This is a genomic window from Vibrio sp. 10N.261.51.C6 (genome assembly GCF_041471785.1).
GTDB lineage: Bacteria > Pseudomonadota > Gammaproteobacteria > Enterobacterales > Vibrionaceae > Vibrio > Vibrio crassostreae_C.
On sequence record NZ_JBFRPB010000037.1, the window covers coordinates 1 to 57,671 of the forward strand.

40 protein-coding genes, 2 tRNA genes and 1 pseudogene (1 of these 43 running past the window's edge) are annotated in these 57,671 nt (G+C 41.2%); 27 read left to right on the forward strand and 16 right to left on the reverse strand.

Annotation, left to right across the window (positions count from 1 at the left end; all coding sequences use genetic code 11):
* Window positions 1-59: 59 nt before the first annotated feature.
* Window positions 60-1,073 carry a porin gene (locus tag AB4375_RS10135; RefSeq protein WP_372051492.1) on the reverse strand — a complete coding sequence of 338 codons (1,014 nt, stop codon included), beginning with the start codon at window positions 1,071-1,073 and terminating at the stop codon, window positions 60-62.
* 761 nt (window positions 1,074-1,834) lie between these two features.
* Here AB4375_RS10135 and AB4375_RS10140 point away from each other — a divergent pair.
* The 8 genes from AB4375_RS10140 (at window position 1,835) to AB4375_RS10175 (ending at window position 8,922) form a co-directional block, all read left to right on the forward strand.
* A tRNA-Val gene (locus tag AB4375_RS10140) sits at window positions 1,835-1,911 on the forward strand.
* A 70-nt stretch (window positions 1,912-1,981) separates the two neighbouring features.
* Window positions 1,982-2,058, forward strand: a tRNA-Val gene (locus AB4375_RS10145).
* Window positions 2,059-2,244: 186 nt separating this feature from the next.
* Window positions 2,245-3,486: an integrase domain-containing protein gene (locus AB4375_RS10150; RefSeq protein WP_372051493.1), complete on the forward strand. Its 1,242-nt coding sequence runs from the start codon at window positions 2,245-2,247 to the stop codon at window positions 3,484-3,486.
* A 194-nt stretch (window positions 3,487-3,680) separates the two neighbouring features.
* Window positions 3,681-4,754: a hypothetical protein gene (locus AB4375_RS10155; protein ID WP_372051494.1), complete on the forward strand. Its 1,074-nt coding sequence runs from the start codon at window positions 3,681-3,683 to the stop codon at window positions 4,752-4,754.
* 129 nt (window positions 4,755-4,883) lie between these two features.
* Entirely contained in the window at window positions 4,884-5,123 is a 240-nt protein-coding gene (locus AB4375_RS10160) for an AlpA family phage regulatory protein (protein WP_102516813.1), read from the forward strand.
* A 53-nt stretch (window positions 5,124-5,176) separates the two neighbouring features.
* Window positions 5,177-6,637 (forward strand): YfjI family protein, encoded by a 1,461-nt coding sequence (locus tag AB4375_RS10165; RefSeq protein WP_372051495.1) that lies wholly within the window; start codon window positions 5,177-5,179, stop codon window positions 6,635-6,637.
* Window positions 6,638-6,946: 309 nt separating this feature from the next.
* On the forward strand, window positions 6,947-7,579 hold the full coding sequence (locus AB4375_RS10170; RefSeq protein ID WP_372051496.1) for an inovirus Gp2 family protein: 633 nt from the start codon (window positions 6,947-6,949) through the stop codon (window positions 7,577-7,579).
* Between the two features lie 134 nt (window positions 7,580-7,713).
* Window positions 7,714-8,922 (forward strand): IS256 family transposase, encoded by a 1,209-nt coding sequence (locus AB4375_RS10175; RefSeq protein ID WP_372051497.1) that lies wholly within the window; start codon window positions 7,714-7,716, stop codon window positions 8,920-8,922.
* Window positions 8,923-8,972: 50 nt separating this feature from the next.
* Here the strand turns inward: AB4375_RS10175 and AB4375_RS10180 are convergent, their stop codons facing one another.
* The 5 genes from AB4375_RS10180 to radC all read right to left on the reverse strand — a co-directional run bounded on the left by AB4375_RS10180 (window position 8,973) and on the right by radC (window position 11,282).
* Window positions 8,973-9,215 carry an AlpA family transcriptional regulator gene (locus AB4375_RS10180; protein ID WP_161686618.1) on the reverse strand — a complete coding sequence of 81 codons (243 nt, stop codon included), beginning with the start codon at window positions 9,213-9,215 and terminating at the stop codon, window positions 8,973-8,975.
* On the reverse strand, window positions 9,212-9,772 hold the full coding sequence (locus AB4375_RS10185) for a tyrosine-type recombinase/integrase (RefSeq protein ID WP_372051498.1): 561 nt from the start codon (window positions 9,770-9,772) through the stop codon (window positions 9,212-9,214). Before AB4375_RS10185 ends, AB4375_RS10180 begins: the two co-directional genes overlap by 4 nt.
* A 127-nt stretch (window positions 9,773-9,899) precedes the next feature.
* On the reverse strand, window positions 9,900-10,343 hold the full coding sequence (locus AB4375_RS10190; RefSeq protein ID WP_372051499.1) for a DUF2787 domain-containing protein: 444 nt from the start codon (window positions 10,341-10,343) through the stop codon (window positions 9,900-9,902).
* 22 nt (window positions 10,344-10,365) lie between these two features.
* Entirely contained in the window at window positions 10,366-10,818 is a 453-nt protein-coding gene (locus AB4375_RS10195) for a DUF2787 family protein (protein WP_372051500.1), read from the reverse strand.
* Complete coding sequence (gene radC / locus AB4375_RS10200) at window positions 10,815-11,282, reverse strand: DNA repair protein RadC (protein ID WP_372051501.1); 468 nt, start codon at window positions 11,280-11,282, stop codon at window positions 10,815-10,817. The genes AB4375_RS10195 and radC overlap by 4 nt, the downstream gene beginning before the upstream one ends.
* Before the next feature lie 456 nt (window positions 11,283-11,738).
* Here radC and AB4375_RS10205 point away from each other — a divergent pair, with 456 nt between their 5' ends.
* From AB4375_RS10205 to AB4375_RS10215, 3 genes are all read left to right on the forward strand, one after another.
* Window positions 11,739-11,927 carry an AlpA family transcriptional regulator gene (locus AB4375_RS10205; RefSeq protein WP_372051503.1) on the forward strand — a complete coding sequence of 63 codons (189 nt, stop codon included), beginning with the start codon at window positions 11,739-11,741 and terminating at the stop codon, window positions 11,925-11,927.
* A gap of 359 nt (window positions 11,928-12,286) precedes the next feature.
* On the forward strand, window positions 12,287-15,715 hold the full coding sequence (locus AB4375_RS10210; protein ID WP_372051504.1) for a DUF5107 domain-containing protein: 3,429 nt from the start codon (window positions 12,287-12,289) through the stop codon (window positions 15,713-15,715).
* An 86-nt stretch (window positions 15,716-15,801) separates the two neighbouring features.
* On the forward strand, window positions 15,802-17,229 hold the full coding sequence (locus AB4375_RS10215; RefSeq protein WP_372051505.1) for a sugar porter family MFS transporter: 1,428 nt from the start codon (window positions 15,802-15,804) through the stop codon (window positions 17,227-17,229).
* 52 nt (window positions 17,230-17,281) lie between these two features.
* Here the strand turns inward: AB4375_RS10215 and AB4375_RS10220 are convergent, their stop codons facing one another.
* A complete protein-coding gene (locus AB4375_RS10220; protein ID WP_372051507.1) occupies window positions 17,282-18,562 on the reverse strand; it encodes an ROK family protein in 1,281 nt (426 codons plus the stop codon).
* A 214-nt stretch (window positions 18,563-18,776) separates the two neighbouring features.
* On the opposite strand from AB4375_RS10220, the gene AB4375_RS10225 reads away from it, so the two are divergent.
* On the forward strand, window positions 18,777-19,739 hold the full coding sequence (locus AB4375_RS10225; RefSeq protein WP_372051508.1) for an aldose 1-epimerase: 963 nt from the start codon (window positions 18,777-18,779) through the stop codon (window positions 19,737-19,739).
* A 113-nt stretch (window positions 19,740-19,852) separates the two neighbouring features.
* Here AB4375_RS10225 and AB4375_RS10230 read toward each other — a convergent pair whose 3' ends face one another.
* The 3 genes from AB4375_RS10230 to AB4375_RS10240 form a co-directional block, all read right to left on the reverse strand.
* The gene (locus AB4375_RS10230; protein ID WP_372051509.1) at window positions 19,853-21,334 is read right to left on the reverse strand and encodes a hypothetical protein; all 1,482 of its coding nucleotides are present in this window, start codon (window positions 21,332-21,334) and stop codon (window positions 19,853-19,855) included.
* Between the two features lie 361 nt (window positions 21,335-21,695).
* Window positions 21,696-22,697, reverse strand: coding sequence for a helix-turn-helix transcriptional regulator (locus AB4375_RS10235; protein ID WP_372051510.1), 1,002 nt, complete (start codon window positions 22,695-22,697; stop codon window positions 21,696-21,698).
* 310 nt (window positions 22,698-23,007) lie between these two features.
* Window positions 23,008-23,202, reverse strand: coding sequence for a hypothetical protein (locus AB4375_RS10240; RefSeq protein ID WP_132968433.1), 195 nt, complete (start codon window positions 23,200-23,202; stop codon window positions 23,008-23,010).
* A 448-nt stretch (window positions 23,203-23,650) separates the two neighbouring features.
* Between AB4375_RS10240 and AB4375_RS10245 the strand changes: the two are divergent.
* The 6 genes and pseudogenes from AB4375_RS10245 to AB4375_RS10270 all read left to right on the forward strand — a co-directional run.
* A pseudogene (locus AB4375_RS10245) lies at window positions 23,651-23,854 on the forward strand (IS630 family transposase); the annotation flags it as partial.
* A gap of 277 nt (window positions 23,855-24,131) precedes the next feature.
* Window positions 24,132-25,721: a DNA phosphorothioation-dependent restriction protein DptF gene (dptF, locus tag AB4375_RS10250; RefSeq protein WP_372051533.1), complete on the forward strand. Its 1,590-nt coding sequence runs from the start codon at window positions 24,132-24,134 to the stop codon at window positions 25,719-25,721.
* On the forward strand, window positions 25,718-27,130 hold the full coding sequence (dptG, locus tag AB4375_RS10255; RefSeq protein ID WP_372051511.1) for a DNA phosphorothioation-dependent restriction protein DptG: 1,413 nt from the start codon (window positions 25,718-25,720) through the stop codon (window positions 27,128-27,130). Before dptF ends, dptG begins: the two co-directional genes overlap by 4 nt.
* Complete coding sequence (dptH, locus tag AB4375_RS10260; RefSeq protein WP_372051513.1) at window positions 27,111-32,243, forward strand: DNA phosphorothioation-dependent restriction protein DptH; 5,133 nt, start codon at window positions 27,111-27,113, stop codon at window positions 32,241-32,243. Before dptG ends, dptH begins: the two co-directional genes overlap by 20 nt.
* Before the next feature lie 235 nt (window positions 32,244-32,478).
* The gene (locus tag AB4375_RS10265; RefSeq protein WP_372051514.1) at window positions 32,479-33,444 is read left to right on the forward strand and encodes a DGQHR domain-containing protein; all 966 of its coding nucleotides are present in this window, start codon (window positions 32,479-32,481) and stop codon (window positions 33,442-33,444) included.
* A 1-nt stretch (window position 33,445) separates the two neighbouring features.
* Window positions 33,446-34,408: a hypothetical protein gene (locus AB4375_RS10270; RefSeq protein ID WP_372051515.1), complete on the forward strand. Its 963-nt coding sequence runs from the start codon at window positions 33,446-33,448 to the stop codon at window positions 34,406-34,408.
* Window positions 34,409-34,457: 49 nt separating this feature from the next.
* On the opposite strand, the gene dndE is transcribed toward AB4375_RS10270, so the two are convergent.
* The 5 genes from dndE to AB4375_RS10295 all read right to left on the reverse strand — a co-directional run bounded on the left by dndE (window position 34,458) and on the right by AB4375_RS10295 (window position 41,925).
* A complete protein-coding gene (dndE, locus tag AB4375_RS10275; protein WP_372051516.1) occupies window positions 34,458-34,805 on the reverse strand; it encodes a DNA sulfur modification protein DndE in 348 nt (115 codons plus the stop codon).
* The gene (gene dndD / locus AB4375_RS10280) at window positions 34,805-36,823 is read right to left on the reverse strand and encodes a DNA sulfur modification protein DndD (protein ID WP_372051518.1); all 2,019 of its coding nucleotides are present in this window, start codon (window positions 36,821-36,823) and stop codon (window positions 34,805-34,807) included. Before dndD ends, dndE begins: the two co-directional genes overlap by 1 nt.
* Window positions 36,824-36,831: 8 nt before the next feature.
* The gene (locus AB4375_RS10285; protein ID WP_132940241.1) at window positions 36,832-38,637 is read right to left on the reverse strand and encodes a DNA phosphorothioation system sulfurtransferase DndC; all 1,806 of its coding nucleotides are present in this window, start codon (window positions 38,635-38,637) and stop codon (window positions 36,832-36,834) included.
* Window positions 38,634-39,713, reverse strand: coding sequence for a DNA sulfur modification protein DndB (dndB, locus tag AB4375_RS10290; protein WP_017104390.1), 1,080 nt, complete (start codon window positions 39,711-39,713; stop codon window positions 38,634-38,636). The genes AB4375_RS10285 and dndB overlap by 4 nt, the downstream gene beginning before the upstream one ends.
* 184 nt (window positions 39,714-39,897) lie before the next feature.
* A complete protein-coding gene (locus AB4375_RS10295; RefSeq protein ID WP_372051519.1) occupies window positions 39,898-41,925 on the reverse strand; it encodes a DNA phosphorothioation-associated putative methyltransferase in 2,028 nt (675 codons plus the stop codon).
* A gap of 170 nt (window positions 41,926-42,095) precedes the next feature.
* Here AB4375_RS10295 and AB4375_RS10300 point away from each other — a divergent pair, with 170 nt between their 5' ends.
* The 8 genes from AB4375_RS10300 to AB4375_RS10335 all read left to right on the forward strand — a co-directional run bounded on the left by AB4375_RS10300 (window position 42,096) and on the right by AB4375_RS10335 (window position 56,004).
* Window positions 42,096-42,989: a YeeE/YedE thiosulfate transporter family protein gene (locus AB4375_RS10300; protein ID WP_372051521.1), complete on the forward strand. Its 894-nt coding sequence runs from the start codon at window positions 42,096-42,098 to the stop codon at window positions 42,987-42,989.
* Between the two features lie 465 nt (window positions 42,990-43,454).
* Window positions 43,455-43,685, forward strand: coding sequence for a helix-turn-helix domain-containing protein (locus AB4375_RS10305; protein WP_372051523.1), 231 nt, complete (start codon window positions 43,455-43,457; stop codon window positions 43,683-43,685).
* Between the two features lie 337 nt (window positions 43,686-44,022).
* Complete coding sequence (locus tag AB4375_RS10310) at window positions 44,023-45,753, forward strand: AAA domain-containing protein (protein ID WP_371721605.1); 1,731 nt, start codon at window positions 44,023-44,025, stop codon at window positions 45,751-45,753.
* Window positions 45,753-47,741: a UvrD-helicase domain-containing protein gene (locus AB4375_RS10315; RefSeq protein ID WP_017068299.1), complete on the forward strand. Its 1,989-nt coding sequence runs from the start codon at window positions 45,753-45,755 to the stop codon at window positions 47,739-47,741. Before AB4375_RS10310 ends, AB4375_RS10315 begins: the two co-directional genes overlap by 1 nt.
* A 128-nt stretch (window positions 47,742-47,869) precedes the next feature.
* Window positions 47,870-49,516 (forward strand): N-6 DNA methylase, encoded by a 1,647-nt coding sequence (locus AB4375_RS10320; protein WP_372051524.1) that lies wholly within the window; start codon window positions 47,870-47,872, stop codon window positions 49,514-49,516.
* The gene (locus tag AB4375_RS10325) at window positions 49,506-50,723 is read left to right on the forward strand and encodes a restriction endonuclease subunit S (RefSeq protein WP_372051525.1); all 1,218 of its coding nucleotides are present in this window, start codon (window positions 49,506-49,508) and stop codon (window positions 50,721-50,723) included. Before AB4375_RS10320 ends, AB4375_RS10325 begins: the two co-directional genes overlap by 11 nt.
* 169 nt (window positions 50,724-50,892) lie before the next feature.
* On the forward strand, window positions 50,893-52,575 hold the full coding sequence (locus tag AB4375_RS10330) for an SWIM zinc finger domain-containing protein (RefSeq protein ID WP_372051527.1): 1,683 nt from the start codon (window positions 50,893-50,895) through the stop codon (window positions 52,573-52,575).
* A 132-nt stretch (window positions 52,576-52,707) separates the two neighbouring features.
* Window positions 52,708-56,004 carry a type I restriction endonuclease subunit R gene (locus tag AB4375_RS10335; RefSeq protein WP_372051528.1) on the forward strand — a complete coding sequence of 1,099 codons (3,297 nt, stop codon included), beginning with the start codon at window positions 52,708-52,710 and terminating at the stop codon, window positions 56,002-56,004.
* Between the two features lie 85 nt (window positions 56,005-56,089).
* On the opposite strand, the gene AB4375_RS10340 is transcribed toward AB4375_RS10335, so the two are convergent.
* Complete coding sequence (locus tag AB4375_RS10340) at window positions 56,090-57,349, reverse strand: adenylosuccinate synthase (RefSeq protein WP_372051529.1); 1,260 nt, start codon at window positions 57,347-57,349, stop codon at window positions 56,090-56,092.
* A 214-nt stretch (window positions 57,350-57,563) separates the two neighbouring features.
* On the opposite strand from AB4375_RS10340, the gene AB4375_RS10345 reads away from it, so the two are divergent.
* A protein-coding gene (locus tag AB4375_RS10345) for a LysR family transcriptional regulator (protein WP_017059183.1) crosses the window boundary here: on the forward strand, window positions 57,564-57,671 show its beginning. 765 nt of this gene lie beyond the right edge of the window; 108 of the gene's 873 nt are visible here — the first part of the coding sequence; the start codon lies at window positions 57,564-57,566; the stop codon falls past the right edge of the window.

Here is a 57,671-nt window from a genome sequence, read left to right on the forward strand (position 1 = left end):
ACTTTACGGGGTCACTTCATTATGCTCGGCTTTACTAATATTAAGTGGATTGGTTTAGACTAAAACGCGTAACGCATACCGAGCTGTAGCTCATCTTCGTCGTTATCGCCTTGCCCACCTTCGCCCTCGTCTAACATGTTAAACTTATAACTACCAAAGAAGGCCACATCGCCAATATAACGTGCGTATTCTAGACCGATAAAGTTAATGTCGTAATCTGCAATATCGTCAGCTTCAAAGTAGCTGTAGGTCAGGTTGACGTTGTTGGCACCAAACGAGTATCCCAAGTAAGCATCGGCAGAATCGTAGTCTGAATCTTTTACGCCTAGACCTGAAATACTACCAAATTGATAGAGTGCGGCGAACCAAACCCCCTGATCGTTGGTGTACTTAACCGCACCAATATAGGCATCAGAAGTTTCTGTATCTGTCCCAACGCCATAGGTTTCATCACTTGACGCATAACCGACGCCAATATCTAACCCAATCGAAGTGCTGCCGGCGACAACTGCACCGAAGCCGTCACTTTGTGCTGATTCACTATCTGAATTGAAATTGCCATCAATTTGAAAGGTGATGTTGTCGCTTGTCAGTTCATAACGTAAAACATTTTTTGCTCGATCAGCAGTCGACACCGTGTATTCATTGATATAGCCGCTGAAGGTTTCAGCCATATCCGTCCAATCGGTTAAGTAGGTAACGGCATTATTTTGGTGGCCATAATAGACGTTACCGTGATTGGTTTGAACACCCGTATATAAGAATCGAGTGTTAATGCCGATATCATCTGATGCGCCATCTTCAGACTCTGTTAGTTCGAATTCATATTTCCCAAAAAAGGAAACATCGTCCGACGCTTTTTGTGTGCCATCGACACTTAAGCGGACACGTGATCTATCACTATAGGTGCTACTATTACCAGCACTTTTATTCGCATCAGAGAAATTCCCTCGAACTTCTGCGCGGCCGCCGATATTGAATACTGTTTCATCTGTCTCATAAATGGTCGCCGCCGATACGGCAGATGTCGATAGTATGCTCGCCACTGCAATGGCGATATGTGATTTTTTCATAATTTATTCCCTATTTTTCACACTTGTATTTATCGCAAACCATAGATTCACGTATAGCATTGAATTTAGATTATTGATTCCTACAGGTTATGAATATAGGCGCGCTTTGCCATTATGCAAATTTCATTATGTATTACTGTGCTGTATGTATTCAAAATAGCTATGATGTGTGGGGTTGGGTTTTGAATTGCTTATAGATTGTTGCTCTTGAGGGAGATTAATTGTAGCTGATGTTTTTCTACTATAGAGTGCTATCGTAGTATTTATGTATGTTGGTAATAACCCGGCCACTTTATATGAAAAATCCGAATTCAGTCATTGCGGCCTAGTAATTCGATGACGACGATTACAAAATCGTGGTGATTTTTATGAATGATGTATTTCAGTGAGTTACAAAGCCTCTGCGTGCCTTTCACTTATAATGATCAAAATACTACGGTAACCCAATGGGCAAGCAAAATTTTTGACACTAAATATAGGCATTGATCTATACCTGTATGGTTACTGTAAAGGCCAAGAAAAACGGTATAGACAACAAAAATCCCAAATTGAACACATTAGGTTAGTTAATTGGTTGTCATCAAGGATTAGAATTTTTTCTAACTAAACTTTGTTTTTCAGCGGTTTGACGATAATCTGGGTGTAAAATCGACATGTTGTTATGTCTTTGATTGCAAAGTGAGCAAACGAATCGCAAGATGCCAGTTAATACTTGCACCATCTGTTTATCATAGATATCATCGTTGGCGTTCTAAGGGAATGCGTCCGTAGCTCAGTTGGTTAGAGTACCGCCTTGACATGGCGGGGGTCGGTGATTCGAGTTCACTCGGACGCACCATTCCTTCTTTAGTTTTTATTGCATAACTATTGAGTTTGTCACAATGGTAGTAATAAGAAATTAGAACATCGCCCGCTTAGCTCAGTTGGTTAGAGTACTTGCATGACATGCAAGGTGTCACTGGTTCGAGTCCAGTAGCGGGCACCACATTATACGAAAGAGCCCACCTAGTGTGGGCTTTTTTGTGCCTGTAATTCCTCTTTTTATCAGACTCTTAGCCATTTCTTGGTCCCAAGAGATCCCATGATGTGTTGTAAAATCCACCGTTTAAAGTAATCTCTGAAGTAGTCTTTTAAGATCTAAGCAATTTCGAGGTTACTTCAGGGGGTTACGATGGCGAAAAAGGTACAGCCTTTAACGGCTACTCAAATCAAACAAGCAAAGCCTAAAGAGAAAGAATATAATTTAGGTGACGGTGATGGATTATCATTGAAGATTAAGCCTATAGGAACAAAACTATGGCGTTTTTCATATTATCACCCCATTTCACGAAAGCGCTTGAACCTAGCCTTAGGTAAGTACCCTGATATCTCCCTAGCCAAAGCAAGAACTAAAGCGATTGAGGCAAGAGAGCTTCTTGCAGACGGTATTGATCCTAAAGAGCATCGTGATACGACACTCAGAGAAAAACAGTTAGAATTGGCGAATACGTTACAGTCGGTATTTGATGACTGGATTGAAGTGAAGAGAACAAGCGTCAAAGAGCAAACCGCTAAGAAGCTAAAGCAACGAATTGAGAAGTACCTCTTACCTGATCTTGGTAAGTTTCCCCTTGGTGACATTACGGCACCACAAGCGATAAAAACAATTAAACCCATTGCGAATCAAGGTAAATTAGAAACAGTAGGGCGTTTGTGTCGTAACCTCAATGAGATAATGACCTTTGCAGTAAACACGGGTGTGATTGAGCACAACAAGCTCGCAGGCATTGGTAAAGCCTTTGAAACCGCCAAGGTCACCAACCAAGCTTCGTTAGCCCCAGATGAGCTTCCAGAGCTTCTCAAAACAATCAACTATGCATCCATTAAACCCATCACTCGCTGCTTGCTAGAATGGCAACTTCATACCATGACAAGACCTGCTGAAACGGCTGGGGCACGTTGGGATGAAATTGACAGAGAAAAGATGCTTTGGGTCATTCCTGCTGAACGAATGAAAAAGGGAAGAGTGCATACTGTCCCGTTAACAAAACAAACTCTAGATCTATTAGAAACCATTGATTTCATCACGGGTGATAGTGAATACCTTTTCCCTGCAGACAAAAGTAACAAAAATCACATTAACAAAGAGACAGCAAATAAAGCATTGGTACGAATGGGCATGAAGGGTAGGCAAACTTCTCACGGTTTGCGCGCATTAGCCAGTACCACCTTAAATGAGCAAAACTTCGATCCAGATATTATAGAAGCCGCACTTTCTCATGTGGATAGAGATAAGGTAAGAAGTGCATACAACCGAACTGACTACCTTGAACGCCGTAAAGTTCTCATGGTGTGGTGGAGTGATCATATCGAAGAAGCTGCTTCGGGGAGCTTGTCGATGAGTGGTAAAAAGAGCCTGAAGGTTGTGGGTTAGGTTGATTAGCTCTAAGCATAACTGAGTGTCAATACCATTAATATTTTAAAAATTTCCCATGATGTTATCTCGTGCATGAGAAGAACGTTGACATCGACATCATTTTCCAGTTTTTATTGAGTCCGACACTCTGCTATTTATGCTATTAATAGCATGAATAGCCCTCTTTATCGGTAGCTTGCAAGGATGATGGTTTGAGATTTATCAACAAGGTTTTTTATAAGTTGAGTGACATTGATACGAAAGTGTCAATGAAGGATAAGCTGAAAACGTGTCTTGAGCTCGATATACCGCTGTTAGTCGATGTACCCAATGGTTACAGCGTATGGGGCATTGATAAGCAATTGGATGAACTGACAAGGCAAGATGTTGTTTTAAGTGAAAGCGATTATTCAAAAAAAATCATGCTCATGCATCATCTTTTGGAAGGAGAATATCTCTCTCGTGTTAATCCACCCAAAATTAACACTCTTTTTTTAGGAGCATCTACATTAGTTGCTGGTGTTGAATATCTACAAGTAACAGAAAGTGATACGAAAAAGCTTTTAGCTTCTGAAAATATCACGACTGATACATTCAAAGGTGTGGTTACTTTCGATGACAAAGAGCAACACTTTGCCTTAAATGAGTCAATACCTGTTTCTCCTTATGATTTTAAGCTTGGGAGTAATACCGATAATGGTCATCCCATAATGCAGAAAATTAAAAATGGGATGAGTAATTCGCGTTTTGTACTTTGTGATAAAGCAACACGTAGTAACAATGATTTTAACTTTCCAGTAGGAAGTGAACTCAATTTGTCAGTGAGCTTGTTAGAAGTCGTTATTAGAGAGAGTGACGTTTCAAAGCTAGTGTTCAACGACAAAGATTATCAACAGAGCGCATATTACCTGGAACCGGAGTACCATGCATCTACTGCATTATGGGAGCTATCGAATTGTGGGTATGCTCTGTATGTTAAAAACGCATCCGTTGTCTCCGGTGGCTGTTCAGGCTACCTATTTCGCAATTTTAAGAGCTTTAAAAAAAAGGGAGAGCGTGAAGCGGGAGCTTTTCTGATTAAAGACAAAACAGGTAAAAACTTCAATCTTGTCAAAGAAGTTTATAGCCACCACTGGCTATCAGATACTAAGCTGAGCAAGAAAAATGTACAAGAAATAGCCAGGAATGTTCTAGATGAACTACATGAAGTTCTTGATACAAATGACACATATATTCATGCAATAGAATTAATTATCAGGCCAGATAAGTACAAAAAATTAAAATAGTAAAAGAGTCGTAGCCCTTTTGTATAAAGGGCTGGGGTGGGTTTTTATGCCGAAAAATCAACTCCACTCCTTTTTGTAACTTTGTCCTTTAATGTTTAATGGCACCTTAAATCAACTAAGGAGCTTTAAATGTTATCTACTCACTCAGAACTTCGTTCAAACCAAATTCTTCGACTTAAGGATGTCATGTTAATGACGGGCCTTTCTCGGTCGACTATCTATGACAAACAAAACCCTTCATCAAAACGTTTTGACCCTTCATTTCCTCAGAAAATCAAACTAGGCGCAAGAGCGGTAGGTTGGTTGATGGGAGATATGCAAACTTGGTTAAATTTGATGAGAAATAACTCTATCGCAGGGCGTGATTAGAGAGGTGGTTATCAAAATTTAATCATTTTATGTCGTTATCGATAGGAGTGCACATGTTATATCAATTTCCAATTTCGTCGGAGGCCTTTCCCATTGTCTCTCCGTCATCACTAATCACTAAAGCCTATATGGAGGCTAAATTCATCACGCAAGCGCCTGATTCGATGATCTATATGACCGCTATTAGTTCCGTTTCACTCGCATTACAAGGCGTTATTGATGTAGAAATACCCACGGGAAAAGTAAGCCCTGTCTCACTAATGGGGTTAACGATTGCAGAATCAGGAGAGCGTAAATCATCAGTAGAGAATTTATTCACAAAAGGAATCAAATCGTTTCAAAAAGAAAATATTGAATGTTACCAAACACAATTAGATCGATACCAGATTCAACTTGAGTTACATGAAAAAAAAGTCGCTCGTATAAAAAAGTTAGTCAATTTGGATGATGAACTTGAATGTGAGTCAATGGCAAACCAGTTACTCGAACTCGAAGAAAAAAAACCAATTAAACCAAAACTCGATTTGCTCTCATATGAAGATAGTACTATTGAAGCATTGCTGAGTGGTCTCAGTGAGAATGTACCAAATGCTTTTCTTGGGTCTAGTGAAGGGGGAGTATTACTTAACAGCCGAGCGATGGCGCAAACAGCTAGCCTGAATGCAATTTGGAGTGGTGATGATGTTACTGTCAATAGGAAAACAACAGGATCATATACAGTAGAAAGCGCTCGGTTAACCGTCCATATAATGACGCAATCAAGTGCGCTAGATCGCTTTATTAAAAAATCAAAGGATAGTGTGCGTGGTAATGGATTCTTGGCTCGTCTTCTTGTTTGTGAGCCATCATCCAAAATTGGGTTTAGGCAGTCTTCAGGGATAGACTATTCACGAGACGGTATCGAGGAGTTTAATGGTAAGCTTTATCATTGGCTGTCGGAGTCCCAAGACATTTCTAATTACACCAATAGAAAAATTGTTAGATTCTCCAATGGAGCAAAAAAAATCTGGCAGGATGTTTACAACGATATTGAAGTAAAGATGAGACCTAACGGTATCTTTCAGAAAGTTGCAGATCATGCCTCAAAGTTACCAGAAAATATCGCAAGGTTAGCGGCTTTAATTCATTGTTTTGATGGCGATTTAGATGATGAAATTTCTTCGGACACACTCCTAGAGTCAATTAATTTAATAAGTTATTTCTCTGGTCAGTTTGTGAAAGTTTTCTCTGCACCACCGAAGTGTGAAGTAGATGCTTATAATTTAATACAGTGGTTTCATACTCTTTCAAATTCAGGTGTTAGATATATCAAACGAAATGATATTTTTCAATTTGGGCCATATGGGACAAGAAACAAAAAAAACCTAGAGCAAGCATTAGAGTACCTAAAACCCAATTATATATTAAGTGAAATTATGATCAAACCAAAGACAAGGGTCGTCGATCTCTGTCCTCTTTGTCCACGTAATGATGCGAAAATCATGATTGATTTGGGATTGAATATTTCTATTTGATTTACATTAAATCGATTAGCCATAGAGGTAATAATTTATAGATAATAAGTTAGATTTACAATAAATATAGATAGAATTGTTTGTGAATAAGTCCAGAGTAATAAGTAAGAATGAACTAGGGGGGTAAACATCAAAATAATAAAGTGGTATCTATCTATCCCCTAGTTTAGCTGTTAGTTGAGTTTGATATTTTGTCGGTTATAGTAATATATATCTTTTGTTAGTATGAGGTTTTTATTATTCATACCTTAAGAATGAAGTGAAGTAGATATGGCTATTGTTTTTTTAACTAAGAGGTGTTAAGTTGAAATGAATTTAATTAAAACAGGAGTGTTCAATAATTATCGTGTGATATTTAAACATGGACCATTAATACAAAGAATATTAATAGCGAATGAATTAATGATGGCTAAATCTTTGTCTGATCATAACCGTCTTCTTGTTATGCGCTTTGAGCTGAAGTTTCCCAAAGGTTACTCAGGACCTACTGAGATAATATCGAAGTTTTTTGATTCTCTTCGTTTTAAAATTAAATATGACTTAAGAAGGAAAAGTAAAAATAGGAATCGTAAAGTTAATTGCAATATTAACTACGTATGGGTGAAAGAGTTGAGTGGTAACGAAGGTTGGCATTACCATGTCGCTCTAGTTTTAAATTACAATGTGTATAAAGGGTTTGGAAAGATTGGTAGTACTAGAAATAATACCATTAATCGTATTTCAGAGGCTTGGGCGAGTGCAATAAAATGTTCAGTGAATGATGTGAAGGGGTTGGTTCATATTCCCAGCAAAAATTCAACATATGAATTAAATAAGAGTTCCCCCTCATTTCATGACACATTTTATGCTGTATTGTTTAGGTTAAGTTATTTGGCGAAGCTTAAAACAAAGCCCTATGGTGGTAATGCTAGGGTGCGTTTTTACGGGATGAGTAAGAGTTAACTTTCTGTAGAGTATTTATGGTATATATATGAGTCAGTGAAAAAAAGAGGTGTAAAATAACCTCTTTGAAGAGCCTGTAATTTAAATTGTGTATCTGCTTATAATTAAGCCAACCATGGCTAAGGATAAGCAATATGGATAAGAAAGCTTTAGAAGCCTTCGCTCGCGAAGCCGCTAAGTCGATTAAGACTCCTTCTGATCTTGATGACTTCAGGAAAATGTTAACCAAGGTGACAGTTGAGACAGCCTTAAATGCTGAACTCGATGAGCACCTTGGTTACGAAAAACACTCGCCAACTAACGATAGTAACAGTCGAAATGGGTACTCCTCCAAACGCCTAATTACAGACGATGGCGAGATCCAGTTAGAAATTCCTCGTGACCGTGACGCGTCCTTCGAGCCTAAACTCGTTCGTAAGCATCAGACTCGATTCCAATCGATGGACGACAAGATCTTAAGCTTGTATGCCAAGGGAATGACCACCCGTGAAATCGTCGCGACCTTCAAAGAAATGTACGATGCCGATATCTCCGCCAGTCTAATATCTAAGGTCACTGATGCTGTTTTAGAACAAGTCGTTGAGTGGCAATCTCGTCCGCTTGATGCGGTCTATCCCATCGTGTATCTCGACTGCATCGTCGTAAAAGTACGTCAGAATAAGCAGGTCATCAACAAAGCCATTTATCTCGCTCTTGGCGTAAATATGGACGGTCAGAAAGAACTTCTTGGGATGTGGATGTCTGAAACCGAAGGAGCGAAATTCTGGCTCAGCGTGCTCACCGAACTTCAAAATCGAGGGGTGAATGATATCCTCATCGCGTGTGTAGATGGCCTAAAGGGCTTTCCTGATGCCATTAATGCCGTTTATCCAAAAACTCAAATTCAGCTCTGTATCGTCCACATGATACGGAACTCAATGAAATACGTCCCATGGAAAGACTACAAGACCATTACCGCAGACTTAAAAGAAATCTATCAAGCTACGACGGAAGATGAAGCCTTGTTGGCGCTAGAGCACTTTGGTGATAAATGGGATGAAAAGTACCCTCAAATCAGTCGCTCCTGGACGGCTCATTGGGATAATCTCAATACTCTGTTTAGCTACCCTCAAGATATCCGTAAAGCTATCTACACGACGAATGCGATTGAATCACTGAACAGCGTGATCAGAAAGGCGACCAAGAAACGTAAACTGTTTCCGACGGATGAATCGGCTAGAAAGGTGGTGTATCTGGCGATTATGGATGCTTCCAAAAGATGGACAATGCCAATCCATCACTGGAAGCAAGCTCTAAACCGCTTTATGATTATGTTCGAAGACCGACTAACTGAATACTTGTAACAAAGAGCAGTTACACAGAATTATTTACAGGGTCTCTTTGAAAAGTCAATCTATAAAGTTTGGGTTGCTTTATTATTTCGCTGTTCCATTTTTGTTGTTATCCATGCTTGAATTTCATGATCTATCCAAGCAACAGAGCGAGCACCTAGTGATATGGGATGCGGAAATTGTCCTTCGTTGAGATATTTGTAAAGTGATGAGCGTGATATACCTGTAACCTGAATCACCTCTTTCAATCGCAATAGGCGGCTCGAAGTTGGTAACTCTTTAATACTCTTCATTTCGTTGTTCATAACACTAACTCCCTAAAGTCATTATCAATATCATCTTGTGTCACGCCAATGTAGCGCAGCGTTACACCCTCAGAACTGTGGCGAAGCATCCGCATTACTCGTGCAATATCTTTGGTGCTTTTGTATAAGTGATAGCCTCTGGTCTTTCGCATTGAGTGAGTTCCTAACGGAAAACTAATCTCTTCACCAATCGATGAAAACGCTTGGCTAACCGCTCGGCGACTCAATGGATTGGCAGATTTGTTTATTGCTTGCTGATTTCGGTAAGATTGGAATAAGTAGATGTGGTGGGGATTCTCCTTTTTAATGCGAAGGATGATTTCTAGGCTTCTTGGGTTTAATGCAATCTGGGCTACTTTGCCCGTTTTAGATTCACGGATGGTTAAACGGTCTTCTTCGATGTCACTGAACTTAATCGCCAGTAAATCCGAAATCCGTAAAGCCAGATTGATACCAACATTCCAGATATCCGACATTCGCTTACTATGCCGTATTTCTAATAAGTGGCCGATGAGCTGGATAGTGTCACGGTTTTTCACCGCTTGAACTTCTGCCATAACGCAGCTTCCTTTTTTCGATGAAAATGATGATTAGAGGAACTTCAAAGCAGACCAGAAATGAAAAGCCTTGTTCCATAAGGGTTGGCAAGTTCCCAAATTGCTAAAATGGGAACTTGGATGCTTTTCAGCTCTTGGTGACTTTGATTTGGTCAAACACACCATCAGATAAATACTCCAAAAAGTTACTTTCCCACGTTCGGTAAAAAGATTTCACTTCTCGATGTGCTAAAGCGCAAGGTGCTAGAAACATCTGCCTGAATATGTTGCTCTCAATATTGAAATCTAGCTCGATGGTTAACTCTGGATAGGCACCTCCAGAATAAGCAAAGTCGGTGATGTAACAGAATCGCCACTTATCACCTTTATTGCGGATCATGATTTCTACTGGATGATACCCACCAGCTTCAGCGCTATAACTCGTGTCCCGAAAGTTAATGGTTAATAAATCACAGTCGTTATCCCCATTACCTTTTTGAACTTGTTTAGTGATTACGTTGTGAAAGCGAGTCGAGATAGGCAGGACACAAGGGTGAAACTGCATCGTTTGAAATTTGGTTGCGACTGGCATGGTATGCCTCCTTGGTTAGTAGTTATGGGATTGATGATTCAGTGGGCGTGTCTATATTGACGAGTGTTGCTTGTATACCGTCAAAGGAGCCTTGTTGAATTTGCTTGAGGAAAGACCGTTCATAGCTTTGATACAAGCTTGTTACTTGTGGCTGGTGGAGTTCACAGTGTTCAATGTCTGGCTGATAAAACCATCCACGTAGAAAATTGAAGTAGAGCTCGACCTCAATTTTTTCGGTTTGCTCGTTTGGATAAGCAAAGCTAGTGACAAAGACGATGCACCAGCGATTGTTGTCTGATTGATTTATCGATCTGTTGAGTTGGATCTCTACGGGGTGAAAACCGCTGCGGTCTTGGTAGTAGCTCGATACTCGAAAGTTAAGGGCTATCCGTGATGCAAAGGTAGGGATATCTAATTGCTCAACAAGGACATTGAGGTATTCCACTAGCAGTCGATGCGGTGTGGTTTGGCTCATAACAAACCTCGCTCAGCAAAAGATACGCATTGCTCACCTACGACGACATGATCCAATACTCGGATATCAACCAATGCTAGAGCATCAGAGAGACGTTGAGTGATCCTCCGGTCAGCTTGTGATGGCTCAGGTGAGCCGGATGGATGATTATGACCAAAGATAGCCGCCGCCGAGTTCAGCATTAATCCTTCCTTGACGACTTCCCTTGGATAAACGCTAGCAGCATCGATGGTGCCAAAGAACATCTCCTTGTATTCAATGAGTTGGTTTTGATTATCAAGAAACATCACGGCAAACACTTCTCTGTCGTAATGCGCCAGTTTCATCTGTAGATATTGCTTAGTGTTTTCTGGGCTAGTGAATGAGCCTGAACGGGCATACTTCGCTGCGAGCATAGTCGATGCGGTCTCTAGGATTTGACGAAGCTCTGTGGGCTCGTTTGGCGTGTAATGATTTGAATGCATGTACTTTCCTTCTTGTGCGTTAAAGGTATGTGCATCCAAATAATATGTAGCTAAAAAATAATGGAATCCTTCCCCATAGAAGCAGCCCAATCACGCTGGGCTGCTTTAGGTCATGGTTGCTGTTTATCTTGTTGTTTAGCCCAGTTGTAACCACTCACAACGCCATAGATGAACAACTCTATTAGTGTCTTAGTAGGTTGGTGGGGATTCACCATTCACCTCCTTGTTGATGTGATACAAGCCTGCGCCAACGATAAAGCCAGCAATGAACACAAACGGCATAAGAGCCTCCTGCTTAGTTTGATTTAAGAAACGAGCATAAATGGAAGCCTGCGACTAGCTGGCTTCAGAAAGGTAATGTGTGGTTGAAAAAAGTTGGAGTATGGTGATTTACGCTGTGGAGTAATTAAATGCACATTCTCGTTATCTCATGATTTGAACTAACCGGAAATCATCATGAGATTAATCAAATTAAAAGAAGTAATGACCTTAACCAGCCTCGCACGCTCTACCATCTACAAGTACATGAGCGAAGGTGGGTTTCCCAAAGCCGTACCATTAGGTTGTCGTTCGGTAGGATGGGTAGAAGAAGAGGTAACAGATTGGATATTGGATAGGATTGGTGAGCGTGATAATGCTGATTGACAGATAATGGACGGAAGCTAGTGTTTCTTTCTAGGCTGTTTAATCTAATCTGGCTTTTCCTCATTCTTTATTAAAGCATTTATTCAGTGGCAGGTTGTGCCACTAGAATCGCAGTACTTTTGCTTATGGGTAGCGGTTTAGAATCATCACAATCATAGTGCAGCTACTTAGGTTAATGAATAGGTCATACTAACCTCTTTTTTATGTGCTTATATTTATAAAAACAAATTTGTCTAATAGTCACATTTACAACTAAACACTGTTTAGTAAAGCCCGTGATTGCTTCATACATTCAGCTAATAAACATCCCTTACACTGCTTATAACTTAATCATAACAGCTTATAGGTGGTTATAAGTCATGAGTACTAATGCAAAAGCTTGGGTTGAACAGGTTGTTCTTCCTACTTACCCAACGGGCAAGGTGGATCCCAATCCGCTGTTTTTAGAGAACCGTGTTTATCAAGGTTCATCGGGTTCCGTTTATCCTTACGGTGTAATTGATAGCATTACAGATCAAAAAGTCGATCAAACTTATCAAGCGGTATATATCGAAAATGATTATATCAAAGTCATGCTACTGCCAGAGCTTGGTGGGCGCATTCACCGTGCGTATGACAAGGTAAAAGGCCGTGATTTTGTGTACTACAACGAAGTGATTAAACCCGCTCTGGTTGGTTTATTAGGGCCGTGGATTTCTGGTGGTATCGAATTTAACTGGCCGCAACACCACCGCCCGACGACCTTTATGTCGACTGATTTCACCATTGAACATCATGATGATGGCGCTGTGACGGTGTGGATGGGCGAAGTTGAGCACATGTACGGTTTGCAAATCATGGCAGGCTTTAAGGTTTACCCAAACAAAGCTCTGATTGAGATCACGGGGAAAGTCTACAATGGTAATGAAACGCCCCGTCAATTCTTATGGTGGTCGAATCCCGCAGTTAAAGGTGGTGACGATCATCAAAGTATCTTCCCGCCAGATGTCACCGCGGTATACGATCACGGTAAGCGCGATGTCTCTAATTTCCCAATCGCTACGGGCGAATATTACAAGGTGGATTACTCGCCTGGTACCGATATCTCGCGTTATAAAAATCTTCCTGTACCGACGTCTTACATGGCAGATAAATCGGCTTACGACTTTGTGGGCGCATACAGCCACAACGAACAGGGCGGTTTGCTTCATGTTGCCAATCACCATGTTTCTCCGGGTAAAAAACAATGGACCTGGGGTAACTGCGATTTCGGTATTGCATGGGATCGTCAACTCACCGATACCAATGGCCCTTACATTGAATTAATGACAGGTGTGTTTACCGACAACCAACCCGACTTTACATGGATCGATAGCCATGAAGAGAAGGTGTTTGTTCAACACTTCTTGCCATACAGTTATCTTGGTAATGTGCATAACGCCAATACTGACGTGGCGATAAAACTTGAACGCTCAAATGGCAAGCTAGAGTGGGCAGTTTATGCCATTGCGGAAATCACTGATTACACTATGGTGATTTCAGACGGCAAGAATACAGTGTACGAAACGTCATTAACCATGATGCCGGGTGATACTCGCCAAGGGACGTGCTTGCTTGATGGTCAATGTGTCTGTCTTGTCGGGCAGAGCGAACTCACAGCAACTAACCGCTTAACCATTACGGTCACTTCTGCAGATGGTTTCAGCACACTGTCTTATAGTGAACATGTCGCTTCAGCAGATGAAATAACACCAGATCCCGCCACGTCACCTGCATTACCTGCTGACGTTGACAGTGTCGAAGACTTGTATTTCATCGGCCAGCACCTTCAGCAATACCATCATGCAACGCGAAGCCCAGTTGATTATTACCAGGAGGCGTTAAAGCGCGATCCGAACCATTACCAAACCAATGTGGCAATGGCATCGTTGGCGTATGAAGGTGCCGATTACTCCGCAACACTTGCCTACACCAATGCTGCATTGGCACGAGCTCATCAACTTAATAAGAATCCGCTGTGTGGTAAAGCGAGCTACTTGCGTGGTTGTGCAAATGAGAAATTAGGCTTTTTAGATCAGGCGTTTAGCGATGTTTTTAAGGCTACATGGAGTGCGAACTGCCGTGATGCTGGATTTTTCGCCGCCGCCCGTATTGCGACTAAGCAATCTCGTTGGGGGGAAGCGCTGGATTATACGAACCGTGCTTTACAGCTTAACGGCATGCATTATCAAGCAGCGACACTGAAAGCACACTTGCTGATCACGCTGAACCGTGGCAGCGAAGCGGCTGCTTTTATAAAAGCACAAAAAGTGATTCAGCCGCTGGGGTATGGGTTGGCTTTCGAGAAATACCAACTCAGTCAATCAACCTCCGATTTAGCGTCATTCAAGCATTTAATGAACGGACGTGAAGCCAATGCGATCCATCTGGTGAATTTCTATTTATCGATCGGTGCAACAGATAGTGCAAAAGTCGTATTAGCTCAGAGTGATAGCCAAGGAGCGATGACTTATATTTACCAAGCTTATTTATCTGATGAACACACTAGCGCCGACACTGATCTAAAAACTGACGTTAAAACAAGTGTCACAACTTGGTTAGACTCGGCGGCAGAAACCTTCGCTGAAAACGTGTTATTCCCCAATACCTTGACAGAAATTGGTGTGCTGGATGCCTTCCCCAATCATTATTTTACTCAGTATTTGTTGGGTTGCTTCTTTTACGCCAAGCGTAATTATTCTCGCGCCGTACACCACTGGGAAAAGGTCTTATGCCTAAATCCTGACTATGCGCCGGTATTACGCAACTTGTCGGTTTATGCATACAACAAATGCAAAGATTTACAGAAAGCGATTGATTTGATGTCGCGTGCGTTTGCACTTTCGCCTGACGATGCTCGTATTTTGTACGAGTTAGATTTCCTTCATCAAGCTGTAGCGACCGAGCCTACAACGCGAATAGATCTTTTGCAATCGCACTTAGAGGTGGTTGCCAGACGGGATGATTTAACCGCAGAACTGCTCAACTTATACAATATCACAGGACAGTTAGAGCAGGCTGCTGAGTGTTTAGCAACAAGACAATTTCACCCGTGGGAAGGAGGAGAAGGACGCATTACAGGTCAGTTTGTCGTGAACAAATTACGCACCGCTCTTGGGTTAATAAACCAACAAGCATATACCGAGGCAATTGAATGTTTACAAGGTGCGCTGCATTACCCACATAACTTGGGTGAAGGGCGTTTAGTTGGGCAAACCGATAATGATCTGTATTACTACTTAGGTTATTGCTACCAAAAGCTAGATCAACATCAACTGGCTGCTCAACATTTCAAGTGTGCTACACAGGGTAAACAAGAAATAGGGCAAAGCCGTTATTATAACGACCAACCTGCTGATTACTTGTTCTATCAAGCCGCAGCACTGTATCAGTTGGGTGATACTGAAAAAGCGGTTTCATTATATGAAAATATGGTGGCGTGGGCTGAAGCGGAAGCTGACACACTCGTTGAGACGGACTTCTTCGCGGTATCACTGCCTGCTTTGATTGTGTTTGACGGTGATTTACAGGCCGAGCATCAACAGCATTGCTTATTCGTAAAAACAATGGGGCAGCTAGGGTTGGCGTTGATAACCGAGCAGGGCAATCATATTGCGTACAGCGCAGAAGAACACGATACAGATAAACAATTAACGTTTGAACACACCTTGCAGGCATTGTTAACCCAATCGCCAGCACATACTAAAGCGAACTTATTTAAAGAAGTCGCGCAACATCGCTACGCCTTTGGCCGTTACGGTCAAATGTAATGGATAGATCACCTCAGGTGATCTATCGCCTGAGGTGACTATAAAACAATAACTTGAATAAACGTGTACCTCTACAAGGATTGATTATGAGTAAGACAAGCGATCAACTTAACATGAGAAATATTTGGCTCATCAGCCTAGTTGCTGCCTGCGGTGGGTTGTTATTTGGTTACGACTGGGTGGTTATTGGTGGGGCAAAGCCCTTCTATGAAGCCTATTTTAATATTACTAGTGCGTCGTTGTCTGGTTGGGCAATGAGTTCAGCGTTACTGGGTTGTATGGCTGGGGCGTTCATCGCTGGTACTGTCTCTGATAAATACGGGCGTAAACGTCCTTTGATCTTAGCGGCACTCTTGTTTGTTATTTCTGCTTGGGGCACCGCAATGGCAGGCAGTTTTAATGCATTTATTGTCTTTCGTATTATTGGCGGGATAGGGATAGGTTTAGCCTCAGCGTTATCACCTATGTATATCGCCGAAATTGCACCTGCGGAAAAACGTGGTAAGTTTGTGGCGATTAACCAGCTAACCATTGTTATCGGGGTATTAGCGGCGCAAATCATTAACTTGGTGATTGCAGAACCTGTGGCAACTGGCGCAGCACAAGCTGACATTTTACAATCATGGAATGGTCAAATGGGTTGGCGTTATATGTTTGGTGCAGAATTGGTACCAGCACTCGCGTTTTTACTTCTGATGTTTGTGGTGCCTGAATCGCCACGTTGGTTAGTGAAAATGGGAATGGCAAAAAAAGCTAAAGGCACATTACGTCGTATTGGTAGTGAAAGCTATGCTAGCCGCACCGTGGCAGAAATTGAAAGTACACTGTCAGCCGAAACCCGTTCGCTACCTTTTAGTGCGTTGTTAAAGCCAGATGTAAAACCCATTTTAATCATTGGTGTGGTGTTGGCTGCGTTCCAACAGTGGTGTGGGATCAACGTGATTTTCAACTACGCCCAAGAGATTTTTGCTTCCGCTGGGTTTGACATTAACGACACCTTGAAATCGATTGTAGCCACGGGATTAATCAACCTAGTCTTTACGATTTTGGCGATTCCGTTTGTTGATAAAATTGGCCGTCGTAAATTAATGATTGTCGGATCATTTGGCCTAACCATTATTTACGGCTTAATGTCTGCAGCTTATGCATTCGGCATGTTAGGGCTTCCTGTGTTGTTATTAGTGCTGGTGGCTATTTCTATCTACGCCCTGACTTTAGCGCCAGTGACTTGGGTTTTGTTATCTGAAATCTTCCCGAACAAAGTACGTGGTACAGCCATGTCGGTTAGCACGCTTGCACTATGGGTGGCGTGTTTCGCACTCACATATACCTTCCCATTGCTTAACGCAGGGCTCGGCGCATCGGGTTCTTTCTTACTGTACGGTGTTATTTGTGCTTGTGGCTTTGTTTTCATCTATCGCCACGTGCCAGAAACCAAAGGTCGTTCATTAGAAGAGTTAGAGAAAGAGTTGGTGGTTCAACCCGCTAATTTAGGCAAAGAAGTAAAAGCATAACCAACCAATACAAATAACCAGAACTAAAAAGATCACCGTTAGGTGATCTTTTTTATGCGTGAAACAAACTATCTAGCTCCTGTTCAACCCATAAATAACTCATTCCCATCACTCGTTCTATTTGGCTTAGCTGACCAAACGACACCAGTGTTTGATCTTGGCGGCGGGCACTCTTATCTTCAAACGGATTCGTGAGTGTTTGATCTGTGATCGTATTCAACCAAGGTTGACCCAAGGCACAAGTGTTGCCGTACAGAATGATCTTATTGATGTTCAGGGTGATCAGAAAATTATATAAAGCTTGACCAAGCACTATTGCGGCGCGCTGAGCGACATCTAATGCGATAGGATCGTTTTGTTGATATCGCAGAACAAAATCATCAAATGTGAGAGCTTGTTCTTCTTCTATCATAGCCTCAAGTGTTTGCAGGTAGTGCGTAATCTCACTCTTATGATCCGCCTTACTTTGACTGTGTAACGCAGATTGTTGAGAGTAGCGATCGCACAAGGCTTTTGAACTGGCTTCGGTCTCTAAACACCCTTCTCGGCCACAACCGCAAATAATGCCGTTATTTGCTACTTTAGTGTGACCGATTTGTCCACTACCAAACATTTTTCCGCGGTAGATATTATTGTTGATCAGGAACGAAGAGCCGATCCCGTAATCGATATTCAGTACACAGAAATCTTGCCTGCTTTGGCCACCTAACCATTTTTCTGCTAATGCCATCATTACACAATCATTATCAACTAGCACATCAACACGTAAGCGTTGTTCGAGAATGTATTTAAGTTCTATGGATTGTGTCCATGGGGCTTGTGGCATTCGCATTGACGATCCAACATGAGTATCCACCTGCCCATGTACTGCAATCGATAACCGATAAGGTGTGGTGCGGTTTATTTGGCGACAAGCAACAATCACATTAACTATATCGTCGATAAGTGCCTCTGGCGTAGCAGGGGCGATGGCTTGATTGATGAACACAGAGCAAGGGTTAATTTGATTATCAACCATGACGGCCTGAATACGAGTCGGGGACACGTTAAGACAAATGGTATCGGGGCGATGGCGCGATACATTGTACAAGCCTTTAAAGTTGCCCTTGCTTACTTCTGGCGACAGGGTATTTTCAACGCGACCTTGATCGATTAATGCATCAATGATCTTGGTGATTGCTGGAATGCTTAACTGCGTTGCCTGCGCTAGTTGTGACTTGGTCATCCCTTTGTTTTTATACAGCAACTCCATGATGATGCGGCAGTTATATTGTCGCACCTGTTGGTTGTTAAGGCCCTTCTGGCCATTGAACCCTAAGGTATTGGTCATCATTGTTTGTCACCACCTAATCAAAGTCGCTCAATTGGCCGCATGATTAACCCTATTAATAAGCACCTTTAGGAATCAGCGTTTAGTAATAAGTGTTTAGTAATCCCTGTGACCTTGCTATCACTTAACGAACCATCACCGACTTACAGTAGCTTCTAAGCCGGTTGCGGGTTAATTAACAAGTAGCATGGTATCACAACGGTAGAAGGGTTAATTTATGGCAATTCACACACTCGAAAATGACACATTAAAACTGATAATTAATGAGTTGGGTGGGGTTATTGATGCCTTTCAATACACGCATAATAATAAATGCAATCAAGGTGAAGAACATGCTTTCAATATTCTGAGACCACGAACAAAGCTGAGTGAAAATAATGCGGGAGAAGCCAGCATGTTCCCTATGGTGCCCATGGTGAACCGCATTAGAGGTAATAGCTTTGAATGGCTAGGACATCAAATAACATTGCCTATTCATTCACAAATAGATCCCGATTTCTTTTTACACGGTGATGGCTGGTTAACCCATTGGCAACTGTGTCGACAGAACCAACAAGAGTTATGGCTAGAATTAGCGATGAAGTCAGACATTAAAGGCGTGTGTCACTACCAAGCCAAGCAGCGTTTTCAGCTTGAACAAGACAGCCTGATTGTAACCATGACAGTGACCAATCTTAGCAAGGAAGCCTTTCCATTCGGGGCGGGTTTCCACCCTTTCTTTCATTGCTTACCGGATACGCGTGTGCAATTCCCTGCGCTTGGGTGGTGGCGAGAAGATGCGACTTATCTACCAATAGACTATACAAGCGTCATCCCTCCTATGTACAGTTTTGAACGAGCAAAACCTATTCCAGAAATATGGCTTAATAATGGTTACCGTCTGGATAAATCAGGAGTAAAAGCCACATTAAAACACGGTAACGGGTTATTGGTAACGCTTATTAGTCCGTGTAATTACCTGCAAGTGTATAAACCCATAGGGCCAGCGAGTTTTCTGTGTTTAGAGCCTCAAAGCCAAGCGGTAAATGCGCATGCGTGTTTATCATCATTCCGCACTTCTAACGATAATTCAATTCATGAAAGTTTAGGACTTACCATACTTGCCATGCATCAGAGTATGCAACTTACTATGACCATTAAAATAGATAGTAGTTTATATAGGCTTAATTTTAATACTTGATAAAAATCCAACTAAATATACTTCTTCCTGTCATTGATTTATAGCCGACAACGCCGTGTTTGAGTATTAGAAGGGAGCTACTGCTCCCTTCTATGCCGCCAGTTTAAGCGTGGCTACTTAGTACAGTCATACCACCCATCACCACTGCCACACTCATACTTGAACGTCCCATTAGGGTAAGAAACAAACCGATAGTGCATTGTCATATCGCCATTGGGCATTTCAGTCGGCACATTAGTTCGGTGCTCAGATACGTTGCTCTCACCTTCCTTATAACGCTTTGTATGCTCCCACCAATCAGCCCCAGCAGAATCTTGAGCACCATAGATTTGCGGTAGTGCCGCGATATCAGCATTTAATGCATCAATGTCGATGTTCTCCACATCAGCACTGAAGCCTAACCAATGCGCGTATTCACTTGGCACTGTATCCCACTTATAGCGGCTCCCTTCTTCATCGTACACACCACTCACTCTCGCAGTCGAAAGCGTTATATTTTGGCTATCAGCGGTATCACTAAAGCCAACCTCATTACACTCCAGTTCACTTAAGTCATAGAATGATGACTTGTTATCCATGCCGTATTGGTTGTCTGTGTCAGCCATCTTTGAAAGTAAGGTTTCTGACTTACTGCAAATGTAATCATCAAAGCTTGGATCGGAACTCATGTTACGGTATTCATTCACATAACCCACGGTACCAAAGTCAGTGATAGTGTCTTCTTGTAGGTAGTTTCTAACCAAACGCTCTGGTAGCCAGTTATCATCTACCGCATAGACGGATTCAGACCAGAAGCTACCTTGACGTATAGAAATCGATTTATACCACAACTGTTCACCATCTTGGCGTTGCCAGTCCGTTGGATCGTTAAGGTAATGAGCCACGTTGATATGTGCATAAGGGTACTGAAGCGATAACTCATAAGTCTCTTCAAATGAAAGTTGAATGGATGCTATAAGCTGCTCAGCAATATCGTAGACCGCACTGTTACCATCCGCTATGTAATCACTCCACAGCTCTTCCTCCGAGATATTGAAATGCCAAACTAAATCACCCGCTACGTTTCGCATGGCGTCTTTTATGGCATTGCGGACTTGTTCATTGTCTTTCACTAATTCACAGCTATATGCTGCTCCTTGCTCTCTTTCAACCGTCTGTTTTGCTGACTCCCACAACATTGTGGTGAGTGGCGTAATGTTAACGGAGCCATTCGCTACCTCTTCAGGCAACGTGAACGCTGGTGGCAGGTTAAGTACATAAGCTTGAGTGACGACCCCTAAGTCTTCATCAATAGCTCCGACAGGTACATCTACGATCACTGGGACGTATTCAAGACAGGCTTGCTGCTCTTCGGTTATGTCACCTTCAATAGTGAACACACCACCAGCGTCGGTGATAGCTGATGGCTCATCAGGATCGACAACACCATTTGAATTAAAATCATAATGAACAGTGGCACCAACGATATAGCCATCAATAGCACGACCGGATAACAACGTAGTGTTCGATGGTGATGAAGGCTCAGATGAGCCACCACCGCCACAACCAACAAGGGTTGCGCTTGCAATAAGCGCAGAAACTAACGTCTTTTTCATAGGAGATTCCTTTTTATTAATAGATTGGTTTGCAGGGATAAATACATAGAAAACAAAAGCGGCTTACTTTCGTAAACCGCCAATGATGGGTATTAAACGTGTGGTACTAGCAAGCACATCGGCACGGGGGCAGATCGCAAATGTCACAGGTTGAACTGTGGCTACCTCCGCAATATTCACAGCTAAATGAAGCTAGGCAACGGTGCTTGTTAAGTAATGGTCGAATCGCTTTAATGGTCATGAACTTCTCTCCCCGTCTATGTCGTATTGGATCACATAGAAAGACGGTAACCCTATGTGACATCCCTGTTTGTTGTCAGGTTATCAATAGGTTGGGCATCTGGTGTCGCATGGGGTTGTACTAATTGAGACCACTATCGCTATTTAGAAAAGTGGTTTGCAGTTGGGGGCTTTTAATTGACGGTGGTGTAGGTTGTTGTTCTACAAAGGTGATGTGGGTTTTATGTGCTTCTAGCCACGCCACTAACGGTGGTGTATTAGAAACCGTAGCAGTGATGTGTAAATACGTATCGAACTCAGAGATACGTTGGTCGTTGGAAAGTGGTGTTTGGTAGAGATGTTCACCAGCTTGTTTAGTAATGGTGAATTCGAGTGTATAACGCTCATGCTCTGTATTGGTGTATTTCGATACTGACTGTTGCAAGTCAAAGTCTTGTGGGTAAGCAAACGTGAAGGTTGATAATGTAACTTTGTGAATCTGGCTGACATCAACAAAAGTAGTGTCTTTATCTCCCTTCTGGCGGTACAGCAATATCAATGTATTGTTTTGTTGTGAAAGGCCTAATGGCATGACATCTTTTCTGTATTTCTCTCCTTCAGAGTAATAGTGCAAGTTTAACCAACGGTTGTGGTAGAGCCCTTGACTGATAGCTGCGTAAGCATCAAGGCTGATATTACGCCTTAGTTCATAAGTGCCGAATAAATCTACTTTTCGTAACCATTGGGACTCTTTTGAGTCCTGATCGATTGATTTCAGTTGGTAATTAGCGTCTTCAAATAACGAGTGAAGAGTATGGGATATATGGGTAGGGATTAAGTAGTGGAAGTGAGACTCAGCCAGACACAAAAGTAGTGCCTCTTGAGTACTGGAGCCAACAAGAGATTTAGTTTGCTTTCGCTGGTATCCATAAGGTTTATCACGGGTATCTCGGTCAATATCAAAATACTCAAGTAACACATCAAGGTTACGTTGAATCGTTCGAATATCTCTATCAATACCTATCTCTTGAAGCTGTACTTTGAGCTCAGAAGCAGTGACTTTGTGCCAATACGGTATGCGCTTGTATAGCTCAAGCGCGAATATCATATGCTGACGAGTGCTCACATGAGTGGTTTTACTCATCGTGCACACCTTTAGCTAATCGGATCAAAATAGAGGTGACGGTATAACGATGTTGGAACAAGTCACTCTACTCTGTTGATAGCAAGAGACGAAGCTCTACACGCTAGGCTTTAAGGTGAGTTGATTGTATGAGTAGCTTGGGCATCTGGTGTCGGATGAAAGAGTACAATTGAAATTAATTGAATAATCGAGGTGGGCATAATGAACTCCTATGCTGGTGGATACATAGGAGTGATATGTGTGTGAAATTTATTGGATTAAATAATTGAAAAGTAGGAGAAGAGTTTGGATCTTCTCCATATTCATAGCGTTACCGCTTTTTGGACTCAGCTTGCTTCAATCTGTCATTTATAGATGGGTCTTCAAAGGTGACGGCATCAGGATCTGAGTAAGCAGGGTCGTTAACCATATCTGAATATAGCTGTTCGGCATCGTCTGCGGATGTACCGTTTTTTATCCACTGAGTAATGGTTTCTTGTTGATCTAATGAATTGTCGTAAGGCAAAGGAATTTCTCCGTCGGAAATGTGTTTGTATTCCTTACCTTTGTGCTAGTTAGTTGAATTTAAAGTCATCTAATCTAATCTTATTCAACAAAGCTGTAAACTGAGTGGGTGGTCACTTAATGCGTAAAAATACGCAACAGAGTACGTATCTTCACGTAGAGTGCTGTCCACTTTCCATTAGTTTATGTGGCCATTTCTTGAAATAGAAAAGGCTGCCAATGGAAAAAGAGGTAAAACTACTTGATGTGATTAATTAACTAGCGGAAAGCAAACTGTTCGAGATAACCGTATTGACTGGGCTCGCACCTATCTCACGACTGACTTAAATGCTCCCCCTGTAAGAGTTGCTTGAGCAGTGACTGGTACTAGGAGTGTTGGCTAGGTACATGGTTTAAGCAGTTACACTCTTTTTTCTGTAAGTAAAGAGAGCTACCCATAAAATCCGTTACCTTACAGTCATAATCTCAATCCAATTGAGCGGCTGTGGATAGTAATGAGTGAGAAGTCGAGAATTAACATTTAATTCAAAACAAACGTGATTTCAAAGCAACAAGAGACCAATGCTTTACTGTGAATCATGTAGAGAACGCAAGTTTTGTTAACGCCTGGAATCAATGTTCATTCTCAGTTGTCCAAGCCTGCATCTTCAAGTCGATTGGCGATAAGTTTGTTAATCATTGGCCCCCACCTATTTAAAAGGCATGGTTCAAAGGATCAAGTCTCTGATAAATATTAAGATCTCATTATTTCGTAAAAAACATAAAAGATGTGAATCTCTTCAGGAAAAATTAGCGGAATATGAACACGTACACACTAAATTAGGTAGAATGCTGAGTTATACAGTATTGAGTCTGAGTAACAGCGTAAGCTATCCTGGTTATCACCTGTACTTCTGTCTACCTAATATTTTCATGGGGTTATAAAACTTGATTGATTTACGAACCGCACTTAGTGTGATGTCAAAATCGTCGCCATATGCAGTCTCTACAGAGCGAGACGCAACAATATCAACTGACTTAGATGCTGTAAAAAAGTATCTTTATGTACAAACAGATATAGAGGCTGACTTTGTTAAACAATTGAAAGGACTATCCTCAACCGATAAGAAAATCATTTTTTTGTGTGGTAGTAGTGGTGATGGCAAATCCGAAATACTGACAAAGTATAAGAAAGAGTATCAAAATAGAGCTGACTTCCATCTCGATGCAACCCATAGTTTTCGTCCGAGTGATTCGGCTATTGAAACGCTGGATGAATTGTTTACGGAGTTTAACACTACACCGAAGCCGCTAGTTGTAGGCATCAATACAGGTATGTTGGGTAACTATGCTGAAGAAGGCGCGGTGACCGAAGTAACATCATCAATCAAAGCTTTTTTAGAGAAACAGCCGACCTCAGAAAATCATATCTTTTTAGATTTTGAAGACTATCCTAAATTTACGTTAGAAATTGACGGCCATACTTCTAAGTTTGCAAAAGAGCTGCTTCAGAAAATTACTGAAAAAGATGAAAACCTAATTCGCCAATACTTTGATGTTGAAATGCACAAACAAAGCCCTGATAAAAAGCTTTGTGCTAACTATCAATTACTAGGGCGTGAAGAAGTTCAAGATGTCATTGTCGATCTATTGTTCAAAGCGCGTTTAATGAAAGATCAATTCTTAACAGCGCGAGCATTATTGGATTTCATTTTTCATCTGCTTGCTGGGCCTGGCTATTTGTTTGATAACCTATTCAAAAAAGGTGAAAACGAGCTGACCAATATTATTTCAGACTTTGACCCATCGATTCAACGTACACAAAAAATCGACAAATTTATTTTGTCTCACTCATTGCAGCTACCAGACGTTAACTTTGACGATTATAAAACCGCATTGACTGCTTTTGGTATACGAAGGGGACTAAATGCCGAGTCCTACTTGCGATTGTTTTATATTCTAAGGAAGTCGGACTATGGGAATGAATACCATAAGCAGTTTTCGAATGATTTTGATGAGCACCTAATCGACAATTACTCAGAAGTTTGGCAGTTGCATACTGCTTTTGATAGCTCACCAGAACAAAAAGAAAAACTGCGTCATTTTTATCGCCAAACAGCAATTACAGCTATCCATAAATATAACAATCGAAATGCACCTAAATTGGCGAAAGGGGAGTTTTTCATTTCTGAGCATAATGGTTATTTTTTAGCTTCATCCCTAGAGTTAAAGGCTGACGTTAAAGCGATTAAAAATGACCACAAAAAAAACACTGCCTATTTCACTGCTTATTTTCGAGTTGGGGATAAAACCTTATCGTTGATGGTCAATATCAATTTGTTGAACTTAATGCAACGTATCGTTTCCGGTTATCGCCCTAACAAACATGATAAAAATACTGTCGTGTTACTGGATGAGTTGGTTGATGAAATTGCGGACATCGCAAATAGTGCAGATACCCTATATATCGTTGGGAAAGGTAACAAGCAATACAAAATAACCAACGTAGATAATGAAGATTTTGAGGTGAGTGGACTATGAGTTTAATGCTAAGAGCTGACTTGCCCCAGTCTAAAGATGGGGTGAAAAATAACACTTTAACTACCTACTTCCCAATTAACACAAAGGATAGAAAAGATATCTTTAATTGGGACAGTGTATTAGGTTATGTGGTTAAAACATCATATCGAAAAGAATTGTACCTAGAAAAATTAACTGATGATGAAAAGTTAGCGATTAAAGAGGGTGAAACAACTGAATCAGAAATAGCGCTCACAACATTTAAGTTGAGCTGCGAGCGTAGTTTTAAAACAAAGTTAGATGAAAGTGATTTCTGGCCCATCCTAGAAAAAATGTACTTTGAAAATGACCAGCTTTTTAAAATATCGCCTGAGTTTTTATTGTTTAAGACTATTAAGCAGAAAGGCAGTGCAAGGGATGCAAGCTTAGGTGGAATGTTTTCTAATTTATTGCAAAACTTCTTCTTTAATGAAAAACCAAACAATCAATTTAACTTCTTAGAGGAGCAGCTGTACTCAGAACTATTGAAGTTAATGAAGCCAAGCAATAAAGAGAAAGATGGAGTTTTGACTTTTTCTGAACCGAGTGAAGCGCCATATCTACCATTTATAGCAAAGCAACTACAGCAAGATCTTCGTTTTCTAGGCAAAAGACCAAAATACCTATTATCAATCTTCAAAGAGTTTTTACACCTTTACGCACATCTTTATACGGCGCAGCTAGCGCTTAATTTAAAAAGGTGGCAGAAGGGGGAGCCGGTAGCGCAACTATGTTATTACATATTAGACAGCGAAAAAGCCAGTGATGAGCGTTATCTGATAAAAGACTATGGCTTTAAACAATTGTCAAAGTCGTTGTGGAATATCTTTCCGTACCTCTCAATGAATGAAAGCCTGCAATCTAAAAAGATTGATAATGCAGTGAACACCATTCAGCCATTATGGGCCTTAGCTGAAAATCTCCAGCAAACTCCTAGCTCCGCTACTTTACTGAAAAACTATGCACAGGCATTTAAAGAGAGTCGAGATTTACACCTCGACTTGAGTGACAGTGAAAACCCACATGATGTGCTAGCAGATTTACTTCAGTTGAGCAGAATGCAGTTTGGTTCAAAAGAAACGCGTCATGAGATTAATAAGCTTTACGTCAAAGCAACAGAATCTGAGTTTTGTAGCCATTTTGCACAATCCCGTGGCCGTGCTGGTCGCGTATTAGTATTTAATCAGGACTATCTATTGTTATTAACCAACTTAGCCATTGGTGAGCAAGATAAACTTCGTTTCCACGAGTTAATCAAAGCCTTTGAATCAAGAGGTGTATTTTTCGATAAACAGAGCCAACAAGCCTTAATTAAATTCTTTGAACGTATTGGTAATGTTGAACGTATGAGCGATAGTGGAGATGCAGTCTATGTTAGAAAAACAATTTGAGAACTTTTTAACTGAGCAGTTTTTAAAGTTAAACGAGACAAAATTGCAGCATGGTTACCGTTATCAGTTCCAATCGCCGGATAACAAGAATAGCCAGCGTTTATACAATGCGTTTATCCGAAAATGTGATGATCAATTAACGGTCAAAAACACTACCATCAGAGCATTGAAGTGTGGTAATACCAAGCTTTTACCTGTACTACACAGTGAAAATGACATTGGTTATTCTGAGAACTTTATCTCACATTTACGTGATGAAGTGGCTGGACAGCAAGGTGATTTTAAAGGTTGTGCATTGTTAGTTATTCATAACAGCATGCTAGACACACTAATCAACTCTGCTGAAGATATAGCTCAAGACAATAGTGTTTGGCACCCAGAAAAAATCAAAGATGCTTTAAAAAGTCTAATCGATCCCAACGCAAAAGACCGCAAAGTTTCTGAATGTTTGCTAGATCACCGTTTTTCACAAATAGTGGATGATGGTGCAACCATGTTTGGCTTTGAGGAGCTTTACACAGCGATCTTAGATGGGGATTTGAAGTTTCATGAGCTTGGTTTGTTAGATGACCCTGAAATATTGAATTGGAGTGGTAAACCAGAGCAGATTAACAACCGTTTAGAAGAAAATAAAAAGCTATTTGATCGTATCAATACAGTAACTGAACGTTTTTCAACAGAGCTTGAAGAGAAGTTTGCGGAGAATGATTTTAGTGAAAAGTTTGTTGCTAAACATTTTAACGATGAAAATTTGGAAAGCTGGAAAACAAAGCTTACTTTTGCTGATTGTTTAAATGAGAAAAAAAATAACGTAAGCAATGTCCTTGAGCTCGAGTCGATTGATTCTCAGCAAATAGATAGGCTAGCTAAGAAAAGTAAATCAGATAGTAAAGCAGGGAAACGTGAACAACATATCATATTGCCGTTGCAACAGGGCCTGCAGAGCTTTGATCTGTCACTTACCTTTTTAGGTGGTAAAGTCGAGAAAAATCAACTTACTCTACAGCATACCAAAGATCCAAGCATTGAGATCCAGCAGCCTAATAATAGTGGTGGAAAACGTAGTAAGGTTACTGTTACGGGGGCATTTACAGGTGAGCCAACGTATTTTAGTTTGGTCTTAAAAAGAGATAAAACAGCAGAGTGTTATAAATTCCGTGTTTTGGTCTTAACAGCAGATAGTTTTTACTTACCTTCGTTTGAAAATATCTTCCTAATTGAACCAAATAAAAAACGTATAACGCTACAAACAGAAGATAACAGCTTTGTAATTGCAGAGCAGGGCAATAAAGCTAAACTAGAGCAGTCTGGGCAATTATTCGACAATCAAGAAATCAAAGAGATCGACTTTGAATTATTAGCTAATGAGTCAAATGATGTGGTCTTTGAAGTGACTAGTCCGGTTGGTAGCTTAGTCTTTAATGTCGAAGGGGCTGTAGCGTCTGATTCACTCTCGTTGCCGCTCATGTTAGATACAGACCGTTTCGTACATTTATTTAACGACGACTATTTTGCATGCTTTAACCGTAACAAAAACAAAGTGCTACTAGACAATAAAGAAGTTGCACCTAAAGGGCGACGTTTAACACTGTTACAACGTGAAGCAGACTTTTTAGATAAGCAGTTATTAAATCAACATGTTGACCCACAAAACAGCGTAGAGCTAAAAGCGATTGAAGCAAACTACCCTGAAGTTTACCTGTCATACCTAAAGTTATTTGAATACTGCACAATCAATAAAACACTACCGAGTTTATCTAGTTGGGGTGACGAGTTTAGAAAGGTTGTCTCTCAATTGGTTGATGCATACAACCAAGCGATAGCTGAAATTGGTTATGATGTAATGTTAACCAAAGCAGAAAAACTTCTCGTTAATATCGGGTATGCACAATACCAAGAAAACGAAGAATATCGGGAATATATAACTCCATTCCACCCCTTAGTGTTGGCTTATCACTTGAGCCTAGCTGAAGCAATAGTTAGTGATAACATCAATGATAACAGCAGTTTTAAAACACTACCCAAAGTGACGTTAAAGCGCTTGAATGCGCGTGGTTTATTGCCTTTTCTGTATCACCCTAAACATGAGTTTGCTTTTACCAAGCTAGAAAAAGACAACTCTATGTGGCTTGAGCTAGTGCCTCATCAAGAAACAAGTTACAGCTACGTACGTAAATTGGTGAAAGATAAGGTCACAGAGTTTAAAGATGCCTTTAGTTCACTATTTACTGCAGGTAGCAAAGCCACACTGATTATCAACTCGGTAAATAACCATAAAAATGTTGAACTGTTTATGGGGCTGGTGGATTACGTTAAAACGCAAAAGGACAAAGTCTGCCATATCCATGTGAACTTATACGATGATAAAGAGACACGCTGCGAATTTGACCGTTTTGCAGAAACAGCCAGTTACGACGAGTTGAAAAGGTTATATGGATTAGATAAAGGAGCACTGAAAGAACAAGCAGATGCCATTATCGACCTATTACGTACACGCTTAACTTACAGTAAGTTTCGTAACGATGAATGTGAGACTAAACCGCAAGCGTATGCACACCTAAGTTTTTTCAGAAATCATCATAAAGTAGAGCCAACAGATGTAAACGTGCTAGAAGAGCTTAGTGGCGTAGTTTGTCACGGCTTATTGGCGGGCGAAGCAGCCGACAACAAAGAGGAAAGCTACTTCACTGCATTTGGTTTGAAGAATGTTGAAACTAAAGATAATTCGCACCTTAGCATGGCGCAGCGCCTTAATGGTTTGATTAAACCTGCCCGTAAAACGAATGTGCAACACGGTCGTGCTAACTCTTTAGCTTTAGCGGTGAGTGATGACTTTAAAACACTACTTGAGCGCTCTTACGATAATTCAATATGGACCACAATTATTGACCCTAAAGTCACCTTAGACTTTTTTGAAAGCGCTAAAGATATGGTGCTGATCCATTACTCAGATAATTACACTAACTCAACCAACTACGATGCGATCACAGTTACCAAAGAAACGGACCTGTATAAAAAAGTATTAGAGCAGGACGAAGGTGGCATTATTGAGGAGTTCAATGCCTTCAACGGTGAGTGGTTACTCAAAATGATCACTGCTAATAGCAATGAGCGAAAAGAGAAAAAGGGTATTATTGGCGCCTATAAATACATCAATTGCTTATTAGCAAAGTCCGATATTATTTGGGTTCCGTTATCAGTTGCTGAGATGGTTCGTGTAGCCGGTAATATTGGCTTGAAAATGAATGACAGTGATTTTTCACGTAATGTAAATGGTTACAAATCCGGTGCAATTTCAGACGATGTGCTGTTTGTTGGCTTTAAAGACAATCAACTTTACTTACTTCCACTTGAAGTAAAAGCAGGGCTAAAACAAACTCACAATAAAGGGGTAGAGCAAGCCAAAGAGCTAAAACGTTATTTAACTGAAGATATTTTAGGTCGTGATGATTTAGCTGGGCATCTTTACCGCGGTTTGTTTATGCGTCAGATACTAATGCAGATTGATAAATACAAACTGTATAACCTTTATCAACCAGATTACTTTGAGCCACTCTTAAAACAACGTGAATGGTGGCTGCAGGGCGATTACCAATTAGCTGAACTGCAAGAGTACCCTGAAGGGTTCTTGGTAGCGATGGTAGAGAATGACACCTTCTTTGAAGCAAGCTTTGAGGAGGTGAAAAATATTCTTAAAATTCAATTGCCAAGCGCTAGTCTTAATCACTTAGTAAGTACTCGACTAACAGATCTAATGGCAAATGCTTGCTCTGATACATTAAGTAAAATCCCGGAGCAATATCTGTTAACTGAAATTACTCATGTAAAATCGGTAACAACTAGCTCTGTAGAAAATAGTAATGAAACTGTTAATACTAAAATTGAATCGGAAGAGGTCATAAATACTCCAACAGTTGAGCGATCTTCAGAAAATCAGACAGTTAACGTACCGGATTCAACCGTAGCGCATGATCCAAACGATAACCTAAAGGTCCTGGTTGGTCATAATGTACGTGATGATGAGGCCGTTTACTGGGAACCCACTAATACAGCTAAATTCATGAATACCAACTCCGGTATTATCGGCACCATGGGCACGGGTAAAACCCAGTGTACGAAAGCGGTGGTTACACAGCTTTACCGTGATCAACATAAAAATGTAGATGGCAGTCCAATCGGTATTTTGATTTTTGATTACAAGTCAGACTATGTTGACGATAAATTTATTAGTGCTACAAATGGGAAGAAGTTTAATTTGTTTAAGCTTCCCTATAATCCACTAAGTCTATTTGGTGATACGCCAATGTTGCCAATTCATACCGCAGCTGGTTTTTCTGAAACGATGTCAAAGGCTTACGGATTAGGGAAAAGGCAACAACTTAAGCTGGAGAACCTTATTTTAGAGGCTTATGAAGCTGCTGGTATTCGTCCAGAAGATCCGAGTACTTGGTCAAAACCAGCGCCGACTATTGAGCAGATTTGGGACCTATTTCTAGATCAAGAAAGAGTAGAAGAAGATTCTCTTTATGCCGCATTGTCCAAGCTGGCTCGATTTAAGATATTTGAAACTGATCCTGAAAAAATGGTGAGCTTATATGAGCTAGTTGATGGCGTCACAGTTGTTGAGCTTGCAGGGTACCCTCCTGAAGTACAAAATCTTGTCGTAGCACTGACTTTAGATTTGTTTTATTCACAGATGCAGAAAAAGGGGAAACCTGAAGTGCAGGGTGATTTCCGCCAAGTAACCAAATTGGTGCTGGTGGATGAAGCCGATAACTTTATGTCTCAGAACTTCCCAAGTTTACGTAAAATCTTGAAAGAGGGTCGAGAATACGGGGTAGGTGTGATTCTATCAACGCAAGATATTACCCACTTCAAAACAAGTGAGAATGATTATTCAAGTTATGTTCTGAGTTGGATTGTTCACCGTGTGTCGCAGATAAAAAATCAAGATATTAAATCGATTTTTAATAAAGATGATAAGCAAGAACAAGACAATTTAATGAAGTCTATCCGCGAATTAGAGAAGCATTACAGCTTGTACGTGGATGGTGATAAGAAGATAACTAAGATTAAAGACAAAGCCTTTTGGGAGTTGCTGAGTGAATCTTAGAACGATCATGAGCACATCTCGGCTAAAAGTTGGGTGTAAAAGCTAAATAGGCCGCTTGCTGAAAGTGTCAATTTAACGGCTGGCTTAGTCTTTTTGAGTACTAAAGCCAGTAGTTAAGTACTGGCTATTTTTGTTGGTTACATTCAGCTGTTTTTATATAAACCACTGATTTCATTGTGTATGATGAAAGTGGTTGTGAATATTAATATTACTCTAAAATTTACTGGAGCGTTAAGTGGAAAAGGTTAGACATACTGTTAGTAATATCATGCAGAATGATACGAAATTTTACTCATTTACCATGTTTTCTGATGATTTGGCGAAATGTAGCTTTGTATCTACAAGAGATGAAGACCCTGTACAAGGTTTTCAGCGCGTATTAGATGAAAAAAGAGCAACTCAGATTGCTGAGTATATTGATTCAGGGAAAGGTACTATACCATCCGCTATAATTTTATCTGCACAAGAAGAAGCACATTTTGAAGAGGTAAATAAAGGTAAGGCAATCGAGTTTTTTTTAGATCCCAAAGCGTTCCTTATCCTAGATGGACAGCATAGAGTTTATGGATTCTCGAAATCCCAAAAACGCATGCGTGTTCCAGTGATTATTTATACAGGTTTAACTCGAAAGGAGGAAACAAGATTGTTTATTGATATTAACTCAAAGCAAAAAGGTGTTCCATCTGAGTTGTTGCTTGATATTAAACGAATGGCCGAATATGAAAACTCTACGGAGCAGTTATTACGTGATCTTTTTGATACATTTAATAAAGAGCCAAGAAGCAGTCTTTACGGAAAGCTTAGTCCTGCATCAAAAAGTAAAGGTAAAATTAGTCGTGTAACTTTTAATTCAGCTTTGAGTCCTGTAGCTAAAATATTTGGTAATAGAGAATCAGATGAACTGTATCCTATTGTAAATAACTATTTGAGAGTTTTTAGTGGTGGTTATTTAAAGAAAAATAAAATGGAAGAATCAATTATAACTTCTACCGTATTTAAAGCCGTACTCTGTGTTTTTCCTGAGGTTGCATCTAAAGTAAAAGATAGGCATGGTTCAGACTATACGGCAGATAATTTTAATAGTGTTATGGTTGATATGTTTGATAATATAAGTGCGAATAAAATTAAAAACCCAGGAAGCTCATATAAAGCACTCGCTAAACATCTTTCTGACTCCATGAAAAGTAAGTTTGTACTTTAATATGTCTGTATTAATTGATGTACTAAGGTGTTTTACCTTACCTGAATTGTATAAAGTAAATGACTCTCGAGAGCTTACGCTTAAAGGTTGGTTGGCAAGTAAACAGTTCAAAGTTGAAGAAAATGTGTTAGCAAATGAGTTTAAGTTAAAAATATACGACTTAAATGACATTTATATCCCTTTTGCTTTTGACATTAACCGAATGGCTACGTCGTCTTTTGAGTCGATTCATGGCATTGAACCAAACCAAAGCTTTCCTAAGTCTGTGGGTTGGTTGATTGTTAGGCTGTATTATTCTGCCTATTACGCGGCCCAGGCTGTACTAAGATTGTTCGGGATTAGCTGTAGTCAATTTGATCAGCAAGAATCAAGAGTCATTAGTGAAATTGCTAAGGTATGGGGGTATTTGCCAGATAAAAGTGTATCTAAAGGTTATTATTGTTGTGTTTTAGACTGGGATAGCCAAGAGATTTCATGTAAAAAGCTTGATAACTCCCATGCTGATGTTTGGTTCACTCTGTACGAATATCTTGAACAAATAGCAACGTCAGTTAACGATGATGATGCGTTTATTAATGAGGAAAAAAAGGAAGTAATCGAGTATATATATGAATTGAGGTACGGTTTAAGTTGTCGAAATACTAAATCGAATGGTAATTTTCTATCTATGGTTCGGAATCAAGTTAACTATCAGCATTCTATGGGGGCTTGGTATCCCTACAATGGGCGAGTAGCAGAGCATAGTAGCCTTTTTGGTGTAGTTGACAACTGGAAGAAAGAGTTTTCCATTGATAATTTGGTTAATGCTAAGCCTGAGAATGACTTACTTTTATTTGCCGAAACTTGTTCTTCGATCGTCTCACTTTGTTTTTCTTTGACAAAAGATTTGCACTTGCAAAATAGCGATTGTTTTTTGAAGCATGGGGCTTCAAGTTTTTTAAATAGAGCAAAAGTAAAGATTTAGTAGGGTATAGATAGCGACATGGCAATCATTATTCCCATGTCGCTAAAAATCATAAAGAGTTAGAAATATTATTAAGGTTTTTAAAGTTGCGTATTGAAGCAATTCCATCTTCAACATGAGCAGCCCAAGCTTGTTGGTATTGCTTTGTATCCAGTTCAGGGTAATACATCTTTAAAACTAACTCAGTCACATCACTGGTTTCACCTAGCCATGTAAACTTATCCAATACTAATGAGCCATCGAGTTTCGCTTCGATGAAGTTGTACCTAAAATCACTCTCTACAGAGCGAAAAAAAGCAATACGCGCAGATACGTTTGGAGTAACCCCTGTATAGCCTTTTAGCTTCTTCAGCTGTTCTTCTGTAGTGCGGGTCAAGTTCATGCGATTAGGTAGCATTATACAGCCTCCTTGGTAGGCTCTTTCCAGAAGTAACCTTGTTTCAGTGATGAAGACTTGGTTGCACCATCAAAGCAGATTTCGTAAGTGCGAGCGATATCATCTTGAATCATACTGGTATAGTTCTTATCAATCTCCGTATCAGTCGACAATATAACCACTTGGTGACTTGCTGTAGGGAAGTAGTTTTCTACTAGCTTATCTCTGTGGTGCGAATCCAATCGGCCAAGCGGCGTATCGATAATAATTGGCAATTTACGGCCTGATGTTTTACCTAGCGCTTCAAGGATAGAAATAGCGTAAATTTGCTTTTCACCAGCTGACATCGCTTTACGATTGATCTTAATACCGTGCTCGTCGATTAACTCAACATCAAATGTTACTGGATTAATCGTAGCTGAGATTTTTAAATCTTCTTTTCGTGCAAGATTTTTATATGATGCCACAAATTCGGATTCAAGTTGTTTTACGCGAGCTTTAGTTAACTGCTCTGAAAACCTATCTAGAAGTAGCATTGCATTTTGGGCATTTGCGACGCTACTGTCTTTATTTGCCTGATCTCTATTTTTGTCATGAAGCTTTTGAATTTGTCTCGCTGTTTCAAGCGCTAGTCGAAGCTCTCGTTTCGCATTTTCTAATAAGTCATGGTACTTAATAATCAGTTTTTCTTTCTTTTTATCAAGCTCACGTACATCAGAAAATAGTCCTTGGACCTGCTCTTGCTCTGGAGCACGTGCAATGTTGTTGGATGCATTATCAATGTCATCTTCAACTTGTTTTAAGCGAGTTCTAGCTTCATCAAACCGGCGGAGTGACTCTGAGGATTGCTGGTTTACTTGGTAGTCTATGGTGGCGGCCTGACGGTCAGATATATCAAGCAACAGACTTTGCTGAGAAATATCACCTAAATGGTCTGCGAGGCTATCTGTGATGGCTTCCATTGCAGCTGGAGCCGACCCACTTAGGTTGAAGGATAGTTTAGCTCGTAGTGTCTCAAGGAATGAATCTAGTTCTTGGCCAAAGTTTTGTTTTTGTTTGATGCTCTGTTCTTGCTTGATCTTCTCAAGTAATGAAAACATTGTATTTGGAGCAAGTGAAAACGGTAAGCTAGTTTCCATTTCCATACGGATCTGTTTTTCTAACTCGACTTTCTCTTTTAGTAACTCATCAACTTTTAGTGTTTCGGCTTCACGGGTTTTCGCCCATGCGCCACCACTTTGTGAAAGTTTGTTCTCTAAGTTGAGAATGTCATTTGATGTGAGCTCTATTTGAGCGTCAACAATATCCGCTTCTCCACGTAGCCTTTCTGAATTACGCTCATGTTCGATACGCTTGGTATCGAGCGAATCCATTTCTTCGCGGATTGATTGAGTAAGCGTTGAGGAGCCTTGTTTCTTTAGGTAAATACTTAAATCACTCTTAAGCTTCCCAATAACATCTAGCCCTAGTAGGCGACGAACTGCCGTCTTTAAAACCTTCCCTGATTCATCTTCAGCCAAATCAGCGATTTTTTCACCATCAAAGAAGAAAAGATCAGCGATGCCAGTTGGGATTAATTCGTTTAAGAAACCTTGGCATTGTTCGTAATTGAGCTCGGGAATGGGAAGGCCATCTTTTTCGAGGGACAAATTGTCCTTCTTGTCTTTTTTCCAACCACGAATAACTTTGTATGTGTTTTCTTCACCGTTTTGGCTGTATTTAAATTCCAGTTCAATAGATGCATTGTCTTGAACACCACCGTGCCCAACACCCTTATGGATCAAATCACCTAAAGCTTCAATATACTCGCCATTCGACATCAATTGGCCAAACGATTGACGACCAAAAAGAGCCAAACGAACGGCAGTAAGAATTGATGTTTTACCTGCACCGTTTAAGCCACCGAATAAAATGATCGGGCGTTCGGTGCCTTCAATAGCGCCGTTTAAACTAAGACGAGCAGGCGCCGGACGTAAATCTATTTCGTGGTATCCACGAAATACTCTGAAGTTGTTTAACGTTAATTTAGTAATCAGCATGACTTCAATTAAAACTCTTTTAGTAGCTGCTTATCGATATCAATCAATTGTTGATTGTAACGGTCAATTTCTTGCTGGTGAATATCAAACTCTGCCTTGCTTTGTAGTGAGGCATGCTTTTGTTTGATCTCTTCAAGGCTTCCCCAGTCTTGTTTCAGTAGTGAAGCAATCTTATTGTTGATTCCGCTACGTCGACTTAGACCTTCCATTGAGACTTCAAGCTCAATTAGCTTCATTATCATTTCAGGTGCAATATCGAAATCTTCACTGAGCTCGTTGATAATTAAGGCATCATCTTTACCAAAACTTGCATTGTCGTCATAAACCCAATCCAGATCGTAGCCGTAAACCTCATTGAAAATAGTCGGTAGGGAGTCATCCCAGTCAGGCTCGTTTGGATCGTGGATCCATTCTTGGCGAATAGCATGTAACTCTGGAACTGTTATAAGCTCAATTTCACGACCTTCAGATTTGTATTTCTTATCGAGCTCCAACAATTCACGCAACCATTGGCGACGATATTTTAGCCAGTAAGGGCCGGGAATAAATCGGATTAAATGCCAAGCAAGCTCTGTAGGGTTCGGGTGTGCAGGGGTGCTTTTAATTAACTGATAGGAGTAGTGCTCAAGCAAGTGACCGTCTTGATACAGTCGAACCTGGGTTCCATCATCAGAAATTTCAAGGTGTTGGCCTTCGACAAGAGTAATGCTACTTTTAACATCCTCAAGAGTTTTTAGCTCGTTACCTTTGTATGATGCTTGGTTTGTCACTTTCCCGGTACGACGCTTAAAGTTTCGGTATTCATCCTTATTTTTTGGAATCCCCGTTTCAGCGAGCATATCTCTGAATTCTAATAAAGGTGACATCCAAGATTCACCGTTTTGAATCAAACTTTCCATAGCGCGGTCTTTAGTTACCACGGTACATGTCCAGCATCCAAAACGAGAATTACCACAAGACGGGGTGGTTTCGTCAATAACCATTGGGCATTCCCCCTGGCCTGAAGAGTCTTTATAAAGATTCCAAAGAACTAAGTTTTTACCTCCCCAAGGGTTTTCCCACTCAAGATCGTACCGATTGCTCCAGATGTTTTTGATGCCATAAGGTGTTTTTTCGGTTGTTAGATGGCAGAGTCTTAATATTTTCCAAACGTCATCAACACCCCAAGTATCGATGGGTGTAAAGATAAACGCATTGGAAAGAGTTGTATGGCGAGCCAGACGAGAGCCGTCAATTTTATGCTTTGCAATTACTTGAGCACGAGAAGCACTTTCATCACTACGCGAACCTAAAACCACAATAACTTCATCAAACTGAGATACTTTAGATTTGATGAAATCACTGACAGGGTTTATTTTCATTCGCTCTGTACACCAGCGGAAAGAACGTGTGGGTGCAGGGTAACCTTTGCCTAATAGACTAGACCAAAAGGTTTGAGAATCTTCAGGGACAACTTTGTGACAAGTGATCGGCAGGTTATCTCGCTTGGCCCCTTTGCTAATAGCGTCTAAAGAATTGTTAATATGATTAACAACCACAGGGGTTTCGACAAGCGTATCGGAGGTCACAACAAAAACAGGTTTTGAGCGTTCTTCCTCTTTAAGGCCAAGTAGTGCCATATAGATCAAGGTCATTATTGCAGATGAGTCTTTACCTCCGCTGTAACCAATCACCCACGGTCTTTTATCTGCACAATAAACACGTTGTACGTCAGCAATATAGTGACTGAGTTTATTGTTTGCGAAATCTTCAGTGTTGATAAATTCTTGATATTCTTCGGCGAGATCTTCCGCCAATTGTAGCTCGTGTATCATGATAACTGCTTCTCTAGAGCTTTTTCTTCTGGGGTCAGTGGTAACCCAAGTTCAATTTTTAGTGCGTTGGCAGTTAGCTGAATATTCATTGTCGACTTACTCAGTTTGCCATGGTTCATACTGCGTTTTATCCATTCAGGATTGGTCTTTAGCCAGTCTACGTCAGCTAGTTTTTGTAATTTCTTTTTCCAATCTTTAGGCTCTTGGCACAGAAGGTGTTTTCCTAATACGCCAATTGCATGTAAACCAACACCGTGTGCATGCAAGTACTCTTGACGAAGTTGTGCTGGTGAAATTTCTTTATCGATAACTAGTTGCCAATCTTTGATGTACCGTGTCACTTCTTCCCAAAATTCCGCAGCTAATTTTTTTTCTTCTTCGGTAAAGCCGTCTTTTGGTCCTTTGCTTAAAAGTGCTCTAGTCGATTGCTTAATGCTACTTAAGGTAAAAAGCTTATTCGATTTAGGACTGATGTTGGATTTTTCCATTTCGGTTAGACCAACAAATGGCTTTATATTTTTTGCCAATTCCCTTGCTAGTTCTGAACTTTCATCACGATGATCGTACAACGTGCCCAACGATGGGCTTGGTTTAACCGCATATTTATTTAAGTCCGCGAACATTTGTTGGCTGCGGCCCAAACCTTCATCAATGAAAAACAAAACAGGGATATTGTCTTGGCCTAAATCAGGGTTTTCTCGAAGTGCTTCTTCAATCGCTTTGCGTCGGTGTTGCCCATCATTAATCAAAATTTGAGCATCCATAGGGATCTTAAGTGTTCCTAGATTTGGTGCTCCATCATGATCATCGAACGATATATCAACACCTACCGATGCGGTCAAAGCGGAGAAGACGTATTCTTTGGGATTGTCTAACAAGTATTTGACCATCTCAGGAATACGAGTTTTATTTAGGGTTCTTTGAGCTCTCAGCTCTGGTGGAACGTCATCTTCGTTGTAGCTGAAAATTTTAGGGATAATCCTAAGAGGGCAAGTTGCAATATAGAAGGGGCGTCCTGCTTGAATACCTCTGACGGCAGGGAAAGAGTAACAGTAGCCTGAATCCTGATTTAGCATATTAGCCTCTATGTATGTCATTTTAATATGACATACATATTAGTCGGTATGTTATTTTTTGACAAACTAAAGTTTGAGTTTGTTATGTTAGGGCTGGTTTTGTGCGATAAATAACATGAGTATGCCAAAATTAGCGTTGTATTTTACAGCGATGTAATTGAGATTTCCATGTTTTACCTAATTTTTATGAAGGTTTCTTCGTTACCAGATTGAAGCCTTTAATGTGCTTCTTGTGCTTACCCAGCAGCGCTTCAAACTCCGCTCTGTTCATTTGCGCTTCTTTATTGGAATCATAATCCATTAGCAACGCTAAACGCTGGTCAAAACTTTTCTGTTTTTTATACTTCTTATCGTCAGTTTGCATGTATAAGTGTTTGTTGAGTAGTGGCGGCCTACGCTGTTCATTTACGTAATCGAAGAAGTCGATGTCTTGCTCTGCCATCTTGATTTTTATGCGCTCAGTTAAAAAGGGCACCGACTTTTCAAAGGCATCATAAGCGGCTAGGGTGAGTTTTCCTGATGTGATGTGAATCTTTATGAGGTCAATTTCGTCACCTAGTTCGCCATACATTTGCAACCCTGAACCTACGTATACTCGTAGCAGTAGTGGTAAATCATCGATAAGGTCTCGATGTAGGATCAGTGAGTGCCCTTCGTTTAGCAGGCTTGCTGGTAGTTGACCGTGTGCTTTCTCGCATTGCTGATGAATTAAGTCGGTATCGGCAATCGCAAACAGTAATTCCGCAGCCAGGTTGATTGCGGTTTTGTAATCATCAAACAAGGCTTTGATGTCGCGCTTAAGGGGTTCTGGTTGCAGCGTATAGGGTTTTCTTTTTTCAAACAGTCCCATAGCAAAGTAGAGGAGAAGATCTTCTTTTCGGCTCTTTTCTGCTTGTTTAAATTCGTTGGTATCAAACATCTCTTGCAGTAAGTTAAAGGTTTTTCTGTGTGAGCCTATTAACTCAAGAATTTTGTCAGATTGTTCAAATTCATCATTGGCAGGAATACGCCCTAGTTCTAAGCAGGTGTTCCAAAAGTCATTAAACAAGTCTTGATGTTGAGTAATAAGCAGTTTGGCTTTGTCTTTGGCTTCAATAGGCTCTGGTGACGTCAGTTGCTGCCATTTATGGTGGCGTTTGTATTTACTCTGAAGGTACTGTTGTTCTTCCAATTTGTCTTTGAATATATAGAAAATACCAGGCGCGACGGTAATGGCGTCTTCCTGTAGGTTTCTCTCTATGTACGCTTTGATCTCTGATTGCGCGTAGTATTTTTGGAAGGTGTTACGAGAGGTAATCACCCCATCCTTATAAGGTTTGAACTGAGCAATGTAGTTTTCGTTAGCCAGCATGACAGAAACCACCAGAAATTTATCTGCTAGCTCCCATGCGCCTAGTAGGGCATCGAGTCTTTCATCTTGATCTTCTATTACGTTAAGAACAAACCCTATGTTTACGATATCAGAATTGGATTTGTCGTTGTCGGGTTGAAAGTTCGGATCCCAACCCAGAGCGTCGAGGCCATGTGCTTCGAGCTCTCTTAAATCGTCTCCGCGGCCGCAGCCGTAATCGAAAATTGAGTGCTCGCCTTTTAAGTAACCATGTTTGACGAGAGTCTTCATTGGTGCAGAGAGTTCATGGCGCACGATGGCCGTTCTGTGCCTATCAATCCCAGCCTCTTCTTGCGTTGTCACAGAGGAGCATCGGAATAATCGACCATCGACAAGCTCGTAACCATGGCGTGCTATTAGGTTTTCCCAAGAACGTTTAAAACCAATCAAACGGCTGTTTTCGTACAGGCCTGCATTCTCGCCTTCTTGTGTGAGTGAAACGAAGTGTTCGTAATATTCACTTGTTGGCAAAACCATGGTTTCTTTTCGATGTAAGATCGGCGGGTTTTCAGATTCGCGATAGCCTGTAATTTTGTGGCTTAGCTTAGAGAGGTCGACATTGAGGCTTTGTTCTAATGCGGGATAGGAATCAGTATAAAAATCAGGGTAATGAAGAAGAGATAAACGGAACTCTTTTTTAAACAGCTTAACGAGGTTCCAGTCTTCTTCATCTAAGTTAACGGCTTTTGCTACGGCGGGAATGAACTGTGTTAATACTTTAGGCAATGCGCTGAATGCGTCTTTATGAAGGTAAATCGCATTGGGCAGTTGTTTGCCCATGTTAACCTCAGCCACTAATTTAGAGAATTGATTCACATCCATGTTAGTTGCTCTTTTTAATGTTTATTAGTTTAAAATACCGAATAGATGCTGTGTGCATTTGAGACATGTCAGTTGATGAGTTGTGAGTTCATGGCGAATTCTTCCAAGAATTGAAGATTCTTAACTATAGTGTTTAGTAATGTCTTTTCAATACCCCCTAAGGCACAACTATGTTGCTTCTATCACTTTTCTTCATCACGGTCATTGGTTTTCTAGCCCAAACTACCGGGCTTTGTATGGTGCGAGGAGTGAAAGAAGCGACAAGCGGAAAACCAGTATTTTTAATCTCAATTCTTTTAAGTGGGTCGTCTGTTTGGTTAGCAATAGCTATCGCATATTTTCTGGAGCAGCCTATTCGCTTGAATAGTAACTTTCCCACGATATTGACGGCTCTTGGAGGGTTTATTTTTGGTTTAGGTGCGGCATTCAATGGCGGGTGCGGAGTATCGACCATTAGTCGTTTTGCCCGAGGTCAGGTCATGATGGTAGCAACAATTCTAGGTTGGCTGGTGTCATGGCTTTTATTCGTTGATCTCTTTACTGATAGAGCAGGGAAGGCATATTTAATCTCCCCCGTTTTGCACATAATGATACTAATTGGTTTATCAGTAATACTACTTGTTGTTGCTTCAAAAAGTGATACTAAAACTCGTAAGCTTTGGTTGTCTATGCTGGGGATCGGTGTCATGGCAGGGCTAGTATTTATTTATGAACCTCATTGGACTCCCAGTGGGTTGTTAAAATCTGTCGGGCTATCTGTATGGAATGGAAATGGAGCTGCTTGGCCAAGATCTGAAAGGTTCTACTTATTCTTTTTTCTTGTGCTTGGCATGGCCATAGCGGCTTTTGTAACGAAATCATTTAGGTTTGAATTTGTGTCATTGATTCAGCTAACTAAGCATTTCTTTTCAGGAACATTAATGGGATTGGGAGCAGTTATGGCCGGCGGCGGAAATGATTCACAGTTACTAGTCGCATTACCTGCGCTATCCGCTGCTGGTCTTGTGGCTACATTGAGTATTGTTATTGGTATTTTTATAGGATTGAAGTTTCAACGCAAATAGGTATCTTATTTTTGTCAGCCTTTTGGTCTTAGCGAGGTTTAATACAATACTTGATAGCTACAATTACAAGTGACTATTTAGTAGAAAAATTCTTTTGACTTTCAAGGTTCATGGGAACTTATCCTTCTTACATTGAGTCCGGTGATTAGTTTTTACTGAAGTAACACCAGAAGTAACATCTTTAAACTCTATTTTTATAATATTCATTCTAATCAAGTTGATAGGTTGGATAGTAGAGTCCAGTAGCGGCACCAAATTCGTTCTTTCTGAACAAGCAAAAAGCCCACCTAGCGTGGGCTTTTTTGTGTCTGCGTTTCTGGAAAGTACCTTAAATAGCATCATTCTTGTCTGCCTCCCCGTTGAATAATTATTGGATGGGCTAAGTGACTCATATCTCTCAAACTCGATTTGTGACCGCGTGGTGACCAATCAAGACACATTATTATATCTTTTAGGAATTGATGTGTGATTAGATATAACTTAAAGGAATTTATAGATAAAAAATCAGCGGAAGAGGGACGGAAGATCTCTGGAGCTCAAATTGCTGCCGAAATAGGTATTCAGCGTTCGGCCATGGCGAAAATGATCCGAGATGAAGGGTACACTACAACCACAAAAACTCTTGATGCCTTGTGTCAGTACTTTGATTGTGATGTGTCTGATTTAATTATGTTCGAACGTGAGAGTGACGTATAACCATAGGGGTGGCTATGCTCATGTTATGTTTTGCTCATAGTGCTTTATGTAATGCAAACTTAGGGAACTTATTAACAAAAGTCAGAAGATAAGCCCCAAAAATTATTCAATTTTAGGCTTCATCAGTAACCATACTTCCTCATCCTCCTCTTAGAAACCACTGTTACTCATTGAAATTGATTGAGAATATCGGATGATCTTTGTCTACTAATGGATGTAATTAACAATTTAGCTAATGTGTAGTTGACGTGATGGCCGTTCAAAAAATAAGGTATAGTTTATTCGTATTGATGAATATTCTCATTTTTGAGTACAAATTCACGTTGGTAAGCTAGGTATGGAACTCACTCCGGTATTAAAAGAATTACAAGCTTTTGTGTATGCAGAACATGAAGCTAGCATGGAAAACCTTCTAGAAATTTGGAAGAAACCTTTAGAAGAAAAACTATTAAAAGGCGAAACTCAACGAATAGAGTCAGTAAGGTGTTCCGGGTCTAATCATCTGGAAGTCGTATTAGGTGATAACGAATCACGCTTTAGAGAAGGCGACATGATTTGTTTGCATCTTGGCGACCCAAGTAACCATAAGGTATTTGACCAAGTAGCTATTGAAGCTGAAAACGATGGAGAGTGGTTGCTCAAAGTCAAAGTAGATCAAAGCTTACTTCCACAACTAAGTGAAGGCTGTTATGCCGACCCTGCAGGCATGGACTTAAAACCGTTTTATGACAAAGCTTTGGTTGATGTAGCAACATCTAAAGTCGGCAGAGACGTATTGCTACCTATGCTTTCCGGACATTTGAATACGGAAACGATTTATGACGAAGACTTTGATGACGCTGCGGATTATGCCGAATCTCGAGGATTAAATGAAAAGCAGAGTGAAGCTGTTGGGCTTGGTGTCGGTTCTAAATACTTAGCGTGTATTCAAGGTCCTCCCGGAACGGGTAAAACAAAAGTTATTAGTATTATCGCCAAGCTTCTTGTAGAGGCAGGGCAGAGAGTTTTCATGACTTCTCATACCCACATGGCGATCAATAATGCACTCAATAAAATTGTAGAGGAAGGGGTTCCTGTTGCAAAAATTTGTGCGAGTGGCGGTAAGAAATCACTGAGTGATAAGGTTCAGCATTTTGAATACGCATCAAAATGGGAAGATATACCGGACACTGGGTATGTGATTGGTGCGACACCTTTTGCTACCTGTAGTGAGCGACTTGAAAGCTTTACATTCGACACCATTATTTTTGACGAAGCCAGCCAAATTACCGTTCCATTGGCGTTAATGGCAATGAGAAAAGGGTGTCGATTTGTATTCGTTGGGGATCATAAGCAGCTTCCTCCTGTGATACTTTCTCAATCCGTTCTTGAGGACAGTTCGGCTTTCTCTAAGATGATTCTTGGCAATGAAAAGGTTTCGGTATTGTTAAGCCAAACTTATCGGATGTCTCCAGCCTTAACTGAATGGCCTAGTAACTGTTATTACAAGGGCGAATTAGAATCGAAAAGACCACCAACGCTGTCATCATTTTCTCTACCTAAAAAACCTCACAAGTATTCTGAGGTCCTCTCTAGCAATCGGCCTTCTGTATTCATAAAAACTCCAGGGGTCAATGCCCGAAGTGTAAATAGAAAAGAAGCGGCGTTAGTGGCCGATTTGATAACCGCGGCTGTTGAAGCGGGTCTATCTGCTGAAGAGATAGGTGTCGTTACACCGTTTCGGGGTCATGCCAAAGCTCTAAAGTCTTGCCTTCAGGATAAGTTAGGGATATTTGGATCAAAATTAGTGGTAACGGATACTGTGGAAAGGATGCAAGGCCAAGAGCGGGAAATGATTATAGTTTCATTCTGCTCCTCAGATCCGCAATACATTAGCGCTATCGCTGAATTCTTTTTCCAAGCGGAACGTCTCAATGTCGCCATTACTAGACCCCAGACTAAGTTGGTGATTGTAGGTCCCGAAATCCCAGAAGGCATGCTGCAACAGGTGGATGATCCTAAGGTGCGACAAAACATTGAAGATTATAAATCTCTGGTTCGTCACTGTTATAAGGTGGAAGTAGATTAATGGCACATATAGATACGATTACAGGCTTAGACCGCAAGCATCGACGTCATTGCAAAAAGGTATTCAATAAACTCAATGACGAATTTTTTATTCGTGAGTCATTATTAGAGTCTCTACAAGTTGCTCCTTGTATTATTGAGGGGCCTTGCAATAGTTGGGTGTTTGTTGGAGTCCATTCAGAGAAACCAGATAGTATTAGTCTTTCTAAATTGTTGAAGTTTAATGACTCGATGTTGACGTTAGGTTTAAAGCCTATTCAGTATCTAGCTGTCGTCGATAATATGATTGTGGAAGAAGAAAGTACTTTCCCAATTGACGGTTCTCTCCAAGTTGATAGTTCTTTCTCTGATTATGTACAAATAATTGAGAACAAAACGTTTATTGAGCGTGGTGAAAAACTAATCCACGCCGCACTAACCGAGTTCACAATCGACTCACATTCACGAATCAAGCGCACGTTTTTTCCGGAGTCGGTTATTCCCGCACAGTGTAGTACTCGTCGAGGAAAAACCTCCGTAGACAATACCGCAAAGCTGCTCCCATTTTTTTTAGATTACGATCAAGAATTGGCTACTAGGCTAGATATGGTTGAGTCTGTCGATTCTGAAGAAGAAGGTCAGGAAGACATTTCAGTAAGGTTGATAAATGGGGTCGCTGGGAGTGGGAAAACTCTGATTTTAATTAATCGTGCAGTTTTGTATTGTAAAAAATACCCGGAAAAAAAGGTCCTTCTTGCGATACACAATAAGCCAGTGACGGAAGATATTAAGTACAGGTTCGAAACCTGGCTTAAAGGTAAACCTGATAACCTTGAAATTACCACCTTTCACTCGTTTGCGCTAAAGCAGTACAGTAAAAGCCATCAGCGTGTTAAGCCAGTATTTGGCGATGCGAATATGAAAGAAGAAAAGAAGACCGTTTTAAGTGATAAAAATGAAGCTTACACGCAACTATCGTTAACAGATGAGCAGATTTGGTCCGAACTAGAGTACATCAATGACTATTTAATTAAAGACAAAGAAGAGTACTTGGAATTCGATCGACAGGGTCGTGGGTTTGCACTACAAAAAAGTCAGCGAGAACATATTTGGCAGCTATATGTTGATTTTTCTGCTCGGTTGTCGTCGGTTAAGAAATACCTACCGAGTTTGTATATTAAGGAAGTTGCGTTATCAGACAAGCCTCTTGAACAGTTTGATCACATACTGCTTGATGAGGCTCAATTCTTCGCGCCATCTTGGTTACAGTTAATTAAACGCTCATTGACGCCGGGGGGACAATTATTTATTTGTGCTGATCCCAACCAAGGTTTCTTAAAAAGCCGTTTAAGCTGGAAGAGCGTAGGTTTGAATGTTCGAGGGCGCACTAAGCGTTTGAATCATTCTTACAGAACGACTTATGAAATAATGGTCGCTGCGAACGCTCTGCTCGATGATCTCGAAGGAAGCCCTGAAGATTACGTGAAGCCTGACTATGAAAAAATGGCAAGAGGACACAAACCCCAAATTATATATTCTCGAAATGCTCAAGATGAGAAAAAGAGGTTCCTGAACGAACTCGCAGCCCTGGTGCTGTCGGGAACAGTCGCTCTTCATCAGATCATGGTTTTATGTAGCCCAGAGTATAATCCATGGTCGCTAAAGCAAGACATTGAAAAACGTATTGGTTCAAACAAGGTCATTAACTACAACAACTCCAAAGAGTTAGCGGATAACGTAGGCAGCAAAATTAGGCTACTTAATATCAATAGTTGTACGGGTATGGAGTCTGGTACGGTGTTCGTTCTTGGTTGTGGTCAAATAATTAACCAGCCTAAGAATCTAGAGTTGAGTGATTCGGAAAGAGAAGAAGTATTGCAAGAATCAATGCGTAAACTTTATGTAGCAATGACTAGAGCTGGGCAAAAGTTAGTGGTTTTCAGTACTGAAGAGTTTCCAATTAGCGTTGAAAAACATATTGAAATTACGGGAGAAGTTACCCAAATTTAGTTGCTATTTATTTATCATAAGTAACTCTTAATCAATGCAAAAAGTCGCATTTACGATACAATACCACGCAATAAATCTTGGCTCTGCTGTTAAGAGCCAAGTCCTACATTATTCGAGTAATTAACAACATGGCAAAAGCACCCGCTAACAAGAAACCCGCCTCAAAAGCTAAGCCTACGTCAAAAGCTAAAAAAGCGACCAAAGGCTTTGAAGAGACCCTTTGGGATACAGCTAATCAGCTGCGTGGCAGTGTTGAGTCATCTGAATACAAACACGTGGTATTAAGCCTTGTGTTCTTAAAGTTCATCAGCGACAAGTTTGAAGCACGCCGTCAGAAGATGATAGACGACGGGCAAGACGCTTTTGTTGAGATGAAAGAGTTCTACCAACAAGACAACATCTTCTTTTTACCAGAAGATGCGCGTTGGTCATTTGTTAAAGCGCGCGCTAAGCAAGATGATATCGCTATCATCATCGATACCGCTTTATCGACTATCGAAAAAAACAACCCTAGCTTAAAAGACGCCCTGCCAGACAACTACTTCTCGCGCCAAGGTTTGGAAGTGAAAAAGCTCGCGTCACTTATCGACAGCATTGAAAACATCGATACGTTAGCTAACGAATGTGACATGAGCGAAGAAGACTTAGTCGGTCGTGTTTACGAATACTTCCTAGGTAAGTTTGCAGCAACCGAAGGCAAAGGTGGTGGCGAATTCTATACGCCTAAGTCAGTGGTAACACTGTTAGCTGAAATGCTAGAACCTTTCCAAGGAAAGATCTACGATCCGGCTTGTGGCTCGGGCGGTATGTTTGTTCAGTCTTTAAAGTTCATTAAAGAGCACGAAGGGCGCACCAAAGACATCGCTATCTATGGCCAAGAGCTGACCTCGACCACTTATAAACTGGCGAAGATGAACTTAGCCATTCGTGGTTTATCGGGCAATTTGGGTGAGCGTGCAGCCGATACCTTTTTTGCTGACCAGCATAAAGACTTGAAAGCCGATTACATCATGGCGAACCCGCCGTTTAACCTTAAAGGTTGGCGTAATGAAGCCGAGCTAACCGACGATGCGCGCTTTGCTGGCTATCGTACACCGCCAACAGGTAATGCCAACTACGGTTGGATTTTGCACATGCTCTCGAAGCTAAGTGAAACAGGCACGGCAGGTTTTGTATTAGCGAACGGCTCAATGAGTTCAACCACGTCCGGCGAAGGTGAGATCCGACAGCAGCTAATCGAGAATGACCGTGTTGAATGTATGATTGCTCTGCCGGGGCAACTGTTCTTCACGACGCAAATCCCAGTGTGTATTTGGTTTATCACTAAAGACAAAACCGAGAACACCACTAAAGGTTTCCGTAACCGTCAAAAAGAGACTTTGTTTATTGATGCTCGTGAAATGGGCACCATGATTAGCCGCACCAACAAAGAGTTGACTAAAGACGATATTGCGCTGATTGCTGACACTTACCATGCATGGCGCTGTGACGAAGCAGAACTTAAAGCGCGTATTGAGCGTGGCGACGGCAAAGTCGAGAAGTATGAAGACCAAGCAGGCTTTAGCAAATCAGCGACCATTACTGATATCAAGGCTAATGACTTTGTACTGACTCCGGGCCGCTATGTAGGTGCAGCTGACGTGGAAGATGATGGCATTCCGTTTGAAACCAAAATGAGTGAGCTTTCACAAACCCTATATAGCCAAATGAATCAATCTCAAGAGTTGGATAAAGTGATTCGCCGTAATTTGGAGGCGTTGGGTTATGGGGAATGAATGGATAAATACTGAGCTAGGTGATGTCATTGAGCTGAAACGTGGATATGACCTTCCTAAAACAAAGCGGATAAATGGAAGTGTACCTGTTGTTTCATCTTCTGGGCATTCCGGTTTACATAATGAAGTGAAAATAAAATCACCGGGTGTTGTAACTGGTCGATATGGCACGATTGGGCAGGTGTTTTATATAGAAGAAGATTTTTGGCCTCTAAATACAACGCTTTATGTAAAAGATTTTAAGGGGAATGATCCATTATTTATCTATTACTATTTGAAAACCGTATCTTATAAAGACTATACGGACAAAGGTGCTGTGCCCGGGGTAAATAGGAATGACCTTCACAGAGCTAAGGTATCTGTTCCAAAGTGCCCTAAATATCAGAATAAGTTAGCTACTCATTTACGAGATCTAGATAAAAAAATCACCCTCAACAACCAAATCAACCAAACCCTAGAGCAAATGGCACAAGCAATCTTCAAGTCATGGTTTGTCGACTTCGACCCTGTAAAGGCCAAAATGAATGGTGAACAACCAAAAGGGATGGATGTGACTACTGCCTCGCTTTTCCCAGAAAAGCTAGTTGAGTCTGAGTTAGGTTTGATCCCTGAAGGGTGGGAAGCAAGCTCTATGGGAGAGCACTTCAATGTCACTATGGGGCAGTCTCCAAAAGGCGAAACTTACAACGAAGATGGTGAAGGAATCGCATTTTTCCAAGGCCGAAGAGACTTCGGTTTTCGATACCCTGATGTTCGTGTCTTTACAACAGACCCTAAGAGATATGCAAAAGCAGGAGACACTTTAATTAGCGTTCGTGCCCCCGTAGGTGATAAGAATATGGCTGCTATTGATTGCTGTATTGGTCGTGGTGTTGGGGCAATCAAGCATAAGAGTGATTCTCGTTCATTCACGTATGCGTTTGTAAGTCATATCGAAAAGAAACTGGGTGATAGCGGTTCTTCTGGAACAGTCTTTAGTTCAATAAACCAGAAGGAATTGAAGAAAGTTTCGTTTGTTGCTCCTCCTCAAGAGCTAGTCGAAGCTTTCCATAATCTTGTTGATCCAATTGACCAAAAAGTTGAGGTTCTATCAAAAGAAATAGATAGCTTATCGCAACTCCGTGACACGCTTCTTCCTAAATTGCTTTCCGGCGAAATCGATTTAGAGAACCTGTCAGTAGAACAAGCTAAGGCGCTGGCAGAGTAACCTTTCGTCATTCCAGAAAGTGAGGAACGAACTTATCAGGAATCTCGTTTTTGACGGTGGTGAAAAGCGAGATCTCAGATACCTCGCGCCTCGGTTCTGAGATAACGAAGGTGGGAATTAGATGAATCCGAAATAGAACAAAGCAAAGCGTAGGTGGAACCATAATATAATGAACGCAACTAATACTCGTGAAATCGACATTTCTGAATTGACGACACTGTGTGAAACAAGCACTTTGCAAAAAGGCATCTTGCTTTCACGCAGTGGTGCAGTACGCAAGCTTAACCTTGTTGGCAACACCGCGACCGCACAGGTCAAAGGCAGCCTCAATTATCAAGTGAGCCTCGATTTCACTGGCGATCTGGTTGGCACTTGTACTTGCCCTGCGGCGCAATATCAAATGTTGTGCAAGCACGGCGTGGCGGTTGCCCTTTGCCTACAAGACCAAGAACAAGCTTTAAACCAAAGTAGTGAACGAGATACCATAAAAAATCACCTGCAAAGCCTTGGTGAAGAGGCAATGGTAGAGATGCTACTCGAATACCTAGAAGAAGATGAGTACACATGGAATGCACTGCTGACAAAAATTGAAATACGCGAAAAGCCAGCCGTATATGGCGAGCTGAAAAAGTTGGTTACCCAAGCCTTACCGCGAGAACAGCTCTGGGATTGGCGAGAAAGCCATGATTATTTCAACTCAGCAGAAATTCAATTGAACATGATCATTGAATCAATGCAAAGCCTTAACGCCGATCATCAATGGAAATTAATAAACTACCTTGTTGAACGGTTGAATAAGGTGCTAGAGCAAATTGATGACTCCAATGGCGATCGTTATGGCATTGAAAGCATGATTAACGAACACATGCCAAAGACGCTGGCAAAGCTTAATTGGAGTGAGCAAGAGAAAGCGCAGTGGATGTTTGAGCGTTTGACCCATTACGAATTTGACGTATTTCCTTCGATTGAAGAGAGTTTTGGAGCGATTTGGCAATCTAACACCCACTTTCTAACCTTATGCCGCCAAGCGATAGATCAAGCATCGCAAGATGAGAGTAGCTGGAACTTACGCTCATGGGCAGTTCCGTTAATGAAACACAGCTCCGATTGGCGTGAAGTGGCGGAAATTAAACAAAAAATAGCACGAACGTGTCGAGATTATCTTGAAGTTGTTGATATGTTCATTGATGAGCAAGAGCCGTTAGAAGCTGAGTTTTGGTTAGCTAAGGCGAAAAAAATGGCGAGTGATTATGAACTTCGTGCGTGCGAACAAGCTCAATTCCGTCTTTATGTTGAACTAGGTGAAATCCATTCTGCATGGGTATTAGCTAACCGTTTGTTAGAACAATCACCAAGCTTTCAATATTATCAACAGTTAGCGAAGTTTAAAGCCAATTACCAAATTGATGATGTTGAATTTTTCTCCCACACTGAACTGCTACTTGCCAATGCCTATCAACAACCAGACCGCTATAATCAAGCTTCTGATCGTACGGATGCCTTGGTTCTGTTCTATATCGATAACCAGCAATTAGACAAAGCGTGCGAATGGGTTGCCGAACATAAAATATCAATACAAGGACTTATTTCGCTTGCCGATCATATTGTGGATGATAAACCTGAAAATACGCTGGATTATTATCTGCGAGCAGTCTCATCTTATATCGAACAGACCAATAATACGGCTTACGATCAAGCTTTAGAGTTACTTCGACGTTTAGAGAATATGCTGAAATCGCATCCTACTCAATTGGCGACATTTTATAGTCAGGTGGCGCAACTCGCTACCACGTACAAGCGTAAGCGTAATATGTTCGCTTTAATTCAGAAATATTATTCAAAATATATCTGATTCTGCGGAGGTGACAAGATCTGCGGTGTTGAGAAAATGGAACAAAGCCCGAAACCGAGTTACTACAAAACAAATTTAAATAACTCAATTTAGAAAACAACAAACAACGTCAAACAGCAGTAGGAAAAGGCGATGAGCTTAAAATTTACTGAAGCCAAACTCGAACAGGCCATTATTGAGCTATTGGGTGAGCAAGGCTACCCACACGTAGTGGGTGAACAAATAGCGCGTGAAGACAAAGAACAAGTACTCATCTTAGATGACTTACGCCGCTACCTTGCCAAGCAGTACCGAGGCGATGCTATAACCGAGAGCGAAATTGACACCATTGTTCGTATGATATCAACGTTGCCTGCCAGTGATTTATACCATAGCAATAAAACCTTCTGCCAATGGCTAACCAATGGCTTTCTGTTTAAGCGTGAAGATCGCTCAAAGAAAGACCTCTATATTGAGTTAATCGACACAAGACATTTGGCACAAGCCTTACGCTTGATGTTTGTCCCGTTGCTAGAGAATAAATCTAAATCAGATAATACTGATAGAGAAGTTGCAGAGGGTAATGTTAGTTACTTAGAAACATATCGCCTAGACCCGACTGATACCAATATCTATAAAATCGTTAACCAGCTAGAGATTGAAGGTGTCGATGAACAAGTTCGAATCCCTGATGGCATCCTTTATGTGAACGGCTTACCGCTGGTGGTGTTTGAATTCAAAAGTGCCGTGCGAGAGAAAGACGCGACCACCTTTGATGCATGGAAGCAAATTTGCGTTCGTTATCGCCGTGATATTCCCAAGCTGTTCGTCTACAACGCGATGTGCATCATCAGCGATGGCGTGAACAACAAAATGGGCAACCTGTTTGCGCCGTATGAGTTTTTTTACGCGTGGCGCAAAGTAACGGGCAACGAGTCTACCGAAAAAGAGGGTATTAATTCCCTCTACACCATGATTGCCGGGTTGTTTAACCAAACTCGATTACTTGATGTAGTGAAGAACTTTGTCTTCTTCCCTGATACCTCTAAGAAAGAGATAAAAGTCTGTTGTCGTTACCCGCAGTACTACGCAGCGCGTAAGCTTTACTACAACATCGACAAAGAACGTAAGCCATACGGTAGTGGTAAAGGCGGTACTTACTTTGGTGCAACAGGGTGTGGTAAGAGCTTTACCATGCAGTTTCTATCTCGCCTATTGATGAAAAGCATCGATTTTGAAAGCCCGACCATTGTACTTATTACCGACCGCAACGATCTCGATGACCAGCTTTCTAAACAGTTCTGTAATGCCTCTGATTACATTGGTGATGAGATGGTGGTGCCAGTTAAAAGCCGTCAAGATTTAAGAGATAAGCTACAAGGCATCAAGAGTGGTGGTGTGTTCCTGACTACCATTCATAAGTTCACCGAAGACATCGAATTGCTTTCAGAGCGTACAAACATCATCTGTATTTCTGATGAAGCGCACCGTTCACAGGTCAACCTCGATAAGAAAGTGGTGATCAAATATCAAGATGGTGTAGCCGTCGATGTGAAAGAGACATACGGCTTTGCTAAGTATCTACACGACTCTCTGCCAAGCGCGACTTACGTTGGCTTCACCGGAACGCCGATCGATGCCACCCTTGATGTATTCGGTGATGCAGTAGACAGCTACACCATGACAGAATCTGTTAATGATGAAATTACGGTTCGTATTGTTTATGAAGGCCGAGCCGCTAAAGTCATTCTTGATAACAGCAAGCTTGAAGAGGTCGAGAAATACTACCAAGCGTGCGCAGAAGCGGGCACCAATGAACATCAGATAGAAGAGAGCAAGAAAGCTTCTGCCAATATGAACGCGATCCTTGGTGACCCTGATCGTATTGAAGCTTTGGCGAAAGACTTTGTTGAACATTATGAAGGGCGAGTTAAAGAAGGTTCTACGATAAAGGGCAAGGCGATGTTTGTCTGTGTGAGTCGTGAAATCGCGTTTGATTTCTATAAGCAAGTCAAAATCTTAAGGCCAGAATGGTTTGAGGAAAAGCTATCAATTGATGGTGTCGAGCTGACGGATAAAGAGAAAGAAGAGTTAAAGCCACTTGCGATGGTGCAAATGGTGATGACGCGCGGTAAAGACGATGACCCTGATCAGTACAGCCTGCTAGGGACAAAGGAATATCGAAAATCGCTCGACCAGCAGTTTAAGAGTCCTAAGTCGAATTTCAAAATAGCCATTGTAGTCGACATGTGGCTAACAGGTTTTGACGTTCCTGAACTGGATACTATCTACATCGATAAGCCGTTGCAGAAACACAACCTGATTCAAACTATCTCACGTGTTAACCGTAAGTTTGAAGGCAAGGCGAAAGGGCTGGTTGTCGATTACATTGGTATCAAGTCACGTATGAATCAAGCCTTAGCGATGTATTCAAAGGCTGATGAGACTAACTTTGAAGATATTCGCTTTTCCGTTATTGAGGTGAAGAACCATCTCGATCTGTTAAGGCAGATGTTCCACAAGTTCGATACGTCAGGTTATTACACAGGAGAGCCGTGTAAGCAGCTAGAGTGCCTTAATCAGTCGGCAGAATACATCCTTCAAACCAAGAAAGGTGAAACCCGATTCATGGCTTTAGTCGGCCGTATGAAGGCGGCTTATGATGTTTGCTGTGGTAGTGAATTGTTATCTCAGCAAGAGCGCGACCAAATTCACTTTTATATCGCAGTGCGCTCTATCATCTTTAAGCTAACCAAAGGTGATGCACCAGATACGGCACAAATGAATAAGCGCGTTCGCGAGTTAGTGGCAGAAGCACTTCGTGCCGATGGAGTAGAAGAGATCTTTACGATTGGTGATGAGCACGCCGAAGCTATCGATATTTTTGACGAAGATTACCTAGCTCGTATCAACAAGATTAAGCTGCCAAACACCAAGATTCAGTTGCTTCAAAAGCTGTTAGAGAAGGCGATAAGTGATTTTAAAAAGGTCAACCAGCTGCAAGGCATGAACTTCTCTAAGCGCTTCCAATCGCTGGTGGAGCAGTATAACGAACGCCGTGAAAATGATGTGTTGAATGGCGAGGAGTTCGATACCTTCTCTCAAGAAATGACCGACATTATCTTTGATATCGTGAAAGAAATGGGCTCGTTTGAAGACCTAGGTATCGACCTAGAAGAGAAAGCGTTCCTCGATATCTTGAACCACATGCGCAAGAAGTACGATTTCACTTACGACGATGACAAGATGCTCGAACTGGCGAAGGAGATGAAAACCACAGTAGACAATGTCGCCCAATATCCAGACTGGGCAGGGCGCGATGATATCAAAGCCAAGTTGAAAGTGGATTTAATCTTACTGCTACACAAATACGGCTTCCCACCAGTTGCCAATGATGATGTTTACAAAGGCGTGCTAGAGCAGGCTGAGAATTATAAGAAGAATGTGTAGTCGCTTTAAATTTGATGACATTTGATTTTATCAATGAGTATTTCAGCTAAAACAATCACTTTAGCTGAAATACTCGAATAGAGATCTAACCTCGAATGATCATTTGCTCGCGCTCTGGACCTACCGATACCATCACGATTGGCACACCCATCAGCTCTTCGATACGAGTAACGTAATCTTGTGCTGCTTGAGGAAGGCTCTCAAACGTGCGGCAACCCGTGATATCTTCGTCCCAACCTGCCATATCTTCATATACAGGTTTTAGCTCAGCCGTTTGTGGCCAAATCGGGTTCTCTGTGTGCTCACCAGAGTAAGCAGTACAGATCTTAAGTTCAGACAAACCAGACAGGCAATCAATCTTAGTCAGTGCGATTTCCGTTGCAGCTTGCAGGTCAACACCGTTGCGAGTTGCCACTGCATCAAAGTAACCCATATCACGTGGGCGACCCGTGGTTGCACCGTATTCGTTAGAGCTTTCGCGGAAGCTGTCTTGTTCTTCCATTGCAGTTACTAGCGTGCCAGTACCAACAGACGAGCTGAATGATTTAGCAACAGCGATAACACGTTCAGGACGAAGTGCAGGTAAACCGCTACCAATGCCAGCATAAGCTGCGGTTACATTCGAAGATGTTGTCCAAGGGTATTCACCGTAGACAAGGTCGCGACCTGCGCCTAACTGAGCTTCAAACAGTAGGTTTGCGTCTTGTGATTGCAGCGCTTTAAGCGGCTCAGTTACGTTGCAGATGAACGGGCGCCACGCTTTAGTTACTTCAAGTAGCCATTCTGTCATTTCAGAAGCAGTCTGGGAGAAGTCACATTGAGGGTAGAGCGCTTTAAGCTGAGGCATCTTCCAATCAAGTAGGAATTGAATACGCTGCTCTAAAATTTCAGGTTGATTCAGCCAACCGACAAGAATGCCTTTCTTCATTACACGATCGCCGTACGCTGGTGCAATGCCTTGACGTGTAGAGCCGTAAGCGCTATCGCCCAAACGCTCTTCTTCAAGCGTATCTTCAAGAGCATGTAAAGGGAGACACAGTGTCGCACGATCTGAGATCGCCATTTTCACTTTGATGCCAGCCTCTTGAACTTCTGCAATCTCTTCAGTTAGCGCAGCAGGGCTGATCACCATGCCTGGGCCCAGAACCGCCGTACAATTAGGATTAAAAATACCACTAGGTAGTTGGTGCAGTTTGAATGTACCGAAGTCATTTACCACAGTATGACCTGCATTGTTTCCGCCTTGGAAACGAATGCTAGCAGAAGCTTGGTCTGCTAAAAAATCGACGATGCGGCCTTTGCCTTCATCACCCCAGTTTGCGCCCACAACAACGATAGATGGCATAATTTTTCTCCTAACTGATTGAGGAATCATGTTAGGCCTACAAGGTGGATAAGAGAAATTAATTATCTTTATTATCTTGATAAGGATTTCATATATCCTTAAAGTCTTAAGCTACAAACGAGATTCCCTATCACGTTCGTTCCTCACTGTAGGGAATGACGATGGGGCATTCTTTACTTTTAGGGAATGATATTAGTGACACGAGAGAGAGGACATGATGCTCGATATTAATTTGTTGAAGACGTTTGTGACGCTTGCGGAGTACAAGCATTTTGGGAAAGCGGCCAATGCACTGCACATGACACAACCCAATGTGAGTTTG

What these genes read in the sequence shown, in the direction of transcription:
- AB4375_RS10135 (WP_372051492.1), bottom strand. Translation starts at nt 1,073, where the DNA reads ATGAAAAAATCACATATCGCCATTGCAGTGGCGAGCATACTATCGACA.
- AB4375_RS10150 (WP_372051493.1), top strand. Translation starts at nt 2,245, where the DNA reads ATGGCGAAAAAGGTACAGCCTTTAACGGCTACTCAAATCAAACAAGCA.
- AB4375_RS10160 (WP_102516813.1), top strand. Translation starts at nt 4,884, where the DNA reads ATGTTATCTACTCACTCAGAACTTCGTTCAAACCAAATTCTTCGACTT.
- AB4375_RS10165 (WP_372051495.1), top strand. Translation starts at nt 5,177, where the DNA reads ATGTTATATCAATTTCCAATTTCGTCGGAGGCCTTTCCCATTGTCTCT.
- AB4375_RS10170 (WP_372051496.1), top strand. Translation starts at nt 6,947, where the DNA reads ATGAATTTAATTAAAACAGGAGTGTTCAATAATTATCGTGTGATATTT.
- AB4375_RS10175 (WP_372051497.1), top strand. Translation starts at nt 7,714, where the DNA reads ATGGATAAGAAAGCTTTAGAAGCCTTCGCTCGCGAAGCCGCTAAGTCG.
- AB4375_RS10180 (WP_161686618.1), bottom strand. Translation starts at nt 9,215, where the DNA reads ATGAACAACGAAATGAAGAGTATTAAAGAGTTACCAACTTCGAGCCGC.
- AB4375_RS10185 (WP_372051498.1), bottom strand. Translation starts at nt 9,772, where the DNA reads ATGGCAGAAGTTCAAGCGGTGAAAAACCGTGACACTATCCAGCTCATC.
- AB4375_RS10190 (WP_372051499.1), bottom strand. Translation starts at nt 10,343, where the DNA reads ATGCCAGTCGCAACCAAATTTCAAACGATGCAGTTTCACCCTTGTGTC.
- AB4375_RS10195 (WP_372051500.1), bottom strand. Translation starts at nt 10,818, where the DNA reads ATGAGCCAAACCACACCGCATCGACTGCTAGTGGAATACCTCAATGTC.
- radC (WP_372051501.1), bottom strand. Translation starts at nt 11,282, where the DNA reads ATGCATTCAAATCATTACACGCCAAACGAGCCCACAGAGCTTCGTCAA.
- AB4375_RS10205 (WP_372051503.1), top strand. Translation starts at nt 11,739, where the DNA reads ATGAGATTAATCAAATTAAAAGAAGTAATGACCTTAACCAGCCTCGCA.
- AB4375_RS10210 (WP_372051504.1), top strand. Translation starts at nt 12,287, where the DNA reads ATGAGTACTAATGCAAAAGCTTGGGTTGAACAGGTTGTTCTTCCTACT.
- AB4375_RS10215 (WP_372051505.1), top strand. Translation starts at nt 15,802, where the DNA reads ATGAGTAAGACAAGCGATCAACTTAACATGAGAAATATTTGGCTCATC.
- AB4375_RS10220 (WP_372051507.1), bottom strand. Translation starts at nt 18,562, where the DNA reads ATGATGACCAATACCTTAGGGTTCAATGGCCAGAAGGGCCTTAACAAC.
- AB4375_RS10225 (WP_372051508.1), top strand. Translation starts at nt 18,777, where the DNA reads ATGGCAATTCACACACTCGAAAATGACACATTAAAACTGATAATTAAT.
- AB4375_RS10230 (WP_372051509.1), bottom strand. Translation starts at nt 21,334, where the DNA reads ATGAAAAAGACGTTAGTTTCTGCGCTTATTGCAAGCGCAACCCTTGTT.
- AB4375_RS10235 (WP_372051510.1), bottom strand. Translation starts at nt 22,697, where the DNA reads ATGAGTAAAACCACTCATGTGAGCACTCGTCAGCATATGATATTCGCG.
- dptG (WP_372051511.1), top strand. Translation starts at nt 25,718, where the DNA reads ATGAGTTTAATGCTAAGAGCTGACTTGCCCCAGTCTAAAGATGGGGTG.
- dptH (WP_372051513.1), top strand. Translation starts at nt 27,111, where the DNA reads ATGTTAGAAAAACAATTTGAGAACTTTTTAACTGAGCAGTTTTTAAAG.
- AB4375_RS10270 (WP_372051515.1), top strand. Translation starts at nt 33,446, where the DNA reads ATGTCTGTATTAATTGATGTACTAAGGTGTTTTACCTTACCTGAATTG.
- dndE (WP_372051516.1), bottom strand. Translation starts at nt 34,805, where the DNA reads ATGCTACCTAATCGCATGAACTTGACCCGCACTACAGAAGAACAGCTG.
- dndD (WP_372051518.1), bottom strand. Translation starts at nt 36,823, where the DNA reads ATGCTGATTACTAAATTAACGTTAAACAACTTCAGAGTATTTCGTGGA.
- AB4375_RS10285 (WP_132940241.1), bottom strand. Translation starts at nt 38,637, where the DNA reads ATGATACACGAGCTACAATTGGCGGAAGATCTCGCCGAAGAATATCAA.
- dndB (WP_017104390.1), bottom strand. Translation starts at nt 39,713, where the DNA reads ATGCTAAATCAGGATTCAGGCTACTGTTACTCTTTCCCTGCCGTCAGA.
- AB4375_RS10295 (WP_372051519.1), bottom strand. Translation starts at nt 41,925, where the DNA reads ATGGATGTGAATCAATTCTCTAAATTAGTGGCTGAGGTTAACATGGGC.
- AB4375_RS10300 (WP_372051521.1), top strand. Translation starts at nt 42,096, where the DNA reads ATGTTGCTTCTATCACTTTTCTTCATCACGGTCATTGGTTTTCTAGCC.
- AB4375_RS10310 (WP_371721605.1), top strand. Translation starts at nt 44,023, where the DNA reads ATGGAACTCACTCCGGTATTAAAAGAATTACAAGCTTTTGTGTATGCA.
- AB4375_RS10315 (WP_017068299.1), top strand. Translation starts at nt 45,753, where the DNA reads ATGGCACATATAGATACGATTACAGGCTTAGACCGCAAGCATCGACGT.
- AB4375_RS10320 (WP_372051524.1), top strand. Translation starts at nt 47,870, where the DNA reads ATGGCAAAAGCACCCGCTAACAAGAAACCCGCCTCAAAAGCTAAGCCT.
- AB4375_RS10325 (WP_372051525.1), top strand. Translation starts at nt 49,506, where the DNA reads ATGGGGAATGAATGGATAAATACTGAGCTAGGTGATGTCATTGAGCTG.
- AB4375_RS10330 (WP_372051527.1), top strand. Translation starts at nt 50,893, where the DNA reads ATGAACGCAACTAATACTCGTGAAATCGACATTTCTGAATTGACGACA.
- AB4375_RS10335 (WP_372051528.1), top strand. Translation starts at nt 52,708, where the DNA reads ATGAGCTTAAAATTTACTGAAGCCAAACTCGAACAGGCCATTATTGAG.
- AB4375_RS10340 (WP_372051529.1), bottom strand. Translation starts at nt 57,349, where the DNA reads ATGCCATCTATCGTTGTTGTGGGCGCAAACTGGGGTGATGAAGGCAAA.